The organism is Psychrobacillus sp. MER TA 171, from assembly GCF_023713305.1.
Lineage (GTDB): Bacteria > Bacillota > Bacilli > Bacillales_A > Planococcaceae > Psychrobacillus.
In genome coordinates, this window is record NZ_JAMAWN010000020.1 from 1 (window position 1) to 57,671 (window position 57,671).

At 36.6% G+C, this 57,671-nt stretch carries 57 protein-coding genes and 1 riboswitch; of the genes, 37 read left to right on the forward strand and 20 right to left on the reverse strand.

The annotated features are described in order from the left end of the window. Positions 1 to 216 precede the first annotated feature (216 nt). The 9 genes from M3627_RS15625 to M3627_RS15665 all read left to right on the forward strand — a co-directional run bounded on the left by M3627_RS15625 (position 217) and on the right by M3627_RS15665 (position 13,194). Positions 217 to 1,320: a TolB family protein gene (locus tag M3627_RS15625; protein WP_251556463.1), complete on the forward strand. Its 1,104-nt coding sequence runs from the start codon at positions 217 to 219 to the stop codon at positions 1,318 to 1,320. Positions 1,321 to 1,594: 274 nt separating this feature from the next. After that, positions 1,595 to 2,446 (forward strand): DegV family protein, encoded by an 852-nt coding sequence (locus tag M3627_RS15630; protein ID WP_251556464.1) that lies wholly within the window; start codon positions 1,595 to 1,597, stop codon positions 2,444 to 2,446. Between the two features lie 397 nt (positions 2,447 to 2,843). Further along, positions 2,844 to 4,772: a sigma-70 family RNA polymerase sigma factor gene (locus M3627_RS15635; RefSeq protein WP_251556465.1), complete on the forward strand. Its 1,929-nt coding sequence runs from the start codon at positions 2,844 to 2,846 to the stop codon at positions 4,770 to 4,772. Positions 4,773 to 5,093: 321 nt separating this feature from the next. Beyond that, on the forward strand, positions 5,094 to 6,083 hold the full coding sequence (locus M3627_RS15640; protein ID WP_251556466.1) for a TAXI family TRAP transporter solute-binding subunit: 990 nt from the start codon (positions 5,094 to 5,096) through the stop codon (positions 6,081 to 6,083). A 70-nt stretch (positions 6,084 to 6,153) separates the two neighbouring features. Continuing rightward, entirely contained in the window at positions 6,154 to 6,540 is a 387-nt protein-coding gene (locus tag M3627_RS15645) for a DUF1850 domain-containing protein (protein ID WP_251556467.1), read from the forward strand. Then, positions 6,537 to 8,552 (forward strand): TRAP transporter permease, encoded by a 2,016-nt coding sequence (locus M3627_RS15650; RefSeq protein ID WP_251556468.1) that lies wholly within the window; start codon positions 6,537 to 6,539, stop codon positions 8,550 to 8,552. Before M3627_RS15645 ends, M3627_RS15650 begins: the two co-directional genes overlap by 4 nt. Before the next feature lie 229 nt (positions 8,553 to 8,781). Beyond that, entirely contained in the window at positions 8,782 to 9,159 is a 378-nt protein-coding gene (locus M3627_RS15655; RefSeq protein WP_251556469.1) for an SET domain-containing protein, read from the forward strand. 121 nt (positions 9,160 to 9,280) lie between these two features. Further along, the gene (locus tag M3627_RS15660) at positions 9,281 to 10,633 is read left to right on the forward strand and encodes an SMI1/KNR4 family protein (protein WP_251556470.1); all 1,353 of its coding nucleotides are present in this window, start codon (positions 9,281 to 9,283) and stop codon (positions 10,631 to 10,633) included. 182 nt (positions 10,634 to 10,815) lie between these two features. Beyond that, positions 10,816 to 13,194: a polyprenyl synthetase family protein gene (locus tag M3627_RS15665; RefSeq protein WP_251556471.1), complete on the forward strand. Its 2,379-nt coding sequence runs from the start codon at positions 10,816 to 10,818 to the stop codon at positions 13,192 to 13,194. A gap of 102 nt (positions 13,195 to 13,296) precedes the next feature. Here M3627_RS15665 and M3627_RS15670 read toward each other — a convergent pair whose 3' ends face one another. After that, a complete protein-coding gene (locus tag M3627_RS15670) occupies positions 13,297 to 13,854 on the reverse strand; it encodes an STM3941 family protein (protein WP_169360405.1) in 558 nt (185 codons plus the stop codon). A 156-nt stretch (positions 13,855 to 14,010) separates the two neighbouring features. On the opposite strand from M3627_RS15670, the gene M3627_RS15675 reads away from it, so the two are divergent. The 6 genes from M3627_RS15675 to M3627_RS15700 all read left to right on the forward strand — a co-directional run bounded on the left by M3627_RS15675 (position 14,011) and on the right by M3627_RS15700 (position 18,391). Then, complete coding sequence (locus tag M3627_RS15675; RefSeq protein ID WP_169360406.1) at positions 14,011 to 14,700, forward strand: hypothetical protein; 690 nt, start codon at positions 14,011 to 14,013, stop codon at positions 14,698 to 14,700. Between the two features lie 101 nt (positions 14,701 to 14,801). After that, positions 14,802 to 15,587 (forward strand): SDR family oxidoreductase, encoded by a 786-nt coding sequence (locus M3627_RS15680; RefSeq protein ID WP_169360407.1) that lies wholly within the window; start codon positions 14,802 to 14,804, stop codon positions 15,585 to 15,587. A gap of 146 nt (positions 15,588 to 15,733) precedes the next feature. Continuing rightward, positions 15,734 to 16,264 (forward strand): SF0329 family protein, encoded by a 531-nt coding sequence (locus tag M3627_RS15685; RefSeq protein ID WP_169360408.1) that lies wholly within the window; start codon positions 15,734 to 15,736, stop codon positions 16,262 to 16,264. Positions 16,265 to 16,415: 151 nt separating this feature from the next. Beyond that, a complete protein-coding gene (locus M3627_RS15690; RefSeq protein WP_169360409.1) occupies positions 16,416 to 16,955 on the forward strand; it encodes a nucleoside/nucleotide kinase family protein in 540 nt (179 codons plus the stop codon). Positions 16,956 to 17,146: 191 nt separating this feature from the next. After that, a complete protein-coding gene (locus M3627_RS15695; RefSeq protein ID WP_251556474.1) occupies positions 17,147 to 17,827 on the forward strand; it encodes a YwaF family protein in 681 nt (226 codons plus the stop codon). A 96-nt stretch (positions 17,828 to 17,923) separates the two neighbouring features. Beyond that, positions 17,924 to 18,391, forward strand: coding sequence for a hypothetical protein (locus M3627_RS15700; protein ID WP_251556475.1), 468 nt, complete (start codon positions 17,924 to 17,926; stop codon positions 18,389 to 18,391). Positions 18,392 to 18,477: 86 nt separating this feature from the next. Here M3627_RS15700 and M3627_RS15705 read toward each other — a convergent pair whose 3' ends face one another. After that, positions 18,478 to 19,440: an alpha/beta fold hydrolase gene (locus M3627_RS15705; RefSeq protein WP_251556476.1), complete on the reverse strand. Its 963-nt coding sequence runs from the start codon at positions 19,438 to 19,440 to the stop codon at positions 18,478 to 18,480. A gap of 205 nt (positions 19,441 to 19,645) precedes the next feature. On the opposite strand from M3627_RS15705, the gene M3627_RS15710 reads away from it, so the two are divergent. From M3627_RS15710 to rbsB, 6 genes are read left to right on the forward strand one after another with little or no spacing between them, the layout of a single operon-like run. After that, a complete protein-coding gene (locus tag M3627_RS15710) occupies positions 19,646 to 20,629 on the forward strand; it encodes a LacI family DNA-binding transcriptional regulator (RefSeq protein WP_251556477.1) in 984 nt (327 codons plus the stop codon). Continuing rightward, the gene (gene rbsK, locus M3627_RS15715; protein ID WP_251556478.1) at positions 20,626 to 21,510 is read left to right on the forward strand and encodes a ribokinase; all 885 of its coding nucleotides are present in this window, start codon (positions 20,626 to 20,628) and stop codon (positions 21,508 to 21,510) included. The genes M3627_RS15710 and rbsK overlap by 4 nt, the downstream gene beginning before the upstream one ends. Then, positions 21,507 to 21,896, forward strand: coding sequence for a D-ribose pyranase (gene rbsD, locus M3627_RS15720; RefSeq protein ID WP_251556479.1), 390 nt, complete (start codon positions 21,507 to 21,509; stop codon positions 21,894 to 21,896). The genes rbsK and rbsD overlap by 4 nt, the downstream gene beginning before the upstream one ends. 14 nt (positions 21,897 to 21,910) lie before the next feature. Further along, positions 21,911 to 23,407 (forward strand): sugar ABC transporter ATP-binding protein, encoded by a 1,497-nt coding sequence (locus M3627_RS15725; protein WP_251556481.1) that lies wholly within the window; start codon positions 21,911 to 21,913, stop codon positions 23,405 to 23,407. Further along, positions 23,394 to 24,335, forward strand: coding sequence for a ribose ABC transporter permease (gene rbsC / locus M3627_RS15730; protein ID WP_169360416.1), 942 nt, complete (start codon positions 23,394 to 23,396; stop codon positions 24,333 to 24,335). Before M3627_RS15725 ends, rbsC begins: the two co-directional genes overlap by 14 nt. 15 nt (positions 24,336 to 24,350) lie before the next feature. Continuing rightward, positions 24,351 to 25,277 carry a ribose ABC transporter substrate-binding protein RbsB gene (gene rbsB / locus M3627_RS15735; protein ID WP_169360417.1) on the forward strand — a complete coding sequence of 309 codons (927 nt, stop codon included), beginning with the start codon at positions 24,351 to 24,353 and terminating at the stop codon, positions 25,275 to 25,277. Positions 25,278 to 25,366: 89 nt separating this feature from the next. Here rbsB and M3627_RS15740 read toward each other — a convergent pair whose 3' ends face one another. Further along, positions 25,367 to 25,627 carry a hypothetical protein gene (locus tag M3627_RS15740; RefSeq protein ID WP_251556483.1) on the reverse strand — a complete coding sequence of 87 codons (261 nt, stop codon included), beginning with the start codon at positions 25,625 to 25,627 and terminating at the stop codon, positions 25,367 to 25,369. Between the two features lie 203 nt (positions 25,628 to 25,830). After that, complete coding sequence (locus M3627_RS15745) at positions 25,831 to 26,274, reverse strand: NUDIX domain-containing protein (protein ID WP_251556484.1); 444 nt, start codon at positions 26,272 to 26,274, stop codon at positions 25,831 to 25,833. 328 nt (positions 26,275 to 26,602) lie between these two features. On the opposite strand from M3627_RS15745, the gene M3627_RS15750 reads away from it, so the two are divergent. Together M3627_RS15750 and M3627_RS15755 are read left to right on the forward strand one after the other, a co-directional pair. Next, positions 26,603 to 29,407: a CHASE3 domain-containing protein gene (locus M3627_RS15750; RefSeq protein WP_251556485.1), complete on the forward strand. Its 2,805-nt coding sequence runs from the start codon at positions 26,603 to 26,605 to the stop codon at positions 29,405 to 29,407. Positions 29,408 to 29,419: 12 nt separating this feature from the next. After that, a complete protein-coding gene (locus tag M3627_RS15755; RefSeq protein WP_251556486.1) occupies positions 29,420 to 30,277 on the forward strand; it encodes a CheR family methyltransferase in 858 nt (285 codons plus the stop codon). 150 nt (positions 30,278 to 30,427) lie between these two features. Here M3627_RS15755 and M3627_RS15760 read toward each other — a convergent pair whose 3' ends face one another. Beyond that, positions 30,428 to 31,564 carry a SpoIIE family protein phosphatase gene (locus M3627_RS15760; RefSeq protein ID WP_251556487.1) on the reverse strand — a complete coding sequence of 379 codons (1,137 nt, stop codon included), beginning with the start codon at positions 31,562 to 31,564 and terminating at the stop codon, positions 30,428 to 30,430. A 165-nt stretch (positions 31,565 to 31,729) separates the two neighbouring features. Further along, the gene (locus M3627_RS15765) at positions 31,730 to 31,951 is read right to left on the reverse strand and encodes a hypothetical protein (protein ID WP_251556528.1); all 222 of its coding nucleotides are present in this window, start codon (positions 31,949 to 31,951) and stop codon (positions 31,730 to 31,732) included. An 81-nt stretch (positions 31,952 to 32,032) separates the two neighbouring features. Here M3627_RS15765 and M3627_RS15770 point away from each other — a divergent pair, with 81 nt between their 5' ends. Together M3627_RS15770 and M3627_RS15775 are read left to right on the forward strand one after the other, a co-directional pair. Further along, positions 32,033 to 32,509 carry an NUDIX hydrolase gene (locus tag M3627_RS15770; protein ID WP_251556490.1) on the forward strand — a complete coding sequence of 159 codons (477 nt, stop codon included), beginning with the start codon at positions 32,033 to 32,035 and terminating at the stop codon, positions 32,507 to 32,509. Positions 32,510 to 32,583: 74 nt separating this feature from the next. Further along, positions 32,584 to 32,736 (forward strand): DUF1540 domain-containing protein, encoded by a 153-nt coding sequence (locus M3627_RS15775; protein ID WP_144541288.1) that lies wholly within the window; start codon positions 32,584 to 32,586, stop codon positions 32,734 to 32,736. A gap of 102 nt (positions 32,737 to 32,838) precedes the next feature. On the opposite strand, the gene M3627_RS15780 is transcribed toward M3627_RS15775, so the two are convergent. After that, complete coding sequence (locus tag M3627_RS15780; protein ID WP_251556492.1) at positions 32,839 to 34,293, reverse strand: phospholipase D family protein; 1,455 nt, start codon at positions 34,291 to 34,293, stop codon at positions 32,839 to 32,841. A gap of 203 nt (positions 34,294 to 34,496) precedes the next feature. Here M3627_RS15780 and M3627_RS15785 point away from each other — a divergent pair, with 203 nt between their 5' ends. From M3627_RS15785 to M3627_RS15805, 5 genes are read left to right on the forward strand one after another with little or no spacing between them, the layout of a single operon-like run. After that, entirely contained in the window at positions 34,497 to 35,471 is a 975-nt protein-coding gene (locus tag M3627_RS15785; RefSeq protein WP_251556526.1) for an ABC transporter substrate-binding protein, read from the forward strand. Positions 35,472 to 35,489: 18 nt separating this feature from the next. Then, positions 35,490 to 36,497, forward strand: a complete 1,008-nt coding sequence (locus M3627_RS15790) for a FecCD family ABC transporter permease (RefSeq protein WP_169360426.1) — start codon at positions 35,490 to 35,492, stop codon at positions 36,495 to 36,497. Continuing rightward, complete coding sequence (locus tag M3627_RS15795) at positions 36,490 to 37,521, forward strand: FecCD family ABC transporter permease (protein WP_483315292.1); 1,032 nt, start codon at positions 36,490 to 36,492, stop codon at positions 37,519 to 37,521. Before M3627_RS15790 ends, M3627_RS15795 begins: the two co-directional genes overlap by 8 nt. Before the next feature lie 10 nt (positions 37,522 to 37,531). Beyond that, positions 37,532 to 38,329 carry an ABC transporter ATP-binding protein gene (locus tag M3627_RS15800; protein ID WP_251556494.1) on the forward strand — a complete coding sequence of 266 codons (798 nt, stop codon included), beginning with the start codon at positions 37,532 to 37,534 and terminating at the stop codon, positions 38,327 to 38,329. Between the two features lie 3 nt (positions 38,330 to 38,332). Beyond that, a complete protein-coding gene (locus M3627_RS15805) occupies positions 38,333 to 39,109 on the forward strand; it encodes an alpha/beta hydrolase (protein WP_251556496.1) in 777 nt (258 codons plus the stop codon). 445 nt (positions 39,110 to 39,554) lie between these two features. On the opposite strand, the gene M3627_RS15810 is transcribed toward M3627_RS15805, so the two are convergent. Both M3627_RS15810 and M3627_RS15815 read right to left on the reverse strand, forming a co-directional pair. Further along, positions 39,555 to 39,872 carry a hypothetical protein gene (locus M3627_RS15810; protein ID WP_251556497.1) on the reverse strand — a complete coding sequence of 106 codons (318 nt, stop codon included), beginning with the start codon at positions 39,870 to 39,872 and terminating at the stop codon, positions 39,555 to 39,557. 55 nt (positions 39,873 to 39,927) lie between these two features. Next, positions 39,928 to 40,380: a hypothetical protein gene (locus M3627_RS15815; protein WP_251556498.1), complete on the reverse strand. Its 453-nt coding sequence runs from the start codon at positions 40,378 to 40,380 to the stop codon at positions 39,928 to 39,930. A gap of 395 nt (positions 40,381 to 40,775) precedes the next feature. Here M3627_RS15815 and M3627_RS15820 point away from each other — a divergent pair, with 395 nt between their 5' ends. Next, positions 40,776 to 41,969, forward strand: a complete 1,194-nt coding sequence (locus M3627_RS15820; protein WP_251556499.1) for a CaiB/BaiF CoA transferase family protein — start codon at positions 40,776 to 40,778, stop codon at positions 41,967 to 41,969. Positions 41,970 to 42,019: 50 nt separating this feature from the next. Beyond that, a complete protein-coding gene (locus tag M3627_RS15825; RefSeq protein ID WP_251556500.1) occupies positions 42,020 to 43,609 on the forward strand; it encodes a long-chain-fatty-acid--CoA ligase in 1,590 nt (529 codons plus the stop codon). A gap of 259 nt (positions 43,610 to 43,868) precedes the next feature. Here M3627_RS15825 and M3627_RS15830 read toward each other — a convergent pair whose 3' ends face one another. The 3 genes from M3627_RS15830 to M3627_RS15840 all read right to left on the reverse strand — a co-directional run bounded on the left by M3627_RS15830 (position 43,869) and on the right by M3627_RS15840 (position 45,378). Next, the gene (locus tag M3627_RS15830; protein WP_169360433.1) at positions 43,869 to 44,165 is read right to left on the reverse strand and encodes a phospholipase; all 297 of its coding nucleotides are present in this window, start codon (positions 44,163 to 44,165) and stop codon (positions 43,869 to 43,871) included. A gap of 144 nt (positions 44,166 to 44,309) precedes the next feature. Further along, positions 44,310 to 44,693 carry a hypothetical protein gene (locus M3627_RS15835; RefSeq protein WP_251556501.1) on the reverse strand — a complete coding sequence of 128 codons (384 nt, stop codon included), beginning with the start codon at positions 44,691 to 44,693 and terminating at the stop codon, positions 44,310 to 44,312. A gap of 172 nt (positions 44,694 to 44,865) precedes the next feature. Beyond that, on the reverse strand, positions 44,866 to 45,378 hold the full coding sequence (locus M3627_RS15840; RefSeq protein WP_251556502.1) for a helix-turn-helix domain-containing protein: 513 nt from the start codon (positions 45,376 to 45,378) through the stop codon (positions 44,866 to 44,868). Between the two features lie 164 nt (positions 45,379 to 45,542). Here M3627_RS15840 and M3627_RS15845 point away from each other — a divergent pair, with 164 nt between their 5' ends. The 3 genes from M3627_RS15845 (at position 45,543) to M3627_RS15855 (ending at position 49,141) form a co-directional block, all read left to right on the forward strand. Then, positions 45,543 to 46,880 carry an MFS transporter gene (locus M3627_RS15845; RefSeq protein ID WP_251556503.1) on the forward strand — a complete coding sequence of 446 codons (1,338 nt, stop codon included), beginning with the start codon at positions 45,543 to 45,545 and terminating at the stop codon, positions 46,878 to 46,880. 74 nt (positions 46,881 to 46,954) lie between these two features. Continuing rightward, on the forward strand, positions 46,955 to 47,938 hold the full coding sequence (locus M3627_RS15850) for an ornithine cyclodeaminase family protein (RefSeq protein ID WP_251556504.1): 984 nt from the start codon (positions 46,955 to 46,957) through the stop codon (positions 47,936 to 47,938). A gap of 225 nt (positions 47,939 to 48,163) precedes the next feature. After that, positions 48,164 to 49,141, forward strand: a complete 978-nt coding sequence (locus M3627_RS15855; protein WP_251556505.1) for a ring-cleaving dioxygenase — start codon at positions 48,164 to 48,166, stop codon at positions 49,139 to 49,141. 35 nt (positions 49,142 to 49,176) lie between these two features. Here the strand turns inward: M3627_RS15855 and M3627_RS15860 are convergent, their stop codons facing one another. Together M3627_RS15860 and M3627_RS15865 are read right to left on the reverse strand one after the other, a co-directional pair. Further along, complete coding sequence (locus M3627_RS15860; RefSeq protein WP_251556506.1) at positions 49,177 to 49,689, reverse strand: QueT transporter family protein; 513 nt, start codon at positions 49,687 to 49,689, stop codon at positions 49,177 to 49,179. A 6-nt stretch (positions 49,690 to 49,695) separates the two neighbouring features. Further along, a riboswitch (PreQ1 riboswitch) is annotated at positions 49,696 to 49,740 on the reverse strand. Between the two features lie 137 nt (positions 49,741 to 49,877). After that, positions 49,878 to 50,687 carry a polysaccharide deacetylase family protein gene (locus M3627_RS15865; RefSeq protein ID WP_251556507.1) on the reverse strand — a complete coding sequence of 270 codons (810 nt, stop codon included), beginning with the start codon at positions 50,685 to 50,687 and terminating at the stop codon, positions 49,878 to 49,880. Between the two features lie 112 nt (positions 50,688 to 50,799). Between M3627_RS15865 and M3627_RS15870 the strand changes: the two genes are divergently transcribed. Next, positions 50,800 to 51,426 carry an NUDIX hydrolase gene (locus tag M3627_RS15870; protein ID WP_251556508.1) on the forward strand — a complete coding sequence of 209 codons (627 nt, stop codon included), beginning with the start codon at positions 50,800 to 50,802 and terminating at the stop codon, positions 51,424 to 51,426. A gap of 281 nt (positions 51,427 to 51,707) precedes the next feature. Here the strand turns inward: M3627_RS15870 and M3627_RS15875 are convergent, their stop codons facing one another. The 4 genes from M3627_RS15875 to M3627_RS15890 all read right to left on the reverse strand — a co-directional run bounded on the left by M3627_RS15875 (position 51,708) and on the right by M3627_RS15890 (position 55,440). Beyond that, positions 51,708 to 53,063 carry a tripartite tricarboxylate transporter permease gene (locus M3627_RS15875; protein ID WP_251556509.1) on the reverse strand — a complete coding sequence of 452 codons (1,356 nt, stop codon included), beginning with the start codon at positions 53,061 to 53,063 and terminating at the stop codon, positions 51,708 to 51,710. Next, the gene (locus tag M3627_RS15880; RefSeq protein ID WP_251556510.1) at positions 53,060 to 53,506 is read right to left on the reverse strand and encodes a hypothetical protein; all 447 of its coding nucleotides are present in this window, start codon (positions 53,504 to 53,506) and stop codon (positions 53,060 to 53,062) included. The genes M3627_RS15875 and M3627_RS15880 overlap by 4 nt, the downstream gene beginning before the upstream one ends. Before the next feature lies 1 nt (position 53,507). Further along, complete coding sequence (locus M3627_RS15885) at positions 53,508 to 54,773, reverse strand: hydroxymethylglutaryl-CoA reductase, degradative (protein ID WP_251556511.1); 1,266 nt, start codon at positions 54,771 to 54,773, stop codon at positions 53,508 to 53,510. A 115-nt stretch (positions 54,774 to 54,888) separates the two neighbouring features. Further along, the gene (locus M3627_RS15890; protein WP_251556512.1) at positions 54,889 to 55,440 is read right to left on the reverse strand and encodes a helix-turn-helix domain-containing protein; all 552 of its coding nucleotides are present in this window, start codon (positions 55,438 to 55,440) and stop codon (positions 54,889 to 54,891) included. Positions 55,441 to 55,721: 281 nt separating this feature from the next. Here M3627_RS15890 and M3627_RS15895 point away from each other — a divergent pair, with 281 nt between their 5' ends. Beyond that, positions 55,722 to 55,889 carry a hypothetical protein gene (locus tag M3627_RS15895; protein ID WP_251556514.1) on the forward strand — a complete coding sequence of 56 codons (168 nt, stop codon included), beginning with the start codon at positions 55,722 to 55,724 and terminating at the stop codon, positions 55,887 to 55,889. Positions 55,890 to 56,069: 180 nt separating this feature from the next. Here the strand turns inward: M3627_RS15895 and M3627_RS15900 are convergent, their stop codons facing one another. Together M3627_RS15900 and dapF are read right to left on the reverse strand one after the other, a co-directional pair. Next, on the reverse strand, positions 56,070 to 56,627 hold the full coding sequence (locus tag M3627_RS15900; protein WP_251556516.1) for a LysM peptidoglycan-binding and 3D domain-containing protein: 558 nt from the start codon (positions 56,625 to 56,627) through the stop codon (positions 56,070 to 56,072). 180 nt (positions 56,628 to 56,807) lie between these two features. Next, the gene (dapF, locus tag M3627_RS15905; RefSeq protein ID WP_251556518.1) at positions 56,808 to 57,656 is read right to left on the reverse strand and encodes a diaminopimelate epimerase; all 849 of its coding nucleotides are present in this window, start codon (positions 57,654 to 57,656) and stop codon (positions 56,808 to 56,810) included. Positions 57,657 to 57,671 lie beyond the last annotated feature (15 nt).

Consider the following 57,671-nt stretch of genomic DNA (forward strand, 5'->3'; position numbering starts at 1 on the left):
GACAGTTGAAGGGTCGTCTTTTTTGGTTTAGAGAAAAGTTGGGCGGAGAATGTAAAATTGACACTTCTTATTGATTACCATATAATGTCAAAAAAGGTTGCTAAAATGGCAGTTTACAGCAAGTTTGTTTATTGTGTAAAGTTACATTATTTTAATGAGTCATTTGTAGATAGTGAATGGTTGTTGCATAGGATAATAGTTAAGGAGATGATTCAAATGAAAAAATTAATACTTTTCACTATCACGCTCTTATTAGTCGTATTAACTCTTTATGCTTGCAGTGACGAACAGGAGGAAAACAAAACAGACTTAGAAGAGCCAGGGAACGGTGTTCTAGATAGTGAAAACGAAAGCAACGAAAACGAAGTAGACCCAATTTCCATTGGAAAAATTGAAAATTATGAGGGAATGGAAATTACCGACTGGATCGATGAGCATACTGTTGTTCTTGCAAAAGAAAACCAGGAATTTGAAAAAATGAGTTTGTTAGAAAATGCAGAGTTCTATCCTAGAAGTATATACGTGTACAATTTGGATACTAAAGAATTTAAAACAATTAAAGCTCAAAAAGATATGTTTCTCGGTGGGGCAACTTTGTCTCCGGATAAAAAACACCTCTTATATTATGAAAACTCTATTGGAGATATCGCCTATTATATGATGAGTTTAGGGGAAGGGGAGAAAACGCTTGTTACCGAGGATATTATTGGTAGTGTCTATACCGCTGAGTGGACTGACGAGAACCACGTAATCGGTGCTTCCTATGCGGGTGGTGCAGTTATGGCTGATACGGAGGGGAATGTAACTCCGATTGCCGAGCTTCAGGAGGAGCAGTTGTTTAATGTTCATAAAATGCAAGAAAAAATCTACTATATAACAACAGAAAACCCTTCCTTTCAAGTATATAAGATGGATTGGAACACCAAAGAAAAAAAGAAACTTCCATTGGAAAATGCAGAAAGAATCACACTATCTCCGGATGGAAAGCAATTACTTGTTACGCAGACAACAGGGAATACGAAAAGGTTAATAATAGCAGATACCGATGGAAATATACAAAGTATAATTGCAGAAGGTTCTGATGTGACAGGTGCTTCCTGGTCTCCGAATCAGCAAATGATTGTATATCAGTCAAGCTCTATCATAAACGGTGAAGAAAAAAGTGGATTACACCTATATGAAGTAACATCTGATGAATCCATACAAATTGTTCAAGACATTGGAAATGTGAAAACCAAATGGAGTCCTTCAGGCAAAAAAATTTCCGTTGTTGAATTGGATGGAAAAATTTATAACAGCAGTATCATTTCTATTGATTAGTGCTGTTTTTACTTTAATAGAATAAAAGCTTATGATACAAAAAAGCAGATCGTCTAGAAGTGCTAAAATGCATATCTAGACGATCTGCTTTTATCTTTATGAACAAAAGGGTACAGGTTAGTATCATAGATGAATTTTAGACAAAATAGATTGAAATATTGTCTAAAATCTTCTGATTATTTAACTGTATAATTTACCCTTTTAGTGTATATTTAGGTTAAGTGAAAATTAATAAGTACGCTGTAAGGACTACTTTAGTTGAAAGGAATGTATTATGAGAAAAATTATCTTATCGACAGAAAGTGGAGCGGATCTACCGGAGGACCTGGTGGAAAAATATCAAATTCAAGTGGTACCGATGCATGTCGTCATGGATGGGAAAGATTATTTGGATGGGGAGCTGCCTGTAGAGGATGTCTTCGATTATCATAGTCGCACAAAAAAAATTCCATCTACAACAGCAACGAATGTACATGAGTATCAAGAGTTGTTTACAAAAATTAGAACAAACTTTCCTGAGAGTATCATTATTCATATTGGATATACGTCAAAAGCATCAGCGTCCTTTCAAAGTGCACTAATTGCAGCAGAGGATTTTGAAAACCTTTACCTGGTCGATACGTTAAATGTCACAGGTGGTCTAGGCGCAGTTGTGTTGTATGCGGCCGCCTTACTGGAGGAAGAACCTAACATAGATCATGTTAGCCTCATAGAAAAAATAGAAACCGTGGTTCCAAAAACAAAGCTGGCTTTCATCCCAGGTAGTTTAGACTTTCTAAGATCAGGTGGACGGGTAAGTAACATGGCTTACATTGGAGGGTCTTTGCTAAAAATTAAGCCATGCATTGAATTAAAAGAAGGAAAGCTTGTTTCAACTAGAAAATACCGTGGGAATATGAGTAAAGTGGCGGAAAAGCTCATAGAAGATTATTTGAACCAATACGATATTGATCGACAGCAGCTATACCTGATTTACTCTATCGGACTCGATGAAAGTATTAAGAGTCGAATAGATAAAATAGCCAAGGAAGCAGGCTTTAAAAATATAACATGGATGCAGGCCGGCGCCATGATTTCTACCCATGCTGGACCTGGAGGATTTGGAATTGCAGGGATTGAAAATTAGAAAGCATAGAATAGATTTTTTCGAATTCCTTTAGTATTTCACGATTTACACTTAGCTATATTTGGTTTTTACCATTATCATGAACGAATCCTTTTTAAAGGGGTTCGTTTTTTTTTAGCTTTGTTAAAGTTATTGGTTGGTCTTGACTAACATTACTTTTTTATAGGGACTGTAAATATAAACAAAGTAACTTTTTAATGGCTATTAAGAACGTAAATAGATGATGAAATTGAGTTGGGTTGTTGCACCATAAACCAACCCTCCTTTAACATGGCTTTTTTTTATTAATATCTCATAGTCCTTAAGATAATATAGAATGAAATATTTATGAAAAATTATTTAAGTGAAACCTTTAGCTTAAAATATTACTCTAAATATACAGAGGGAGGAAGAAAAGATGGACCAACTTATAAAGGAAGCAATAAATGGTGATTCTGAAGCCTTTGCACAATTGTTAAAACTAGAAAGACCTCGTCTACTAGCGAAGGCGTATACATATACAGGAAATAGAGAAGATGCGGAGGATTTGGTACAAGAAACGTTTATTAAAGCATTTCATTCGCTTCACCAGCTTAATCAACCGAATTACTTCTCCACATGGCTCTTTAAAATTCTTATTCATGAGAGTTATGCCTATTTAAGTAAGCGTAAGCGAACTTTAGCAATTGAAGTGAAGAAGATGGAACAAGAAAAGGTTACAAATTCAGAGTACTCTTCCTTTGAAGCTTTGTATGAAGCATTAGCTACTTTGAAATATGAGTACCGAACGGCTATTGTTTTATATTATTTCTATCATTTTTCCATCGCAGAGATTAGTAGTATGCTCGTTAAACCGGTTAATACTATAAAGATTCATTTATATCGTGGGAGGCATTTATTAAAACAAAATCTACAACAGTCAAGCCATCTGCCATACAAAAAAGAGGGGTTGGAAAAATTGTTAAAAGAAGAGCTATCAAAATTAGCGATTACCTTTGTAGATATTCCGCAACATTTAGATTTACAAATAGAAGATTATCAAGAGGATAGAGCTTATTACTTATGGACTGGGGAGGAGATGGAAGAAGGCGTGGGTGTAACGTTGGATGTAAACGGCAAATTATTAGCCTTGGCGATTAATCCAACAAAGAGAGCTGCTAGAGTGACTATACAGGAACAACAGCTAATGGCAGAACAATTTTTAATAGCACAGTATAAAGAAGCGTTAAATTATTTATCGCTTTTGGAAGTAACAGAAAAGGAAGACCGAACAGCATTTGTATTCGCACAATATGTTCATGGTTATCCTTTGCAAAAGCACCAAACCTTCATTGAGGTAAGCCATAACGGAGAAATTATCACATTCTATTATAAGGGATATACAACGACACCCCCTGACTACCCATCTAATATAATCAAAAAGAGTAATATTATAAATCGGTATGTTAAATTAGGAGATTGGCAATTAAAGCTTTGTTATCTTTCTGAGGACATGTATGACATTGAGAAAGCAGGTATATACCAAATATATGAAAATAATTCTTTGCTACATACATTCAATGCCAGTACTGGTGACGTGGATTTTCCAGAAGAGAAGGATCAAGACGACAACCAAATAGTTCCTTTCCCAAATATGCAACCAGGTAAAAAACAAACTACCATAAGAAGAATTATTGGTATTCCTGATACAATGAACCTTCAACGGAAATTGGAAAAAGGTAATGATATATGGGAAGTCTGGCAAGATGAAGCTAGTGAGAAATTTCAAGATACATCCTTAGATTCGTATTTACATAATATGACAGAAAATACTGTGAAGTTCAAATATGATAAAGAAACAAAGGAGCTTAAGGAATTTGTTTGGTTTAAGGAGCGTACAGGTGCCTTACAACTTGACTATGAACAATGTAAGCAAATTGCTTGTCAATTTATCGTTACTTATTTTGAATCATTTATTCCTTACTTATCTTACAAACTGAAAGAACCTTCGTTTAATGAAGCAAACCGAGCAATCTTCGAATTCCCTATTCATAATGGAAACGGAATGAGAATCGAAGCAGAGCAGATTTCCATAATAGTAAATAGAACAACGGGATTAATAGAAGCATGTACAACCCCTCTGGTAACAATAGAAGAGTTAAAAGACTTTATTAAAAAGCCTGTTATAACAACTAACTTGCTACATAAATCTTTTGACCAGATAGATGCTTGTCTTAAATGGACAGTCCATTATGATTCGGACCAGCCATATGAGACCCTTCAATATAAACTACGTAGTAAAGAAAAGAAGCAAGTAATTGCGGGTATTGAGGCGACTACAGGAAGACTAATTTGCTATAAAAGGTAGCTGTAAATACATTATAAAAATGAAAAGGGCTTAGAAGTAGAATTATACTTCTAGCCCTTTGCTGCTTTTCTAATATTTTTTAGTCAAAATTGTAGGCAGTCAGCTCAGAAAGCAGTTGTTTAGGATTAGAATATTACTCTAAATAAGCAACAATAGGATATCTTTATTTTCTCACTTCAATTCCGCCAATTTTCGTGGAGCTTTACAATATCAGGTGCATAGAACTTAAGGTTTAATAATTGTATATTTAGATTTGTCAGTAAAAAGCTTTATTTCGCAATTTTTGTAATATATAATTATCTTATAAGGGGGAGTTAATAAATGATTTCTAAGAAAAAACTATCGTTTTTTTCAAGTTTGTTATTTGCTGGGGTTCTTTTAGCAGGGTGTGGGGATGACACAGAAAATGGTGGTAGTGCAGGGGAAAGTTCATCAGAGGATGGATTGTCTACTAACATCGTAACAATCGCAACTGGCGGAGCATCAGGTCCGTATAATATTATTGGTACAACATTGGCTGACATCTATACACAGGAGTATGATGTCAATTCTCGTACTCAAACGACAGGGTCTTCTGTAGAAAACTTAAATTTAATGGCACAAGGGAAAATAGAAATGGCCTATGTTATGAGTGATGCTTTATCACAGGCAATCAATGGTGAAGTTAGCTTTAAAGAGCCAATTGAAGGCGTTTCCACAATGGCTACACTGTATCCCAACGTCGTACAAATTATAGCTAAAGCAGATGCTGGGATTGAAACAATTGAAGACTTAAAAGGGAAGCGTGTAGCAGTAGGGGATCAAAACTCTGGTGTAGAGGTAAATGCACGTACTCTCTTAAATGGTCATGGCATTACGTATGATGATATTAAAGTAGATTACCTAGGCTATGCCGAAGCGGCAGATGGTTTAAATGCAGGTACAATTGACGCTGCGTTTTTAACAAGTGGTATTCCAAACGCATCTGTTATGGAATTAGCTGAAACTACTGATATTGTTTTAGTGACAGTTAGTCCAGAAAAAGTAGAAGAAATTGCAAAAGAACATCCATATTTCATCTCTTATGAAATCGCTGCCAATGTATATAGCAATACAGAGCCTGTATTTACAGCTGCCGTACCGAATGCATTAGTTGTAAAAAGTGATTTAAGTGAAGATGATGTATATAAATTAACAAAAACTTTTTTCGAAAGTTTACCTAAGCTAGTAAACTCTCACCAAGCTGCTGGAGATATATCACTTGAAGGTGCACAAGAAGGTATAATCGGTGATCTTCACCCAGGAGCAAAACGTTATTACGATGAGCAATAAAAAATTGTTCGGGAGTATAGGGATTTTACTTATACTCCTGGCAATTTTTTTCATTCGTTTTCCTGTTTTAGTGTTTGAATTTTCCGACCGAATTGTATATGCCAAGACTACACAATTCGATTTAGGGTGGATTCATTCCGTAGAAAAAGAAGAATGGATAGAGCACTACGAAATAGATCAAGAACAATTACTATTAGAGAGCACGAAGTTTAAAACCTTTGGTGCAGGAGTTCCCTCTATTGCTGAAGACGTAGAGTTAGTGGACGGCTATGTAAAGATGAAAATCAATCAACCTTACAAAGAGTTAAATCTCACTATTTCAGAACATGTGGATAGTACGATTTATCTTGATGATAAGGAAATTAAAATCTATGACTATGGTGAGACGTATGACACAGTCTTAATTTCAGTTAAGAAAATCTTCATATGGCAGTACTTAGGAGGGGAATTTTTATGAGTGTAACTAGCACAAAGCAACCTATCGTAGAAGAAATATCAAATGAAGAAATACAGAAGGTGCTTGAAAAATATGATAGTGATGCGAAAGTCAGGAAATTTAATAACAAGAGCATCGTATTTTTAATCAGCTTTATGGGTGTTATGTTTTCTTTACTACATATATATGCGACTTTTAATCCAATACCAACATTAATTATGCGAAGTATCCATTTAATGTTTGCATTAGGATTAGTATTTTTAATTTATCCGACATTCAAGAATCAAGATCGCACTAAAATTCCTATTTATGATTGGGTTTTCTTTGCACTGAGCCTATCGTCATTTATTTATCTGTTCGTAGAGTACGACAATATTATGACAACACGCGGCGGAATACCAAATACAATGGATATTGCGATGTCAATTTTAACCGTCTTACTAGTACTAGAAGGTGCTAGACGAGTGACAGGTTTAATATTACCGATATTAGCACTCATATTTTTAGCCTATCCCTTCTTTAGCCATGCAGAGTTTTTGCCGCGTATTATGATGACACGTGAGTTTGACTTTGGGGATATTTTTGGTCAGATTTATACAAAAACAGAGGGGCTATTTTCTACCGCAATTGGTGCATCTGTACAATATATCTTCTTGTTTATTTTATTTGGCGCGTTCCTCGGAAAGTCAGGGATGGGACAGTTTTTCAATGATTTGTCGCTAGCACTTGCGGGTCATCGACAAGGTGGTCCAGCAAAAGTGGCAGTTATTTCAAGTGCATTCATGGGAAGTATTAACGGTTCTGCCGTAGCAAATGTAGTAGGAACTGGTGCATTTACAATTCCCCTGATGAAAAAGATCGGTTACGAGAAAAACTTTGCGGGTGCAGTTGAGGCTAGCTCGTCCATCGGTGGACAGATTTTACCTCCAGTAATGGGCGCGAGTGCGTTTATCATGGCTGAAACAACAGGTATATCGTACGGTACAATCGCATTAGCTGCAGCTATTCCTGCACTATTATTCTTTTTAGGCTCTTTAGCACAGGTTCACTTTCGAGCTGGGCGTTCAAACTTAAAGGGTATTCCAAAGCCGGACCTTCCACGTATGAAAGAGGTATTAAAAGAAGGCGGTCATTTAATGATTCCGCTCGTAGCCTTAGTGTGGATGCTTGGTTCAGGCGTTCCTGTAGCAAATACAGCATTTTACACAATTTTAATAACGATTGCGGTATCTTGGTTAAGAAAAAGTACGCGTATGGGCATAAAGGATATTATTACTGCTCTTGAAGAAGGTACACGACAGGCGCTTTCCACAATTGTAGCATGTGGTGTTGTAGGGATTATCATAGCTGTAGTGAACTTAACAAGCTTTGGATCAACTTTAACAGCGGCGATTACTCAATTAGGTGCAGGTTCCTTATTCATAACGTTATTCTTAACAATGATTGCATCAATTATTTTAGGGATGGGATTACCATCTATTCCAGCATATATTATTACGGCAACAATGGCTGCGCCAGCTTTGGCTGAATTTGGCTTGCCAATATTAGTAGCGCATTTATTTGTTTTCTACTATGGTATTTTCGCAAACATTACACCACCTGTTGCATTAGCTTCATTTGCAGCTGCTGGATTGTCTGGCGGGAACGCAATGCGCACGAGCTTTATTTCTGTACGGCTAGCGATTGCAGGCTTTATCGTACCGTTCCTCTTTGCTTATCAGCCAGCACTATTAATGGTTGATACATCAAATCTTGCAGCAAATGCAGTAGACTTCCCGATGGCCTCTATCGGCACAATTATGCTAGTATCCTTTACAGCTATTGTTGGCATATTAGGTCTAAGTGCTGCTATGGAAGGATATTTTACTACGAATTTAAATGTTATAGAACGTCTCATTTTAGGTGCAGCCTCATTAGGCATGATTATTCCAGAGACATATTCAACGGTAATTGGGACAATTATTGTAGCGGGAATATTCATTATAAATTACTTTAGAAATAAGAAAGAGGCTAACACGGTCATAGTAAATTAAAGATAGGCTAGGTTAAAGGTAAAAGTTGATTTTAAATAAACATCAAAATGAGCTAGGATATTTTCTCCTGGCTCATTTTACTTTGATATTGTATAAAAAGAAATGATGAAATTGATTCATGGATTGGCTTACAATTAATCCCGATTATTTAATTGACTAATATAAGAGCCAGATACGGTTTTTAATGTTATCCTTAATAAGTAAATTTTAACGTGAATAGGAGAACTACATGATTGAAGTAAAAAAGTCTGAAGTAAGTGATGGCGAATTTAACAGAGGATTATTTGCAACTAGAGATATTAAAAAAGGTGAGCTTTTACATGAAGCCCCGGTCATTTCTTATCCAAACGAGCAACATAAGTATATAGAAAAAACTACACTAGGTGATTATGCCTTTGAATACGGTATTGGAAGATCTGCTATCCTGCTTGGCTATGGAATGCTTTTTAATCATTCATACGAGCCAAATGCTACCTACGAGATTAATTTTAAAAACGAGACATTCGATTTTTATGCGTATACAGACATAAAAGCTGGAGAAGAGATTTTCATTAATTATAATGGTGACGAGGATGACCAAGAAGAGCTTTGGTTTAATAAAGAATAATTACAAGAATATATTATTTAAACGGCTCACTTAGCTTTTGCTAGGTGGGTTTTTTCATTTTTAGGATAAATGCAGTTTAATGGTAAAATAAGGATTAATAGGATAAGAGGAGGGATAGGCAGTGGGAGAACAATTTTTTTCAAGAGTAGAAAGCTATATACCGAATTTGGAGAAATACTTAAACAAAGGGGCAACCGAAGAAGAGATTCATCGGTTGGAGCTAGAAACAGGTTACATATTTCCAGAAGCTTTTAAGTCGATCTATTCCGTTCATAACGGAGAAAAAAAGCTTGGATTCATGTTTGGCTTAACCTGGCATTCCATCGGAGAGATGTTATCGGAATGGAAAGGGTACAAAACCTATTACGAGGAGTCCGTTATAGATGTCATTTCCTTTGAAAAAGGTGCAATCCAAGAAGCAGCCTTTCATCCTGGATGGATACCTATTGCCTACGATTACGGGGGAAATTATCTGGCTATGGACTTTGCACCAGGGGTGAATGGAACAGTCGGGCAGATTATCAATTTTGGTCGAGATGAGAGGCAAATGTATGTGATTAGTGACAGCTTTGAGGAATTACTAGAGCTCCTCATTCAACAATTTGAGGTTGGGAACTGTTCTTTAATAGAGGAAGAAGACGGTCCCTATGTCATATGGGGAGATTATGGTCACTTTTTTGATGATTTAAAGAAACGGCCATATAAAGGATCTATGGGAGGGGAAGAGGATACTCTTGAACTAGACGAAAGCTGGACAACTTTTCTTACTGCAAAGCTTGGCATCCCATCTATCAAAGAACGCGATTTAGGTAATATCACTACACTAAGGTTATTTCCTTCGAATATCACTGATCTCAGACCGCTTGCATATTTTCCAAACGTTAGAGAGTTGATTGCCAGTACTCTAGAGATTATAGACTTTACACCGATTGCTCAATTACAAAATTTAAAAAGTCTCTATCTAGCGAAAACTCCTCTAAGTGATTTAGGGTTCCTGAGAAAGCTTCAGGAGCTAAAGCAACTATCTATTGGTAATACAAAGGTTACGGATATTTCTGTTTTAGCAGAGTTACCTTTACTACAAGAGCTTTCTTTAGAAAATTTGACGATAGACGATTTGTCTCCATTGACCTTTTGTAAAAAGCTAAGTCACCTCAATCTGTCTGGGATAAAAACGAAAAGCATAGAGGAGATAAATGGGGTTAGGAATTTACGATCTCTTGATATAACTAAAGTAGAATTGAACAATTTAGACTTTCTAAAGGGGATGACAAAGATTGAGGATTTAAGGATTGAAGTAATGGACGATTACTCTGCCTTAAAGGGACTTCCGAATCTGCAATCCCTAACCTGTTCGTATGATGCTTTCCTAGCAACAAAGGATTTATTCGAGAAAAGAATTAATTATACAATCATGGGAGAGATGAACGAGGAACAAGAGGATATTTACTCTCATTATGCTCTTGGAAGGTAAGCTTATGATTAGTCAGAAGGTCGCTACTCTAGGAGGTAGCTGCCTTCTTATTTTTATCCATTTAAAATTAGGCATTTGGGGTTAACCTTAAGAATAAATTGTAAGTAACTAGATGAAAACTGAGAATGAAATATAGGTTATAATTACTAGGAAATCATAAAAAAAGTAAATGAAGGTGACAGATGAATATTCAATTAAACTCAATAATAAATGCTGATGAATGCTATAGGCAAGCCAATCAGAAAGCCGCCCAATATTTTGATGAGCTTCACATACAGGTTAAGGAAAAAACCTATCTCCCCCTTTTAACGGAAGATATAAGGATTTGGAAATCTAATCATGTTAATAATCCTATCCTTTCCCTTTTTACAAAAACAAAAGGAAATGCTGATACGAAGGATTTTAACCATTACATACAGTATTTAAATTACAGAGGTAAGCTAGACAGTTACTTAAATCGAAGCATTTCATACATTTTTCTCCGTGATTTAGGAAAATCCCTTGATTCTCATGAAACTCAAGACAGGATTTCGGATGTAGTAAGTAGCTTAAAGGATAAGCTGACGAATTCAAGCGGGGAAGACAAGGAAGCACAAGCGTTTAATGTCGTCGAATTATACCGTATGGCTAAAAAGGAAAATGTAGAGTTAACGTATATTTGGTTAATAAACAAGCTAAAGCAAGTATCCAAACATATCCCCAAAGGAATGGATGCAGAACACGCACAGCGAAAACTTGTTAAAATTATAGCAGGGGTTATCATGCAAGAAATTGAAGAGATGGACAGCGATGTATCTCCTGAAGAGCGTTCTAAGAGGCTCGATAAGGCAATAAGACTGGGTTATTCCTATGGATTGACCTATCCATTTATTGATGATTTGCTAGATGCCAAAATACTTTCGAACGAAGAGGAAAAACAATATGCCAATTTAATAAGAACAACACTCACTACGGGTATTGTGCCTGTACTTGGAGAGTGGCTTGGCGAAAATGCAGAGTTGATAACTTATATACACCAAGAGCTTGGAGAGGCTTTTCAGTATATTGAGCAAAATCAGCGACCTGAGACAAGGAAAAAATTCTTTGAGCAAGCGTATGTGTTTTTTCATTCGCAGGAAGTGGATCGTGATAAGAGTTTAATGGATTCGAGCTATACTAATCAGGAGCTTTACATACCAGTTATATTAAAAGCCTCCTCATCAAGGCTAATTGTTCGTTCAGTCCTTAGTACTTCAGACAATCAAGAGATGGATAACCGTACATTTTTTTATGGTATTTATAATCAGCTCTCAGATGATTTCGCTGATATGTTCGAAGATATGAAGGACGGAGCAGTGACTCCTTATACGTATTATTTAAAGTATCATAAAGAACGTCCAGACCTGATTAACCCTTTTGAATTGTATTGGGCTGTTATTAGTAATTTAATTCATAATGTCTATCATTCCGACGAACAAACACGAGAAGTAATATTAGATCGAGCTATTAATGGACTTAAACGGTTAAAGAAGCGGGTAGGCAAAAGTAAATACAAAGAAATTATGGATCTCTTTCGTTTCGGGACACCAGGTTTTAATAAGCTCCTACAAAAGATGGTTCGAAAAGCAGATGATGTCGACTTCTTTGATAAATTACTAAGAGATCATATGATTACAGTATTAAAGAGTGAAAGTAAAGAAAGAGAGGATTTCTCTAATACGATAAAAATTGTTCGTAATGAAATTAACGAGACATTGTCTATTACTTCTTCTAACAATACCGATTTCGAAGACTCTATAACTGAAGCGACCAATTACAGCTTAGAAGGAGATGGTAAAAGGCTAAGACCGATCGTAGCATGGTTTATGGGAGTGAAGATTTACAAGTTAGATGAAGCATCTATTGCTCCACTACTAAAATCATTGGAATATCTTCATACTGCTTCTCTTATATTTGACGATTTACCAGCTCAGGATAATGCTCCAATAAGACGCGGACGCTCTACTCTTCATGAAGTTTATAACGTAGCTGTTGCGGAGTTGACAGGTCTTTTCCTCACTCAAAAAGCTATTGAGGAGCAAACTAACTTAAAACAATTTGATGCAAATACTGTGCTACAGATGATTCAATATTCTTCCCACACAATAGCTGAAATGTGTAAAGGTCAGGCGATGGACTTGGACTCTAAAAATAGAACACTTACGAGGGAGCAGTTAAATACCTTAAGCTTTTATAAGACAGGAATAGGATTTGAAGCCGCCTTGGTAATGCCTGCAATTTTGGCCAAAGCAAATGAAGAAGAGATTGCTGCTCTAAAGAAATTTGCTCGTTATGCTGGCATCGCCTTTCAGATTAAGGATGACCTGCTCGATGTGGAAGGGGATGCAGAGATACTCGGTAAAGGGCTAGGTAGAGATGCAGAAAACAATAGCACGACGTTCGTTTCTATTATGGGTCAGGAGGGTGCCACTATAGAAATGTGGGATAACTACTGTCTAGCTATGGATGCTCTTCAAAATGTTTCTATAGATACAACCTTCTTAAAACACTTTTTAAACTATCTTATCAATCGCGAACATTAGAATTGCTGTACAATGTCTAAATATTTATAAAGCAAAATGAAAGGCATCCCTAGAAAATCAAAGGATGCCTTTTAATTTTATTCATGAAAAACATATGCTTTACTAAATGCTAATTTCCTCAGTAACTATGGAAGATTTTCTTAAATATTCATCGAAATAAATGCTCATCTCATGTAGGATTTCTTCCCTAGAAATTCCTTTTGCTGCTTGTGTATTGATGTTAATATGACCAGCACCTAGTTTTATATTAGCCTTGATCGCCGTCCTCTTCATGGCTGGTAGAGATTTTATAAACTCATCACCATCGAATAAAAAGACAGTTATAAATACTTGTCCTTGTATCGTGTATGTACCTAATTCCTGGACACGCTCCCATCCGATAAAATCCTTACTAGCAATTGCCGAGGAATAATCATAAAACCCCTTTTCATTCACAACAAGTATTTTCTTTCCAACAATGAAATCTTTAATTATATACAAAAGACAGAAACCGAAAAATAGTATTCCTAATATACCAATAGCGATAAAAATAATGTTCCTTGAATCTTGGTTCCCAATTCCCGTCAGGAAGACTAGTAAACTAGCTGCAACCATGACTAATGCAAGAAAAACAAACTTTAATTGTTTTCCTTTACTTTGATAAACTACAAGCTCCTTCATCGTGATATCCCCTTTGCGAAAAATATTTATTCCTTAATTTTACATAAATTGTATCACTTTGTCTCTTTGTAACATTAACTATGAGATTAGAAGTATAAATTGATAATCTATCGAATAAAGTCTATATAAGAAGTTTAAAAATAAGGGGCAGTGCATATGAAAATTTTCGTAATTTATCTACTTAGCGCTATTTATTTTTTCCTGACTTTTTCAATGGATCATATGCGATCGATAGGTTTATATTTAATTATTTCAGTTGCCTTGTTTTTCTGGGGGACTTGGGAATGGAAGAGGAGAAATGAAGAGATTAATGAAGTGAATAGAAGAATCACAGAAGAGATTCTAGACGAAATTCCACATACTCAGAAACTAGTGTCACCAAATAATCTCAATGCTTTACTCATAAATGAGGTCACGGAAATTCTCTATATAGCTAGTAGAGACGAGCTAGGAAGTGATTTTGAAATAAAAGATATATCTTTTAATAAAGTATTAGAGGCAGCCTTAATAGAAGACGGAAAAACGATTTCCGTATTCCCTAAAGAGGGGATACTTAGTAGTCCTATTAAGTTAGAGGATAAGGAGGAAAATGAAGAACTAGAAGAAGAGTATGAGGAAGAAGACGAGGAAGAGGAGCTAGAATTCAATCTTTGCTTTAAAATCGTCACGGATGATTTATCGCAGCCGATTCACTACTTTACCTACTTGGAAGATTATAAAGAGGAGTACAAGGAATATGAGGAATACGAAGAGGCTAAGGGAGTTTGTAATGAATGGCATCAAAAGCTAAGCATTATTATTAGACGTTATCAGTATGACCGAGTGATGGTGAATAAATGGAGTTAAGAGGAATTGGTTCAGGTCGGTAGCTGTTATGTATATATGTTTTAGTTAGTCTGTAAAGGGAAGAAAAGAAATAGACTACTATTTTGTTAGGAGGAATACAATTGAGTAAAACAATTTTTATCACTGGAGCCGGAAGTGGCCTTGGAAGAGGTACTGCTATAGGACTAGCTAAAAAAGGGCATCGCTTGATTGCAACCACCGAAACGACTTCCCAAAAAACGGATTTACTTAGAGAAGCTAGAGATCTAGGCTTAGATATGGAAATTTTTAAATTAGATATAACTAATGCGAGAGATCGGGCTCAAATGGAAGACTACGACTTTGATATATTTGTAGCAAATGCCGCTATTAATGAAGGTGGACCACTTGCAGAGGTGCCAATGGATCGTTTTCGTGCATTGTTCGAGGTAAATGTGTTTGCTACCTTAGAAACGGCACAAATTGCAGCACGTAAGCTAGTGAAAAAAGGGAGCGGTAAAATTGTTTTCCTTAGCTCAGTAGCAGGTCTATCGGCTACTCCATATGTAGGACCATATACGGCAACTAAGCATACAGTGGAAGCAATTGCGAAAACAATGCAGCAGGAGCTTAAAGAATTCGGTGTACAGGTAGCCACAATCAATCCTGGCCCGTACGATACAGGCTTTAACGATCGAAGTGCAGAGGAAAAATATAAATGGTTTAACGAAGAACAACATTTCACGAAGAAGGAAGACATGAAAGAGCAGGAAGAATCCTTGAAGGATCAATATGACCCAGGGGACATGATTGATAAAATGATTGAGATCATCCCGGCAGATAACCACAAATACCGTACTACATGGCCAAAAGAAATCGAAGAGAAAATGAAAAAAGATGAACAAGAACGCTGGGAACTAGAAGTCTAGTTCCAAAGGAGAGCATCGCTATTAAGCGATGCTCTTTTTTGATAGCTTAATTAAAATTAATTTCATAAGGGAGTACCGTATTTGAAATGTTACACTTAAATTGATGATTGCTGTAAAGAGAAGTCTATAAGATAAAGGGGTATAAAATGTATAGTCCGAAATGGAGTAAAGTAAAAAAACATTTGAAAAGTTTTACTTGTGATTCATTAAAAGATCTAATTGATTTTCACATTATTAATTATCGCAAAGCACATGACCAGTTGGGAAGAGCTGTTATTACAGTCGACAAAAAGGAAATATTAAGTATGTGCACAATTACTGCTGAAAGAACAATGCATATTAAAGAATGGGATATTAGAGAGAAACAAAATATCCAATATGATATTGATAATCGAAAGTTAAATTGGGAAGTTGGATTGCAGGCTCATAATATAATTAAAAAAGAAGGCATCTTAGCACAATATGATTTTTTTGATGCATTGGAAGAGTACTTTAATACACCAATTGAAGTGTCTTTAAAGTCAGCTGATATGATTATAAAAATTCTTGCGGTGATAGATAGACGAGTAGGAAAAAGAACATTGCAGAAACTCAAGGAACCTATCAAAAATGAGCATGAAAGTATTCAATTCTTTTTCAGATTGAGGTGTGATGTCGAAGGTATAAATTTCGATTAACAGTCTCGGTTTATTTGAAACTAGCAAAGAAATTTTTAGAAATAGAATCAAAGGAAAGTGAGTATAGAGATGTGCTTTTTAATTGATTTTTTTCTAAGTATGGTCAATCAACCTCTAGCTTTAATGAAATATGAAATTTTAAGGAGAAAAAATGAATAAAAGAAAAAGACCATTTGTCATATCAATTGCAGCAGTCTCAGGCGGAGGGAAAACTACGGTAGTTAAACAACTAACAAAAGAATTGCATAATTCTAAGGCACTCTTTTTTGATGATTATAATTTAGAAGGACCACATAATTTTGGAGAATGGATAATAAGAGGGGCTAATTATGATGAGTGGGATATAGCCCCTTTGAAAAAGGACTTAATAAATTTAATTGAAGAACCATTAGATTATATTGTGTTAGATTATCCTTTCGCCAAAATGCATACGGCAGGGAGCGTCTATATTGATATGACTGTATTTATAGATACCTCTTTGGATGTTGCAATGGCACGTAGAGTGTTGAGGGATTTTCAGGGGAAATCTGTAGAGGAAATTATAAAAGATATGGAAAATTACATTGCTGGTGGGAGAGCGGGATATCTAGAAATGCTAAAAACGATAATGCCTAATTCTGATTTAGTAGTGGACGGCACATTAAGTGTTGCAGAAATCGTAGCTACCATAAAACAGCACATCAAAAATTAGGAATCGGTCGGTTGTTGCCAATAATCGGTCGGTTTTTCCGCAAAATCGGTCGGTTCCGGCAAATAATCGGTCGGTTCACACGAATAATCGGTCGGTGCCCATAAAATATCAATCCTCACCAAATAGATAAAAGGAAAATCATCCAGCTAACCCGAATAGTATTATAGTAATAAAAACGGGTGGTGAGCTAGTTGGAAGAGCGATTTATCATGCTTTCGGTAGAGCATTGGAGTGCGATAGCTGCATTTATTCTTTTCATACTTATTCTTTTTTTCACAAGGGATCGATGGCTAAAATCGGAGAAAGGACTTCTTCGTGTGGAACGTCTATTTGGATTGTCGTTATTAGGGATGGATATTGTATATCATATTTGGCTCATTCAAACAGACCGATGGGAGCTAAGGAATTCACTGCCTCTTGAACTATGCAGTATTAGCCTTCTACTGACAATCGTTCTACTATGGACGGGTAACCGTTTCGTTTACCAGTTTGTTTTTTATGCAGGCATAGGTGGTGCAATACAAGCCATGATTACTCCTGTATTGGATATGAATTACCCGCACTTTAGATATTTTCATTTTTTTTATACACATGCGGGGATTATACTGACAGCGCTCTACTTTACTTGGGTGAAAGGATATCGACCGACATTTAAGGGAATTCTTGCAACGATGCTTGCTTTAAATATTTTGCTGCCATTTGTTTTTTGGATTAACTCGCTGGTGGACGGAAACTATATGTTTCTACAAAGGAAGCCAACTGGAGGAAGTTTGTTGGATTTCCTTGGGCCATATCCGTTCTATATTCTATCATTAGAGTTTGTTGCATTTATAATATTCATATTTTTATGGTTTCTTTTTAAGAAAAAGTAAATTAAACTTATATCTTGGAAGTTGGAATTTTTAAAATAGGTAGAACCTTTTACTTGTTTTTCCGTCTAATCACTTACCAGGAAAGGATGATTGAATATGAAACAACTACTATCAAATAAAATGTCTATGCTTCTCCTTACGACTTTAGGAGCACTTTTACTGTTAGGTGCTTGTAGCGACGAGCCGAAGGAAGAAGAGGCAAAGGAAGAGAAAAAAGAAATGCTAGCCTACGTAAGAGACTTCGATCTACCAAATAAAAGTCTAATAATTGATGAAGTAGAGTGGATTGAGGAATCCGATACGGATCGTATCAAGGAACTAGGGCTAGATATGGAAAAGGATTTAGCTACAGGATTTATGATTTATGATGAATCACAAAAGGCAGAAAGCTTAAAGCTAGCTGAAGATGCTGAGTTCTATTTGGTTAATCAAGACGATACAGACAAACCAAAGCAAGTAGAGGAAAAGGAATTCGTTTCTTATTTAGCAGTTGTTAAAGGGCCATATGATATAACTTTAGAAGATGGAGTTGTAGTGAAGGTCTCTGAAAAATATACTCCGTAATAAAGAAAACACTTGGTAGCTTGAAATAGCAACCAAGTGTTTTTTGTTTTGTGGGTAAGGGAAGACGCAAGCCTTTCTTATTAAAGCTAATCCATCCTCTTTATAAATCCCCTCACCTCATCACTCATGGTTTCTGATTGAGTCCAATGTAAATAATGATGACCCTCTAAAGGAACAAGCTTACTTAAAGTGCTGTTTTTTAATTGGGCTTCATAAAAGGTAATATTCGATTTACCGTCCTCATTTGTCTTTTCGGTGTCACTCGTAAATATCATGACAGGCAAATCTGGAGGAAAGGTAAGTTTCTTGGTTAACTCCATATTTTCTTGGATAAGGTTGGTTTCATTAATGACATTTCGGTTATATCCACTCCAGGATGAAATAAGCTTAGTCATTTTTAAGTTCTCTTTAGAATATGTATTTTCCCCTGCTATAGGTAAAAAACTATCAGGGGTAATGTACATAGCCAATCGCGCCAACCCACTAGGAGCAATAATGCTTAAAGCCTTTGGCATGGAGGGAGCGTCTTCTTCAAAGTACTCAAGAGCCTGGGGCAAGGTTGGATCAATACCGATAATTGCTTTTATCTCTTCAGGGTACTTGTTCGCATAAAACATGCTATAAACACCGGAAATAGAATGTGGCATGAGAATATATGGTTCTTGAATATCTAACTGTAATATAGCAGTCCTTATTTCCTCTGTGATGTTTTCCACGCTACGCTTTTTATCAGTTTTCTCACTCCAGCCGTATCCAAATGGTTCTACAACAATAACTCTATTGTCTACTGATAGTTCTTTAACTAGTGGCTCGAAGTCAAGGGCAGGGGCAGCAGTCCCGAGTCCTGTTAATAAAACAATGGTGTTATCTCCTTTTCCTTTTTCATATACATGCATTTCTTTTCCATCTACCTCAACGTGCTGACCGATTGCTTCATATTTGTTTTTTTCATATAAAGACATTAACTGATGACCAACAAACCATAGAACAAATAGAGCAAGCACTCCTAAAACAATACGTTTAGTAATCTTCCATATTTTAAAAATCATTGGTTACACCCTTTAGTTTTATTTTGTATTCAATGAATATTACGAATAATAGGTCTTTAAGTTCCTTAAAGGCTAGAAAATGCGCTGTTATACAACAAAATTCTGAGGAAGGGAAAGTGTAGTACAATTTTTTATTGACAGTTTGAAAACTCCTTGTTATATTGTGTGTAACCGGTTACACATTTAGAGGGGAAGAGGAAAACGGATGGCAAACATTAGAGACGTAGCAAAAGAAGCTGGTGTTTCCGTTGCTTCTGTATCCCGTTATTTAAATAGAAAAGGGTATATCAGTGAAGATACAAAGCTCAAGATTAAAAGAGCAATCGATAAATTAGAATATATACCAAACCAAGTAGCAAGATCTCTAACGACAAAACAAACAAACTTTATAGGGTTAATCGTTCCTGATATTATGAATCCATTCTTTCCAGAGCTTGCTCGAGCAGTGGAGGATATCGCATTATCCTATGGATACACAGTAGTTTTGTGTAATTCAGATGAAAAATCTGAAAAAGAAATACATTATATAGATACTTTAAAGCAAAAATATGTAGCAGGGTTTATCGTAACGACTAACCAGCTACGTGCAAGCCACTATGAAGATTTAAAAGTACCGCTTGTGGCGTTAGATCGCATGATACATGAATCTATTCCGACCGTTTCTTCTAATAATATTGACGGAGCGTGTATGGGTACCGACTACTTGTTAGAAAAAGGCTGTCAAAATATCGTATTTATGCGAGGTCCTAAAGGTCTCGGTCCTGCTGATGATCGACTCACTGGATTTCTCAAGGCTGTCAAAGGAAAAAAAGTACAAACTCATATTATCGAAAGTCCCTTTCACTTTGAAGAATCAGAGAAGATTGCAAGGGATTTCTTAACAAATATCAAAGGTGTAGATGGCATATTTGCAAGCACGGATGTTTCTGCTGCCGGTGCTTTGAAGGCTGCACATTCATTAGGCATTAGCGTTCCTGATCAGCTACAAATTATGGGGTTTGATGGAATTTCACTTGGAGGAATGTTGACTCCAGGACTGACAACGGTAGCCCAAGACATTTACAAAATGGGTGCTTTGGCAACCCGCATACTTATTAAAATTATTGAAGAAATTGAAATAGAAGAAAGAGTAATTCAAGTACCTGTAGAGCTAGTGGAACGAGGAACGACAAGGAGTGGACACCGATGATTACAGTTATAGGCAGCATGAATATGGACATTGTAGTACAAACAGACAACTTTCCTGTCCAAGGAGAAACGGTTTTAGGACAACTCTTTACGACTATTCCCGGAGGCAAAGGAGCAAACCAGGCTGTTGCTGCAGCACGCTTAGGAAGCAATGTACATATGCTTGCTAGCGTTGGAACAGATAGCTTTGGAAGAGAATTATTAGAGGACCTGAAAGCAAATGGAGTAAATACCGATTCGGTTATGCAAACAGAGGAGGCTGCAACTGGAATCGCTAATATTTTATTATCCGAGGGCGATAACAGAATTATCGTCGTCCCTGGAGCAAACTATTTGTTAACTGAGGCAAACATCAAAAGGATGAAAGAAACTATTCAGCAAAGCAAGTTTGTGATCATGCAGCTAGAAATTCCAATTCCTGTAGTGAAATATACGCTAGAGCTTTGCCGAGAGTTAAACGTCCCTGTTTTGCTTAATCCTGCGCCAGCTAGTGGATTTCAGCTAGAGTTTATGGACTATGTTGCTTATCTAACACCAAATGAAACAGAGTGCGAGTTAATATTTGGTGAAGATATGGAAGGAACATTGGAAAAGTATCCAAACAAGCTAATTGTTACATTAGGCAGTGAAGGTGCTAGATATTTTGATGGGACGAAACATATACTCGTACCCGGATTTAAAACAACTGCAGTAGATACGACGGGTGCAGGTGATACATTTAACGGAGCACTCGCTCACGCACTTGGACAAAGTTTAAGTTTAGAAGAAGCGGTTCGTTACGCAAATGCATCTGCCTCTTTGTCTGTAGAAAAATTTGGTGCTCAAGGCGGTATGCCAAGCCATACGGAAGTAGTAAAAAGATTAGAGGGTGTTAGCAATTGAAAAAACATGGCATATTAAATCGTGATTTAGCTGGAATTTTTGCAAAGCTAGGGCATACCGATCAAATTACAATAAGCGATTGTGGATTACCAATTCCTGATGGCGTTACGTGCATCGATTTATCTTATATCCTTGGGAAACCATCATTCGATGAAATTTTAGCAATTGTGTTAGACGATTTAGTAGTGGAAAAGGCTTATGTTGCTGCTGAGATGAAGACCGCTAATGCAAAAATGCACTATGTAGTGAATAAATCCATTGAACAAATTTCTGAAGTCTCACATGAAGAATTTAAAGCAATGACTAGACAATCTAAAGTTATTATAAGGACTGGTGAGGCTAGTCCTTATGCAAATATAATCTTACAAGCTGGTGTCATATTTTAAAGGTGGTGGAAGCAATGATTCAGATGACTGGTATTACAAAGGCCTTTAATGGAAATACGGTGTTAAATAATGTGGAATTCGAAATAGCACCAGGAGAAATTCATGCGCTAATGGGAGAGAACGGTGCAGGCAAGTCTACCTTGATGAAGATTCTTACAGGTATCTATACAAAAGATTCTGGTGAAATCACTATTAAAGGAAAACCTGTTGAATTTAAAAACCCAAAGGAAGCAGAGCAGGCTGGGATAGCTGTAATCCACCAAGAGCTTAATATTCTTCCAGATCTATCAGTGGCTGAAAACTTATTTCTTGGGAACGAAAAAACCCTTGGTAGATCGGGTATTTTAAAAACAAAAGAAATGAACAAGGCTGCTAGAGAGGTGCTGCTAAGTCTGGGCTTAGATATAGACGTAAAGACGACTGCAAGAAATCTTTCAGTTGGTAAGCAGCAAATAGTTGAAATTGCAAAGGCAATTTCTTCTAATGCAGAGGTCATCATCATGGACGAGCCGACCGCAGCATTAACCGATAGAGAAATAGAGACACTTTTTGAGACTATTAGAGCATTGCAGGCGAAAGGTGTATCCTTCGTCTATATTTCCCACCGAATGGAAGAAATCTTTGCCATATGTGACCGCATCACTATTCTACGTGACGGAAGCTATGTAGGTGTTAGAAATATAAAAGAAACAAACTTTGATGAAATTGTACAAATGATGGTTGGGAGAGAGCTAGGCGGACGTTTTCCAGATAGAGAATCTAAAATTGGGGATGTAAAGCTAGTAGCAAAAAACTTAACTAGAAAAGGTTACTTCGAGGATATTTCGTTTGAGTTACGAAAAGGAGAAATACTTGGTATCGCTGGCCTAATGGGTGCAGGAAGAACAGAGGTAGTTCAATCCCTATTTGGTTATAAAAAGCTTGATAGTGGAGAGCTAATACTTGATGGTAAACAAGTGAAAATAAATAATCCGCAAGATGCGATAAAGCTCGGTTTCGGCTTCGTAACAGAGGATAGAAAATCTGAAGGATTGATTTTAGATTTCTCGGTAAAAGAAAATTTAGGTATTACAAATTTTGGTAAAATATCTAAAAATGGTGTTGTGAATACGCAAAAAGAAAAAAGCCTCTATGATTCCATGGTAAAAAGACTAGGTGTACGTACTTCTGGTCCAGATCAAACCGTTAAATCATTAAGTGGCGGGAATCAACAGAAGATAGTCATTGCCAAATGGCTAGGTATTGAGCCAGACATCTTAATATTGGATGAACCGACACGCGGTGTAGACGTAGGCGCGAAAAAAGAAATTTACTCCATTGTTAACACACTTGCAGAAAATGGAGTATCTATCATTATGGTATCCTCCGAGCTTCCTGAAATCATTGGAATGGTCGATCGAGTGCTCGTGATGCATGAAGGAAAGTTAACCGGTGAAGTTACCAAAGAAGAAATGACACAAGAAAAAATAATGCATTACGCTACCGGAGGGGACAAAGTTGCTAAAATCTAGTTCACAATCAGTACTACAAAAATTAGGACCGTTGCTAGGACTTATCTTACTAGTGGTCATCATCACTATATTAAGCCCAAATTTTTTAACCGTAAATAACTTAATGAATGTACTTAGACAGGTTTCTATTAATGCGCTTATCGCGTTTGGGATGACCTTCGTTATTTTAACTGGAGGGATTGATCTATCAGTTGGATCAATTTTAGCTCTGACAGGAGCAGTTACAGCAGGATTACTTGCTAGTGGAATGGATCCAATTTTAGCTATGCTAATAGGTCTTATTTTGGGAGCTGTTCTAGGAGCAATTAACGGAATTATTATCTCTAAAGGAAATGTTGCTCCATTTATCGCTACTTTAGCAACAATGACTATATACCGAGGATTGACATTAGTTTACACAGAAGGTAGACCAATATCAGGTTTAGGCGATTCAGTATCTTTTCAAATGATTGGGAAAGGATATTTCTTAGGTATACCTGTACCAGTCGTAACAATGGCTGTTGCATTTGGAGTTCTATACTTTATCCTGAAAAAAACAACATTTGGTCGTCGAGTTTATGCGGTCGGAGGTAACGAGGAGGCTTCTCGTCTTTCTGGTATTAAGGTTGGCCGTATTAAAATATATGTTTACGCATTAACCGGTGCACTAGCAGCACTTGCTTCTCTTATTTTAACATCTCGTTTGAATTCAGCTCAGCCTACTGCAGGTAACATGTTTGAATTAGATGCCATTGCAGCAGTAGTACTTGGTGGCACAAGCTTAACAGGTGGTCGTGGTTGGATTGTTGGTACTTTAATCGGGGCACTTATAATCGGTGTCTTGAATAATGGTCTAAATTTAATTGGGGTATCCTCCTTCTTCCAGCAAGTGGTGAAGGGTGCAGTTATATTATTAGCAGTATTAATCGATCGTAAAAAAACAGCATAAAGGAGAAATAACTTCATGAAAAAACTTTATTTTGCTTTACTGTTAATCGTATCAATGTTTCTAGCAGCATGTTCATTGGATTCACCTGGCTCTGAGAAATCTGATTCTGAAAAAGGATCCACTGGTTCAGAGGGTGATTACAAAATTGGTTTATCTGTTTCAACTTTAAACAATCCATTTTTCGTAACATTAAGTGATGGAGCAGAAGCGAAGGCTAAGGAATTGGGTGCAGCCGTAACGGTAGTAGATGCACAGGATAATGCTTCTAAACAAGCAAGTGATGTAGAGGATTTAATCCAACAAGGAGTAGACTTGATTATTATTAATCCAGTTGACTCTCAAGCGGTAGTTTCATCTGTGGAATCTGCAAATGCAGCTAATATTCCAGTAGTAACAGTTGACCGTAGCTCAGAGGGTGGAGAAATTGTAGCTCATATCGCATCAGATAACGTTGCAGGTGGAGAGCTTGCAGGTGAATACTTACTTGAATTAGTTGGAGAAGGTTCAGCTGTAGTGGAATTAGAAGGTGTTGCAGGATCTTCTGCTGCTCGTGACCGCGGAGAAGGATTTAACAATGTTGCCGATGGTAAATTAGACGTAGTAGCAAAGCAAACTGCTAACTTTAACCGTGCAGAAGGCTTAACGGTAATGGAAAACATTCTTCAAGCTAATCCAGACATCAAAGGTGTATTTGCTCACAATGATGAAATGGCACTAGGAGCTTTAGAAGCAATCGAATCTGCAGGAAAAGACATTATTGTCATCGGTTTTGATGCTACTGATGATGCTGTAAAATCTGTAGAAAATGGTAAGCTTGCTGGTACAATTGCACAAAAGCCAGAACAAATTGGTGAAAAGGCTATGGAAGCAGCTATCAAAGCATTAAAAGGAGAAGAAGTGGAAGCTTCTATCCCGGTTGACTTAGAGTTAATCAAAAAATAATATGTAAAAGACTGCATACCCACTCAAAGAAACTTGAGGCGTGTATGCAGTTTTTTTAAAGGTAGATGTTGATTTAAAAGCCTCCTTCATTAGTTAAAAATGAAGATGTAAATTATAATCAGCAAGGAAATCGCTATGATAGATTTAATCCATAATACTTTTTTACTTATACCAGCTTTCCCTTCAAGATAATTTAAGTAAATTATTGTTAAAGGAAAACCTACCAATGCAAAGGAAGCATTCCCACCGACGGTTTCAACATATTTGAATAATCCTACTAAAATAATGAGAAGTCCTAGTGTACCAATAGCCATATAAAAATATAAAGTGCCTCTATCCTTTTCCTCCATTTATTTTCCCCCAGTTTTATATCTCTATTTACTATTCTAACTTCCGACTACCCAGATACCATCTAAGAAAAATTTAGAAATTATATTTCTAAACATATTGAAATAGAAAAATTAGTCCATTAATATTCCTCCCATACCTAAAATATTTTATTGTTTAACTGAACTATTTCTTGAAGGAAAGTACCCAGTAGTTTAATAAGGAATCACTCATAAGTCTTTTCTCTTTTGATATGTTTAATAAAATTATCACCTGAAACAATAATATCCAAAATTCCTTCTGGATAAAATGGTCTTTCGCTTAACTGAGAAATTGTACGCCAAACAAGCTTGATTCCTGGAACTTCTTTATGCAAAAGACAATTCATTGTATTATTACTTGAACACCAATGGATTAAAGTGCAATCATGCCTTCTCTTCCCATCATACAGAATAATACTTTCACAAATACAAGCAAGCTGGCCAATGTTCAAAGCTAAATCAAATTCTTCAATTAGCTCCCTTTTTATAGCTTCACCTGCTGTTTCGCCGAATTCTATACTTCCACCTGGAAGACGGTAAAAACTTTCCACAAGATCACATTGCACAAGAATTTCGGTCATATCTTCATTAACAATAATCCCTTCAGCCCTTAACAAAGGCAGATTCACATAACCAGCTCCTTCATTGTTGTATATTCACCTTCTACCTCTTTATTCAAAAACCCTTCTTCAACTAAATTGTATCTTTAGTTGAAGTGTAACATTTCAAAACAAACAATTTTATGGAAAATAAACTACCCTTTAACGTATTCTTTTATATATATAGTGCGTTGTGCTGAACAAAATTACCTAGTATCCAAGCCTATTTCCATTTCAAATCTCACATACATAAATATAGTTAATTAGTAAATAAATAATAAGGGGAAAAACTGTTATTTTATATCCATTTCATATACTATTAATAGAGTGAAAAACTATAAAAAGGTAGGAATTAAACATGGGGGATAAATTAAAGCTCGGCCTACGTTCTAAAATTACTGTCGGCTACATTATTATTATTGTATGTTTATTTGCTTCCGTTATCATATTAAACAGTCAAATTCGTTCACTCCAACAAGAGAGAAATGATTTAATAAAATATAATACTGAAGTTGAAACATTGACAAATAATGTAGAAAAATATGTTATGGATATGCAAGCTGGTCAGCGAGGGTTCATCATCACAGGTAATGAAAGTTATTTAGAGCCATACTATAAGGCTGAAGAGCAATGGCAGTTAGAGTTTGACCAGCTCTATAACTTATTAAAGGACAAGCCAAATCAGCAAGAAAAGCTAGCAGAGGTTAAAGGGACCATTGAAGTATGGATGGCAGAAGCAGGCGAACGCGCCATCGTATTTAAAAGAAATAACGATGAAGAATCAATTCAGCAGTTCTATGCAAATGATCGCGGTAGAGAATATATGCAATCTATTCGAAACCAGTTCAATGAGTTTAGAGAGATTGAAAGAGACTCGGCACAAAATGATGCTCAGAAATTAGATGATCGAAATAATATGCTGACTATAGCGTTATTCGGTATTTTATTATTTGTATCAGCTATTGCGATAACGATGGCTAGTCAGATTTCTAAATCAATCGTCAAAACGGTTAAAGATGTTACGGACACTATTAAAAAGATAGCATCCGAGAACGGAGACCGTAAAGAGAGAATAGTTGTTACTACAAATGACGAGATTAGAGACTTAGCAAATGCAACAAATGAGTTATTAGATAATCTAGAAGATAGAGAATGGCTACAAACAAGTCTTGCAGAAACAGTAACGAAATATCAAGGAGTAGGATCCATTGATAAGCTTGCTCGTGTGTTTATGTCCGAGATATCTAAACTGACCAATTCTTCTTATGGAGCGTTTTACGTGAGAGAGTCTAACGAGCAAGAAACACGTTTTGTGAAGAAAGCTGCTTTTGCTGATTCTAATCCAGAAAAAGAGATTGGAAGAGAAAGCTTCCGTTTAGGACAAGGACTAGTTGGACAATGTGCTCTTGAGAGCAAGGCATTTGTTTTCAATGAAATTCCAAACGATTATCGTTTCATTTCTACTGGACTTGGTGAAGTACCACCAAAAAGTATATTTATAGTTCCAATTTTGTTTGAGGGTGAAGTAATAGCAGTGCTAGAACTAGCCACTATGTCTCAGTATGACAAACTTCAGCAACAGCTTGTAACACAGATAGTCGAAACGTTTGGTTTATCTGTTAACAGTGTAATGGGCCGTATGGAAATTGTACGACTTCTAAACGAATCTAGAGCAATGACAGAAGAATTACAAGCACAATCAGAAGAACTACAAACTCAATCTGAGGAGCTTCAAACACAATCGGAAGAGCTTCAAATGCAAACAGAAGAACTAACTCAAATAAATGAACAATTAGAAGAACGAACAAAGGATGCAGAGGCTAAAACAGAGGAACTAGAAAAAATTCGTCAAGAATTAGAAGAAAAAGCAGAACAGTTAACGCTTCATTCCAATTATAAATCAGAGTTTCTAGCAAATATGTCACATGAATTACGAACACCATTGAACAGTATTTTAATACTGTCAGAAATGCTTTCAGAAAACGGAAAAGAGAACTTAACTGAAGACGAGGTAGAGTTTGCGAGAGTTATTCATTCGTCTGGTGAAGATCTTCTATCCTTGATCAATGATATTTTAGATCTTTCCAAAGTAGAAGCAGGGAAGATTGACGTATTATTTGAGGAAGTTAATTTAAGCGAGCTTCCGACTCAAATGGATCATATATTCTCACCGGTTGCACAAAAGAAAAACCTAGAGTTCCATGTTACGAAAGAACAAGATGTACCGGATATTTTCTTCACAGATGAAAAACGATTCCAACAAATTATTAAAAATTTATTATCAAATGCATTTAAGTTTACTGAAAAAGGGTCCGTAGATTTATCAATTAAGCAATTGGAAGCTAAAAAACAAACTAAACAAATGCAAGAAATCAGTAAAGAATGGATTGAGATTTCCATCACTGATACTGGAATAGGTATTCCTAAAGATAAGCATGATCTAATCTTTGAATCATTCCAGCAAGCAGATGGTGCAACAGTTCGCAAATACGGAGGAACTGGTTTGGGATTATCTATTTGCAGAGAGTTTGCTAATCTCCTTGGAGGTTGGATTACTCTTCAAAGCGAGGAAGGGTTAGGTAGTACCTTTACTCTAGTTGTACCAAGTCTTCCTAATGGTCCAATTATGGAGCAGATACACTTAGGTTTAGAAGAAGTAGCTCTTACAGAGCATTCTGTGGAGGAAGTCCAAGAAGTAGTGGAGGAATATCCAACACTGGAAGAGCAGGAACAGAAGATAAAAGCCCAAGAAGAAAAGCTGGATTCTCTACCTGAGGACGCAAATGTATTTTCAAATAAAAACGTATTAATAGTAGACGATGATTACCGAAACATTTATGCACTGAAAACAGCTTTAGAAAGAAAAGGAATTAATATTCTTGTTGCTAAAGACGGCTTAGAATGCTTAGATATTGTTCAAAGTAACTCAGAAATAGATGTGGTACTCATGGATATCATGATGCCTAATATGGATGGATATGAGACAATGTCTAGAATTAGAAATGAACTATCTCTAACGGAACTACCGATTATCGCATTGACTGCAAAAGCGATGAAAAATGATAGAGATAAATGTCTAGAAGCAGGAGCTTCTGATTACATTAGTAAACCATTAAATCTAGATCAATTATTCTCAGTTCTTCGAGTTTGGTTAGCATCTTAAGGGAGTAATGATATGGACAATTACTATGAAAATGGAGAGCTCGAGGGAGTTAATATTCAGTATGAGGAAATGGAAGTAGATTTCCTTCTAGAAGCTATATATCGGTTATCAGGATTTGATTTTAGACAGTACAATAAATCTTCTATTTCACGTCGAATACACAATCGAATGAAAATAAATGGCATTTCTACAATAACGGGCTTGCTAGAAAAAGTTATCCATGAAGAGGGTTACTTAGAGCAGTTGTTGAATGACTTTTCGATTAATGTAACAGAAATGTTCCGTAATCCAAGCTTTTTTAAGGCGTTTAGAGAAGAAGTAGTTCCAATTCTAAGAGAATACCCTGAAATCCGCATATGGCATGCAGGTTGTGCAACTGGGGAAGAGGTATACTCGATGGCTATCTTATTAGAAGAAGAAGGGCTGAAGGATAAAGCAGTTATTTATGCCACTGATATGAACGAGCAAGTGTTAGAAAAGGCTAGCAAGGGGATTTTCCCAATTCAAAAGATGCAAGCATATACGAAAAACTATATGCTTGCCGGTGGGAGCAAAGCCTTTTCTGAATACTATAAGGCCGACTATCAACATGCTTACTTTCATCCATCAATTTTAGAAAATATTATCTTTGCCCAGCATAATCTAGTAACTGATCAGTCATTCAATGAATTTCATGTAATCATTTGCCGGAATGTACTCATTTACTTTAACTCTGAGTTACAGGAGCAAGTCCAGGAATTGTTTTATCAAAGCTTAAGTCCCGAAGGAGTTTTAGGCTTAGGTGATAAAGAAACCTTGAAGTTTTCGCGTGTAATGGAAAACTATCAAGAATTAGTTGGTAGCGAAAGAATCTATCAACGATTTAAATAAAAAGAGGAAAAAGTGAAATCAAGATATTTGATTTCACTTTTTTTGAAGTTAAAAGATTTTATTGCATAGCTAATTTTTGTTGGTATTAAAAAAAGTAACATTAAAAAAGCTTCGAAGATTTGTTTTTTTAAATCTTCGAAGCTTCTTATTTTATTTACACTGAATCATTAAGACACACATGTCATCCGGTTGATCCTGTTGTTTTTCCTTCGGTAATAGATTATCAATTAAAGCATGAGAATGATCCCATTTTTTAGATGTTAATATTTCAATTTGCTTTTCAGACTCTATCTCATCTGGTCCCATTCCTTCTAGAACTCCATCTGTGTATAAAACAATTTGAATATCCTTTTCATAGGTAATGACTTCTTTCTTCACTTCAATTTCATCAAAGAAACCAACTGCACAGCAGCTTTTACTTATAGGCACAACCTTTTCATAATCAATTAAAGCAAATCCAGGTGGATGCCCGGCATTGACGTATTCTATCGTTTTTTGATCTGTATCTACAACCATATAAACAGCTGTAAAATAATATGGTATACCCACCTTTTCATTATGTATCAAAACCATATAGCGATTTAGCTCTTTAATTACAAGCTCTGGCTCTACTAATTGTTTAATGGCCTCTCTTAAAACAGAGGATATGAACATACATACTAGGGAAGCAGATATACCGTGCCCCATCATATCTAGTAATATAACAGCATATCGATTGTCACTTATTTTATGCCAATAATACATATCTCCGGCTAAATTAAAGGAAGGGAGGTAGGACACTTCGATTTGAATATCCTCTCTTTTTAGAGGAGGGCTTAAAAGGCTTCTTTGCACATGAGTGGCCAAATCCAATTCATACTGGATTTTGTTTTCATGCTGCTTATGCCAATCTAACTCTGCTTTTAAACGAAGGGCTACTCTAATTCTAGCTAATAGCTCTACTTTGTTGATCGGCTTCGTTATATAATCACTGCCACCGACATCCAATGCCTCTGCTAATTTCTTCTTATCCTCTAAGGCTGTTACAAAAATTATTTGGATATCCTTATATCTTTCTTGCTGTTTAATTCGTCTACAAGCTTCAAGTCCATCTATTTCAGGCATCATAATATCTAGTAAAATTAAATCTACCGAATTACAGGTTGGATTCTGCTCATTGATCTGTAAATAGTCAAATAGCTCCTGAGCTGATTTAAGAGATACTGTATCCTTATAACCAGCACTATCTAACATTTTTTCTATTACAAATAGATTGACCGTGTTGTCATCTACCAGTAAAATCGTCATCGCTTTTTTCCCCCTGTAGCTAATAAAGCCAATCTAAGTTTATATACGAAATTTTCTTCCCTTTTTATTATACAAAAGATTATACACATGGGGTATTTAAATGACTTTAAATGACAAATATTAACACGGAGTATACATTCTCTTGGCCAGAAAGGAGAAACAAACTTATGCCAAATACGTTTCAATTTCCTTGGTTGTCTGAGTCATGGAACGGATACTAAATGGGATGATTGTTATCTTGAACATTACTACAAGGTCTATGCTGGTTCTCCCAACGTTGATTAAATGTTCGCGTTGTTGGATTTGATTTTTAATATATTCATTAACAGGAGCAATGAGTTGATCGGAGAGGAGAGCGGCGACTCCAATTGGAATCAACATACTCAAGCTATTTACTAGTTGATATAAAAAAGCTAGAATTAATAAATATTTAGAAAGTGTGGGGGAAATGAAAAGTGGAGGTGCAAAATGGATTTATCATTTAAAACAGACGAGGGTAGGTTTAATTATCGTGTTGCAGGATTAATTATAAACGATGGGAAAATACTAATCATGAAGGACGATAATGCTTCTTACTATTATGTTCCCGGAGGAAGAGTTGGCCTACATGAAAAGAGTGAGGATGCAATCCGTCGAGAAATTAGAGAAGAGCTGTCGACTGAAGTTGCCATTGACCGGCTTTTGTGGGTCAATGAAAATTTTTTCGAAGAGGAAGTTTCCAAAGAAAAATTTCATGAGATATGCTTCTTTTATCTCCTATCTTTGAAAAACAATGATCTGTTATGCAAAGGAATTCAATTCACCGAGAATGAAAATGGGAAAGTTCATACATATTATTGGAAAACCTTTGATGAGATTCAAGCGTTAAATTTATTTCCATTATTTTTGAAGAAACAAATTTACGGACTGCCAAAACAGATCACTCATTTAATCGAGATAAAATAGTACATATAAATCTCGCTTTTTAGTATGACTTTTCTCAAAAAAGTTCATGCTAGTAACGAGGAGGTGTGATACTAATGGCTAAAGATGTACTTTGTGAAGTGAACAACTGTAAATTTTGGAGACAAGGGAACAAATGTAATGCAAAAGCTATTTATGTAGTTAGTCGTAAAGGGAACCAAGCTTCCAACAGTGATGAAACAGATTGTAAAACGTTTGAACCGAAGTAACTTATCTAATGTCTATTAATACTCACCTAATCACACGTTCATAAACGTGAAAAAAAAGTACAGCTAGTGTAAGCATCACTAGCTGTACTTTCACAATGAGTATTAATAAGTTGTAATTTTAGTATAGGTTTGGAAAGCATAAATCCAACGCTGCCACCAAGTGAAATTGCTTTGATATTCATCTACCTCTACAGTATACATAGCATCCTCATTGTTCCATAATCTATGAAAATATTGCTCCATCTCTAAGGCTAATTCACTCTCATTGGGGGCAATGATTCTTACGTTACTTTCTAGGTTATAATTTTCTAAAGCACGTTCTGTATAATTTGCTGCACCGCTTGAAATCACTGTATGCTCTGGTGTTTGAATCCATATAGTCTTTGTGTGATACTGACCGATTACGGTATTATACCATCGTATATTAATCTTCTCATTCGTATCCTCCACTAGTTCTTGTACGACTGGGCGATTTGGTAGTCCAGACTTTTCTCGACCAAAGGAGTTTTCGTTCGGATCTAATATAAGATTTACTTCTACCCCTCGATTTGCAGCCTCCACTAATGTATTGACTATACTCCGTTCGGCTACAAAGAACATGCCTAGCCAAATGGTATCTCCTTTTTTAGTATCATTTATATCGTTTAGCAATGCATCCAATATTTTTTTCTCTGTTAAGTATTGGGCTTGATACTCACCTTCTGCGTTCTCCGTCTTTATTCTAGGAAGCTTAGGACCTCCAGAAAAAAGAGAAACTGCCTCTTCTGCTTCTAAAATATCATTAATGATTGGTCCATCTAACTTCAAAGCAATATTTCCGTGAAAGCCACTGGCATCGTGGGGATTAGAGGTTGTTATTATAGCGGCCTTCTCTGTTACTAAAGCCTTCCGATGGTTTGCCTTTACATTCAATAGAGTCATATAGGAAGCTATAGTCATTTTAGGCGCGTCACTTGCCATAGCATTAGCAATCCAACCTTTGCCACCAATATCGAACCATTGAAAGAAAATACGATAAATACCAGAATAAACAGGTGTAGAATCCCTTAGCTCATCTAAATCTGTATATACAATTTCAACACCCGCATCACGCATTTTTTTAAACCATTCACTTTCGTAAGATCCATACCCTCGATTAAGTGGATCGGTAATAAAAACGATTGGCATGTCAGGGTTAGCCTTCTTCTTTTTTGCGACAGTGGAGGAAAGTGTCTCTGCTATATTAGGGAAGTCCTCATCTTCATCATAATAGCCATCCATCAAAAAGAAATCTAACACCACAAATTCCTCAGCTTCTTCAATCGTTCGATATACCTCATCAAAAATATGATTTTCATGAATGGTATTTGTACCTTTTTGATCTTGTGCAAAGGTCAAATCCGTTAAAAGTTGAATGTTATTCGTCTTATGTAACTCACCTGCAAAGGAAACTCCTTGGGGAAGCGGTTTAAATGTATGCCAAGCAATAACGATTATGTATATAAGAGCAAACACGCCTATTAAGGAGACTATAATGCGCTTTTTTTTGCTCCATGGCTTTTTAGTTTTTTTAGCCATGAGAAAACTCCTCCTATAAAACTTCTATTTTAAATATAATATTCCCATATTAGTGCTCAGCAAAACTACTAATCCATCAAATATGTACAATTATTTAATTATTATATGTTTTTAAAATCACTATTGTAATAAAGTAAAGTTTACGTTATTATGATAATGATAATCGTTATCAATTAAAAATATAGGAGATGAAACTATTGAGTATGAAAAAGTATTGGATGTTAGGCGCGACAGCAGTGATAGCGCTAAGTTTAGTTGCTTGTGGAGATAAAGAAGACACTACAGAAAAAATTGAAGTTGAAGCGGAATCAAAAGAAGCTTCAGCTGATACGGTAGCTACAGAACAAACACTTACATATTTAGGGGAGGACTATGTTGTACCCTCCAAAGTAAATAATATAGTAGCAGCGAGCTTGGAGTCCATGGAGGATTCAGCTATTTTAGGTATTAAGCCAGCTGGAGTACTTGCAATTGGAAATGCAATACCTACCTATTTAGCGGATGAATTAGAGGGAGCCGCATTGGTTGGTGACAAGTTTGCACCCAATAATGAGGCTATCCTAGCTTTAGATCCAGATGTTATTTTAGGTTCTTCGAAGCATGGAGAAGAAGTTGTGACAGCATTAAATAAAATTCAAACGATGATACCTTACTCGCATGTATCTACGAACTGGAAAGAAAATCTTACTCTATTAGGACAATTAGGCGATAAAGAAGCAGAGGCAGAAAAAATTATAGCAGACTATGAGGAAAAAGCTGGACAAGCTAAAGCTGAATTAGGTGAAGCATTGAAGGATAAGGAAGCACTTGTATTACGTATACGCAAAGGAAGTATTAATGCTTATCCTGAATCTATTTACTTTAACCCAGTTCTTTATAATGATTTAGGACTGAAGGTTCCAGATGTAGTTGCAAAAGCAGAGGCGCAATCAGAATTATCTCTTGAGGCTTTAGCTGAATCGAACCCAGATTACATTTTTCTTCAATTCGAAACTAGTGAAAATACAGATAATGCAGCAGCTTTAGATGAGCTTTTAGCCAATCCGATTTTCGGTAGCATAGAAGCAGCGAAAAATGACCAGGTGTTTGTAAACGTAGTAGACCCTTTAGCGCAAGGTGGTACTGCTTGGTCTAAAGTGAAATTCTTAGATGCAGCGATAGAGAATTTATCGAAGTAAAGTTAGGTGCGATGAATTATGAAAAACAAAAATACGTTAGCTGTCATCATTTTAATAGTTTCTCCACTGTTCATCGTACTAGCAATAGCTTTATCTATTTTATATGGTGCTAAAGATATTAGTCTATTAACAGTTTGGCAGGCGATTACGCAATTCGATGGGAATAATGTGGACCATAACATTATTATGACATCACGATTACCACGCGTAATCGCTGCTTTATTGGTTGGAGCTTTTCTAGCTGTTGCTGGGGCAATTATGCAAGGGATTACACAAAATTATTTGGCATCTCCTTCTATAATGGGAGTAAACGATGGATCGGCATTTGTTATTACAATAGCAATGGTCTTTTTCCCGGGGCTTCCTAACTATCAAATGATTATTCTTTCGATGATTGGCTCTGCTATTGGTGCAGGTCTTGTCTTTGGTTTTGGCTCCTTGATAAAGGGGGGGTTATCACCTGTTCGATTGGCCATTATTGGAACAGTCATTGGAACATTTTTAAGCAGTATAGCTTCCGCTATTGCGATGTACTTTCAAGTGTCTCAAAGCGTTAGTGTTTGGTATAACGCAAAATTACATATAGTAAATCCTGATATGCTATGGCTGTCCATTCCTTTTGGTCTAATCGGGTTAATGCTAGCATTAGGGATTTCGAAGTCAATTACCATTGCCTCGTTAGGTGATGACATTGCAGTAGGTTTAGGGCAACGAACAAAAATGGTCAAAATCATTAGTATTCTTGCGGTAGTTTGCTTGACTGGTACGGCAGTTGCCTTAGTAGGAAAGATAGGGTTTGTTGGATTAATAATTCCTCATATTACTCGATTTCTTGTAGGGGTTGACTACAGAGTTCTAATTCCATGCTCTGCAGCAATCGGAGCGTTGTTTTTAGCTTTTTGTGATGTAATTAGTCGCTTTATCAACTTTCCATTTGAGACTCCCGTTGGTGTAGTAACGGCTATTATTGGTGTTCCTTTCTTCCTTTATCTAATTCGGACGAGAGGGGGAGGACAGCGTGCATAAAGGTCCGTTTATACGTTTCATCACGATGCTGTCTATCTTTGTTGGGTTGACTCTTATCGCTTTCTATTTTCACATTACTAATGGCGTCTTTGATATGACGATCCTGGAGGTTCTCAAAACTTTTTTACGAATTGATCCAAATGACAAACACGATTTGGTTATATTTGAATTTAGATTACCAAGGATTGTCATTGCAGCCTTAGTAGGAATCGGTCTTGGGATTGCAGGAACTGTTATACAAGGAGTGACAAGAAACGGCTTAGCGGATCCAGGCATATTAGGTATAAATGCTGGAGCAGGGGCTTCTATTGTGATTTTTATGTTCTTCTTTCAAATGTCTGCTTCCAATTTTGTGGAAGATGGCTGGTATACGATTTTTCTAATGCCACTCTTTGGCTTTGTAGGAGGTGCGCTTGCAGCTTCAATTATTTTCATCTTTTCTTGGAAAAATGGAATTTTGGATATGCAAAGATTGATCCTCACGGGTATTGCAATAGGTAGTGGCTTCGGAGCCTTATCCTTATATGTATCACTTAAGATGAATACAAGTGACTATGAGATGGCCGCAGTTTGGATTTCAGGGAGTATTTATAATGCTAACTGGGCTTTCGTTTTATCCATCCTCCCTTGGGTGCTTATCCTTAGTTCTGTGATCTATAGGAAGAGTCACTTGTTAGATTATCTCCAGTTAGAGGATGCTAATGTGAAGAGTCTTGGGATTTCAGTAGAAAAAGAGAAATCCATCCTATTACTATGTAGTATAGGACTTGTCAGTGCCTGTGTATCGGTGTCCGGTGGGATTGGATTCATAGGGTTGATGGCACCACATATAGCTAAAAGGTTAGTTGGCATCAAGCATAGATTCGTCGTGCCCATGAGTGCTGCAATCGGAATGTTCCTATTGGTACTCTCAGATTACATTGCTAAGACTGTTTTTGAGCCTTCCGAGCTGCCGGTAGGAATCATTGTTTCTATAATTGGAATTCCCTACTTTTTATATTTATTAATCAAAACGAAGGCATAGGAGGATACCTATGATAGAGAGTATATTACGCGTTGAAGCGCTTAGCTCTGGCTATGACAAAGAAACAGTGTTTACAAATTTAAATACGTCCATTCAAAAGGGGAAAATAACGACCATTATTGGTCCCAATGGATGTGGAAAATCAACTCTATTAAAAACAATCGGACGTATTCTTCAGCAAAAGAACGGAAAAGTTTATTTACATGGAGAAGATATGATGTCGATGCCTACAAAGGCTATTGCGAAAAGGCTTGCTCTGCTTTCTCAAAGCCCTGTAGCTCCTGCTCAATTGAAGGTAGATGAGTTAATCTCTTATGGAAGGTTTCCACATCGAAAAAACATTGGAACACTATCAAAAAAAGATATGGAAGTAATTGAATGGGCAATGACTGTCACCAAAACAATCGAATATCGCAATAGGGAAATTAACCAGCTATCAGGTGGTCAGCGTCAAAAGGTATGGCTTGCGATGGCACTCGCACAGGAAACAGAAATTCTCCTGCTCGATGAACCAACCACATACCTAGATATGGCCCATCAGCTAGAGATGCTGAAAATTGTGGCGCAGCTAAATAAGAAGCATCAATGTACAGTAGTGATGGTATTGCATGATATTAATCATGCTGCTCGCTTTTCGGATGAGCTTATCGCAATGCGAGGCGGAGAGATTATTACAACGGGTACTCCTAAGGAAATATTAACAAAAGAAGTTATGAAAAAGGTGTTCCAAATAGATGCAAAGATTATGTTCGATGAAGAAACAGAGGCACCTGTTTGCTATGGATACGAAACTTTAGAGGAGGTTTAATAGATGGATAAGGTACTGTTAGAAAATACAGAGCATTTTCAAATTGTTTCCGAGCACACAAACTATTTGTATGATATAAAAGTTTCAATTCCAAATGTGGAGCCTCCTAAGGAGGGTTTTCCTGTCTACTATGTGCTAGATGGAAACTGGTATTTCCAGCTTGCAAGAGATGTAGTGAAGCTGCAATCGAAAAATCCCTTTAAAACACGTATTTCTCCTTCCATTGTGGTTGGGATTGGACATGCTGGTAAGGAAGAGGATGCTCGCAAAAGAAGATTTTTTGATTTTACTCCCAAGGCAGAAGCATATATCTATCCAAAGCGTTTAAAGGGGAAGGACTTAGGAGAGCATGGCGGATCAGAGAAGTTCCTAGCATTTTTAAAGGATGAGCTAATGCCGAATGTACACAAGCATTATCCATTTAACCAACAGAATCAGGCACTTTTTGGTCACTCCTTAAGTGGCCTTTTTGTTCTGTGGACATTATTTAAACAACCAGCCTTATTTTCCTGCTACCTACCGATAAGTCCTTCTGTATGGTGGAATGAATACGAGCTATATAAGGAAGCAGAAAATTTTGTACGTTTGCAAACCAATCTTCAACATAAAAAACTGTTTATATCAGTTGGTAGCAAAGAAGGCTTTATGTGTGAGGATGCAAAACATCTATATAGGGTGTTACATGAAAGTATAGAAACGGAAATATTTATAGCACAGGATGAAAACCATGCCTCAGTGGTGCCTACGGTTTTGAGTAGGGCATTTCGCTATTTACACTAAAGACTAAAAGAGAAGTGGTGTACCATAGCTCTTCCCTCATTAGTGAAGAAAATTCTTTTTATAGTGACTGTAAACATTAAAAAAGTAACATTCAAATTACTATTAAAATCATAAGTAGATGATGAAAATGGGATTGGGTACAGTTTTTCGGCTTTGTTTATGCGAGTAAATTGATTAGCGCTTTATCGTTGCTAAAGCTGTTCCCATTTATTGATTGGAGCGCCAGACGGCGACTCCTATGGGATGAGTGAGACAGATAAGACATCACAACCACACGCGTTAGCGATGGGTGATGGCTTATCGCTCACCCCGAGGAAAGCGTCCGGCTGGTGCGAAAAATCAATTCTACTCTCTGATTTAGATTTCTTTGCATCATAAATCAACCCAACTCTTTAACATAGCCTAAAAATAAAAAAAGCTTGGAAAAGTATCTCCTAGCTCATGGTTATTCTTTGACTATATTTATATCAAATTTCATATGATCTACATCCCAAACATCTTCATCCGTATTAGAAAAGACAGTTACTTCGACATTTTGACCAATATTATACCTCTTCACATCAACAACAGGTATTTCGTATATATTTCCTCCTTGTATGCCCTTATTAACGTTGTTGTGTTCTTTAATAACTAATATCTCTTCTTGAGCGTCTAACTCCTCGACTGTTCCGGAGAAAGTAAAACTTTCTTGGTAATCATCAGCACAACCAGCCAAAAACAAACAAATCAATGATATAAAACTTATTTTAATTTTAATTTTCAACACAAACGCTCCCTAGTTAGATTCATCATATGTAAAGATTCAGAGAGACTATTGACTAAGTTTCCTTCATTCGTTCTAAAATTTGATAATCTTTAGTTTTTTGGATTGATATAGAATTTTGATTTGCAAAATCGAGTAAATCTAAGAATACGTTGTTAGGCTCGAAGTTAAAAACACGAATATTGAGGCCCTTATTGATTTGTATAATAGCACCTTTAGTAGACCAACCAAAACGGACAAATTTAATATTTGTTATTTGGTAGGGGTGTATGACTCGTTTATAAAGAGGCATTTTGATGAATAGGAATTGATACGTCAGATAACCATCCTTTATTTCCAGTTTATATTGAATAAAAAATGAAAACAGTGAAAATAAAAGAATAATAATATGAAAATATAACAATCCTTTGGAAAAATTATTCCCTATAATATTTGAAAGTAATAAACCCACCGTCATTACAAATAAAAAAAACATAATTCCTCGCTGGACTTTTGCATTGTATGCCAACTTTTCCCCTCCTTGTTGTTTAAATTGTAATTCGTGTGACTAAACCGGCTCTTGGATGATTTTATAAGTTTTAATGATTTCTTATTTTAAAAAAACTAGCACATTTAGAAGGGTATTTGTGGAATACAGTAGAATTGATTTCACTCTGGCGGATGCTTTATATAACAGCATCATGTTGATTGTAGGAGCAATTTTATAATAAACTGCTATTTATTCATTTGACTTATTTAAGTTAATTTTAACATAAATATCCATTTAATTTAAAAATAATTTAATTATTTGTAAGTTGGTTATCTACGTTGAAATTAGTTAGACTATTGAAAATATTTAAATTAATACTTACAATTAAACTTGTAAGTGCTTTCACCAAATTAGTTTAATAGAGGGGTGAGACAATGGGGATATTGAATGGGTTAAAGATTTTAGATTTCTCTACTCTTCTGCCGGGACCTTTTGCCACGATGATGTTAGCCGACATGGGAGCAGATGTCATTAAAATCGAGGCTCCAAATCGAGAGGATTTTTTAAAGCATATTGAGCCGAAGGATGGTGAGGTTTCTGCAACATTTGCTCATCTAAACCGCTCTAAGCGATCGCTAGCAATAGATTTAAAACTAGCAGAATCGAAGGATATTATCTATAGGCTAATAGAGGAATATAACATTGTCATTGAGCAGTTTCGCCCCGGTGTTATGGATAAGCTCGGGATTGGCTATGAAAAGTTAAAGGAAATAAACCCTAAGATCATTTTCTGTTCCATTACAGGATATGGCCAAACTGGTCCTCTTCGAAATAGAGCAGGACACGATATCAACTATTTATCTATAGCTGGAGTAGCTAGCTACTCTGCTCGAAAAAATCAGGCACCTGTTCCTGGAGGTATTCAAGTGGCAGATCTAGCTGGAGGATCCATGCCAGCTGTCATTGGAATCCTTGCAGCTGTTTATCATCGACATAGTACTGGAGAAGGACAGCATATTGATGTAAGCCTCACAGATGTTGCTTTTTCCTTGAACGCTATGTATGGACCGAATTTTCTAGTTGGCGGGGAAAATCCGAAGGAAGAGGAAATGCTGCTAAATGGCGGAACCTTTTATGATTACTATGAGACAAAAGATGGTCGTTATTTTTCAGTTGGAAGTTTAGAGCCGAAGTTTCAGCAAAAACTTTGTGAGCTATTAGGAGATAGAAATTTTATAAAGCTTAGCAACAGCAATAGTAAGGAAGACCAGCAGGCATTCAAAGAAATCGTGACAAAGGAATTTAAGGCAAGAAACTTTGACGAATGGATTAGTATTCTTGGGGATGATTTTGATGGCTGTGTAGAGCCAGTGTTAAGTATTAGTGAAACAGTTCAGCACCCTCAAATACTGGCTAGAAATATGGTGACCACTGTGCCGAAAAGTGAAGGAGGAGAGCAACAGCAAATTGCTTTCCCTATAAAATTCTCAGCAAGTAGGCCAGAGTACCGCTTTGCAGGTGTTTCAACAGGTAAGCATACTCAGGAAATATTGAAGAGTTTAGGAATGGACTTGCCAGAGATTCAGTCCCTTGCCGAAAAGGGTGTTTTTGGAGAAATCAAAGCATAAGAATGAATCTACTCAAATAAAATAAAAGCAAAGAAAAGGAGCTGGTAATTATGTTCTCACCGTTAACGCCGTTAGATTGGAAACGAAGAGCAGTTAAGTATTATCCGGAAAAAGTAGCTGTAATTGATGGAGAAAAGGAATTTACATATAAGCAATTTTCACAGCGTGCTGACCAGCTATCCTATTCTTTATACAAGGCAGGTATTCGAAAAGGGGATCATGTAGCAGTTATGCTTCCTAACACTCATTATATGCTGGAGTGCTTTTATGGGATCTGTCAGCTGGGAGCAGTAATGGTACCATTAAATTACCGTCTTAATGCGGAGGATATTGAGTATATTATCAAGCATAGTGACTCTAAGATGTTGATAGTAGATGCAGAGTTTACAGGCCCGATTGAGAAGATAGCGGAAGATCTACCTTTTGACCAAATCATAGTAGTGGCTGTTGCCGGACATAGTCATACATTGAAAGCAAAGGATTATGAGGACTTTATCACAGCAGGGACAGAGGTAATAGAATTCCCAGAGATAGATGAAAATCAGCTGCTTACCTTAAACTATACAAGTGGAACGACCTCTAAGCCAAAAGGGGTTATGCTGACACATCGAGGAAATTATTTGAACGCAGCAAACTTTATGTATCATTTAAATGTAAATCACGATGATGTGTATCTTCATACTTTACCTATGTTTCATGCAAATGGCTGGGGAGGAGTCTGGGCACTCACAGCAGTAGGGGCTACCCATATTTGTTTGCGAAAAGTAGATCCTCCGTTAATACTAGATTTATTTGAAAAGCATAAAATATCTTTATTATGCGGTGCTCCAACCGTTGTTAATATGCTTGTTAATGAACCGAAGGCAAAAGATGTGAAAATCACAACTAATCCGCGTATGGCTACTGCAGGGGCTCCGCCTGCCGCGGCGTTAATCGCAAAAGCGCAATCAATCCTTGGACTTAATATGATGCATGTATACGGTCTAACGGAAACATCTCCATTCATTCTATATTGCGAATGGAAAAAAGAATTTAATGATCTAACTGTAGATGAACAATCTACTGTTAAGGCGAGACAAGGAATCGAGTTAGCGTTTAATGGAGAAACAAAGGTCGTTAATCAGGAGGATGGCAAGGAGGTTGAATGGAACGGTAAGGAGCTAGGAGAAATTATTACACGTGGCAACGTAGTAATGGAAGGATATTATAAGGACCCGGAAAAAACTGCCGAAGCGATTAAAGGTGGTTGGTTTTATACAGGTGATCTAGCAGTTACCTATCCAGATGGATATATTGAGATACAAGATCGTATTAAGGATATGATCATTTCAGGAGGAGAGAATATTTCTTCTACTGAAATAGAAGGTGTGCTTTATAAGCATCCAGATATATTAGAAGTAGCTGTCATTGCGGTACCTGATGAAAAGTGGGGTGAGGTACCAAAGGCAGTTGTCGTACTTCAGCCGGAAAGTAGCATTACAGAACAAGAGCTAATTGATTATTGTCGCTCTAAAATGGCTCACTTTAAAGCTCCAAAAGCAGTTGATTTTGTAGAGGCACTTCCTAAAACCGCTACTGGTAAGCTACAAAAATTCCGTCTACGAGAAATGTATTGGAACGGACCAAAGAAAGTAAATTAAAAATAAGACCCTATCGCTTGATAGCTTTGGGGTCTTATTTAAAGATAGTCTAAGCTTTAGAATAGTAAAAGTAACCCAGCAATTCATACAATCCAAGAAAGAGCAGAATCTTTACTTTTGGCTAATCTATTGCTAAGTTTTTGAAGAAAGGGATGTAGCCAGTGACTAAAAATGCTATAAAAGATTATCAATAATCGATAGGGTAGAATCATCATTGTATAGTACAAGAATAGATACTTCACTCTGGGAGTGTTAGGAATTAATAGGGTTCATGTCGAGGGGATCCACATTTAAGATTGGTTCGAATTCGCATATAATTTTGTATTAAACCTGCATGTCTACCGGACTCGGTATAACGATTCACTAAAGGGCGAAGTCTTTGGAGGAATTCACGATCGCAATCGCACTGACCTCTACCACTATCATAACAAAGGTCATGCATCATACAGGCAGCATCTACTTCATTAACTGGAGCTCCCGGACCGCTGCATCCAGGTCCGCACCAATTATAGCCTGGAAGACAAAAGCCACGTTTGTTATTTCTTCTTTGTTGCAAACTAACACCCCCTTATCCTTCATGTTTATAGGGTATTCCTGTGTTGATTTACGAACAAATACAAGCACCTAGCTGTCCAATTTTTATTTTTTAAAATCACTAAAAAAAGCAGTCTAAAAAAAGGACTGCTAAGTGAATTGAAGTTTAAGATAAGTAGAGAAGTCTTTTGAATATGGAATATTGAATAATTGTATCGGCAGTTTCATTAGTAACGTTTTGAAACAGACTATTATTACCACCCTTTAAGCTAAAGAAAATACCATCATATAAGTCTTCTAAAGTCATCGAGTATAAAGAGTTTTTATTCCTTTTGTCAGTCAACATAAGCGTTTCTCCGTGAAGCAGGAGGTTAGTTGCCCATTCGTCTTGATAGATTCCTAAAGGCTTGTTACTCCAGATAGACTGGTCATCTTCCTGATGTATGGACCATTTCTCATCCTCTAACAATGCGCTCATAATATTTTCAATAGTCTCTTCTGTAATTGAAATTGTTACTTGTAATTCTTTGATGTGTGTTTGTTGATTCATTTCTTCATCCCCTTACATTGTTTTCCCATCCATTTAAATTTACTATGAATTCACAGAAAAAAGAATAATCCAAATAGTGGTAAGAAATGATCGGGGATTTTATTTTTCATTTTGTTCAGATGAGTCGATATCTCTATCCTTAGGACTTCTCCTGGTTGTCTTCTATTAACCATTATCGGGAAGATACTACTAGGAAGCGAACAGGCTTGTCCGTTAAGTTATACCAGTAATGTAATAGATTTGCGTCAAACATCGTCGATTGCTGTTCCTTCAGTTCCATCTCTTTACCATCGACTACTACGGTTAAGGTTCCTTCTACTACAAATAGAAACTCATGACCGCTATGGGAAAAAGCATTTCCTTTGTTTTCTCCAGATTGAAGTGTAACGAGTATAGGTGTATAGGCAGCATCCTGGATGCCATTGGATAAATCTTTGTAATAAAACTGTTGTCTAATTTCAGCCAATTCATCATGTGAAGTTACATCCGGAAAGAAAACGGTCGGGTTGACTTTCAGTGCATCTGCTATTTTTTTGAGAGATTCTAACGTTACACTAGACTTTCCTCTTTCGACTTGTGAGAGGAAGCTAATTGATACATTAGTCATCTCTGCAAGTTCCTTTAGAGTGAGCTTACGTTCTTTTCTTAAATTTTTTAGAATAGATCCTATTAAATTTGAAGACAATATGTATCTCTCCTTTTTCTTATCTATTAGTTATCATACCTACTAATGAGGCATCGCTCAACGATTCCTATCAAATACCCGTTGACAGAAAATTAAAAACTATCTAAAATAAAGTCTAGAGAGAAATTAAAGTGGTACTTCAATTTTGAAAGGGGAGAGGGAAGATGGACCAAAAACAGACGAGGAAGGTCTGGATTGCTAGCTTAGTAGGGAGCTCTATTGAATGGTTTGATTACTTTTTATATGGAACAGTTGCTGCACTTGTTTTTAATCAAATATTCTTTGTGACAGAGGAGCCAACAGTAGGGTTACTGCTTTCATATGCATCCTTCGCATTAGCATTTTTTATCCGACCATTCGGTGGAATCATATTTAGTCATATCGGTGACAGGATTGGGAGAAAGAAAACATTAGTTATAACATTAAGTCTAATGGGGGTTGCTACTTTTGGTATGGGGCTACTGCCTACTTATCAAGCGATTGGAGTATGGGCTCCTATTCTATTAATTACGCTGCGCTTAATCCAAGGACTGGGTATCGGCGGAGAGTGGGGAGGAGCTCTATTACTGGCAGTTGAATATGCACCAAAGGAAAAACGAGGTTTGTACGGAGCGATCCCACAAATGGGTGTAACAATTGGGATGGTAATGGGGACAGTTGCTTTATCTATTATGACTCTATTACCTGAAGGTTCTTTTATGACATGGGGCTGGCGTGTTCCATTTATCATGAGTGCCTTGCTTGTTATTTTTGGCTTGTGGATTCGTAAAGGAATTGAAGAAACACCTTCCTTTAAAAGGGTACAAGAGTCAGGTGAGATTCCAAAGCTCCCTATCGCGGATACGTTAAAGTATCATTGGAAAGAAGTTATCATTGCAGTAGGGGCTAAGGTAGTTGAAACGGCACCTTTCTATATTTTTGGTACTTTTGTTGTTTCTTACGCTACTGCTGAGCTAGGATTCTCACGTACTGCTGTATTAAATACAGTGATGGTAGCAACAATAGTGACGACTATTCTTATACCTATAATGGGAAGTCTGTCAGATAAAATTGGACGTAAAAAGGTTTACGTGGCTGGAACCGTTGGGATGATTTTGTTCGCCTTCCCTTACTTTTGGATGCTTCAGCAACAATCGCTTGCGTTACTTGTAATTGCAACCATTATTGGGCTGGGAATCATTTGGGCACCGATCACGGCCGTGCTAGGAACGATGTTTTCAGAGATTTTTGACGCTAAGGTTCGCTATACAGGAATCACGCTAGGCTACCAAATTGGAGCGGCCTTAGCAGGTGGAACAGCACCATTAATAGCTACGAGTCTAATGCTACAATTTGATGGATCCTATGTTCCAGTTGCATTCTATATTATCTTCACAGCGGTCATTTCTTTATTGGCAATCTGGGCTGTTAAAGATAGAAGCCAACAAAACCTGGATGAGGTGACTGCAGTTAAAAAAGATGAGTCATTAGCAAAGGCAGAAAAAGAACTTAGTAAAGTATAAAGATGTAAACATAAAGTTCGTCTTACGCTACTTAAGGCAAGACGAGCTTTTATTTTTAGGGAGGGTTTTAAATAATGCTAGTAGTTAATGAACAGGAGATTATGTGTACATATAAGATGAAAGATGCAATAGAGGATGTCAAAGGGATATTAAAAGCAAAGGCAGCAGGGAAATTAGCGAGTCCACATAGAACAGTAATTGAATTTCCAAAGCATGAAGCATCTGCATTGTATATGCCAAGTGCTGATTTAATAGGGGAGGTTACAGCTGTAAAGGTAGTGACCATTTTCCCGAACAATCCGTCACAAGGAAAGCCAACTACACAAGGCGTCGTTTTACTATCGGATGCAAAAAACGGAGAGCATTTGGCCATGTTAAATGCCTCCTATTTAACAAGGCTAAGAACTGGAGCACTTAGTGGTGTTGCTACGGATTATCTAGCAAAAAGGGATTCGAAGGTGTTAACCATAATCGGAACAGGAGCAATGGCATTTGAGCAGGTGCTTGCGGTGCTAGCTGTACGAGATATCGAACGAATTTTGCTAGTTAATAGAACTTCCTCAAAAGCAGAGCAATTTGGACGAAAACTAGTAGAGTTTGGGATTACTATTCCTTATGAGGTGTTTAAGGACGTTTCAGCCGCAGTGCGTGAGTCAGATATTATCTGCTGTGCAACGAGATCTAACGAGCCTGTTTTTAATGGGAAGGACTTAAAGGCGGGGACTCATATCAATGGAGTTGGCTCTTATTTACCCCACATGCTTGAAATGGATGTAGCGACGATAACCAAGTCTTCTAAAATTGTAGTAGACGATTTGGCTGGAGTTAAAGGTGAGGCAGGTGAACTCATGCATGCTTCTGAAATTGGCGAATGGTCCTTCGATAAAATCCATGGAGAAATTGGAGAACTTGTTACTGGAGCAGTGGATGGTCGACAGCATGAAGAGGAAATCACTTTATTCAAATCTGTCGGAGCAGCGTACTATGATTTAGCAGTTGCAAAGGGTGTTTTTGTAAAGGCAAGGGAACAGAGAATTGGTACAGAAATAGATGTATAAAAAAGGGGCCGAGTAGCAAACTAGCTGTTCGGCCTTTTCAATTGTGTAGGAAACTACAAAATTCTGAAACTTGGTAGACATATGCATTTTCGCTTTTCCCCATTAGCCTGTCGAGGCAGGGATAGGCGCCTATGCTTTTCTGATTGACTTCTATTTTTTTACATGATAAAATTATCTCGAATTAAAGATATTTAAATTAGAGATAAAACAGGAGGTTTACCATATATGAATCATTTAAAGGGATTACACCATGTAACGGCAATTACGAGCAGTGCAGAAGAAAACTATCGATTTTTCACATACGTATTAGGAATGCGATTAGTAAAGAAAACGGTGAATCAAGACGATATTCAAACATATCATTTGTTTTTTGCAGATGATGTTGGTGGAGCAGGGACAGATATGACATTTTTTGATTTTCCGGGAATTCCAAAAGGTACACATGGAACGGATGAAATATTCAAAACGTCCTTTCGCGTTCCAACGGATGATTCCCTCCATTACTGGGTTAAACGATTTGATCGCTTGAACGTTAAACACAGTGGTATACAGGAGCAGTTCGGAGTGAAGGTTCTCTCTTTTGTTGACTTTGACGACCAGCAATATCAATTAATTTCTGATGAGTATAATACAGGAGTGGAATCAGGAACACCTTGGCAAAAAGGGCCTATCCCTTTAGAGCATGCCATCACTGGACTAGGACCGATCCACATTCGAATTGCACAGTTTGACTATATGAAAGAAGTTTTAGAAAAGGTATTACTGTTTAAAGAGATTGCGAAAGACGGAGATTTTCACTTGTTTGAGGTTGGAGAAGGTGGAAACGGAGCGCAGGTGATTGTAGAAAAGAATGTTGTTCTTCCAGCTGGTCGTCAAGGCTTCGGAACAGTGCATCATGCGGCATTCCGCGTAGAAGACAGAGCGGTTTTAGATGAGTGGACAGAGCGCATCGAAAGCTTTGGATTCAATACATCTGGATTCGTAGATCGCTTCTTCTTCCAATCCCTATATGCGAGAGTGGCGAATGGAATATTATTTGAGTTTGCGACTGACGGTCCTGGATTCATGGGTGACGAGCCTTATGAAACTTTAGGAGAAAAGCTTTCCTTGCCACCATTTTTAGAGTCGAAACGTGCTCAAATCGAAGGCTTAGTGAGACCTATAGATACAGTAAGAAGCACGATTGAGTTTGTAAAGGAATAAAGTAAGAGCCCTCCATAACGGAGGGCTCTACTTTTTTATATGAGTTCCTTAAATTTTAAACGTTTATTTAAGGCAAGCATTAATGGTATGCCTACTGCCATTACTACAAATTCACCTAAAGCAACTGTATACCACGTGTAATAAAAAGGATTAGCAATATCGAATGCAAAATATAGTTCTATATCAAACGCAAGATGCAGTTCAATCGCGATGATAAACATAGTAAATGTAAATAATACAGTGTTTAAAATCATATGCCAAATCTTATTCTTAACAAATTTCCCTATCAGTATACTAATAGATAGAGTGAGGATGGAATGTCCGACACCAAAAGTTAAATCGTAGAGTCCTAATGGAGAGAAAAGGTTTGTAATAAATACACCAATTACAATTCCAAAGAAAAACTTTTTGTTGAATATTATGAGGTGATTAAACATCTCGGATATCCGAAACTGAAAAGCACCAAATGCGATAGGAGCCACTAGCATAGAGACAGCTACATATAAAGCTGCAATGATTCCACTTGTAGCAATTGTTTTTATGTTCATATTCATTTCTCCTTAGTTTTTTACCGTGGGAGGTTCTCGAACCACGTTAATTTATCGAACAATCCATAATAATAGGCTAATAGAGGTAGGATGTCAAGAAGTTCCAACATAAAGGTAGTTTAAAGATTAGCATGGGAAATAGAAAAAACCATGAATAGGCTGTGGCCACTCATGGTTTAAGTTGTCTTTTATAATGATTTGTCACGAAGGAAATTTTGAACTATATGCTTTTCTTCTTCATATGTTTTAAGTGTGTAGCCTTCTTCTTGGAGCCATTCAATAATAAGAGGGAGTGCCTTAGTAGTTTGGCTTCTATCATGAAGGAGTATAATAATATCTTTGTCACCCGATTTGTACGCTTTCTCTGTTTCCAACTGAACGTTTTTAACAATTTCTTTATACTGCTTATCAGTGTATCTCCAGTCGTTAGAGTCCACATCCCAATCCCAAAGCTTATAGTTTTGTTTAATAAGTTTATCCTGCATGGCTGTTGTTACATGTGGCTTGCTTCCGTAAGGTACACGAATCAGCCTTGGATTGTGCCCCGTCATCTGCTCGATCAGGCTAACCCCGCTATTAATTTCTTGTATAAAGGCTTCTGCGTTTTTGTAAACCTTAGTCTTGTCATGCGTCATGCTATGAGTCCCAATATAATGCCCATTTTTTGCTACAGCTTTCACAATGGATTCATGTTCCTTCATATGCTTTCCTAAAAAAAAGAATGTGCCACTAACTTCGTATTGCTTAAGAGTTTGAAGGTTAATAGTTGTAAACTTATTTGGCCCATCATCAAAGGTTAAGTAAACGTTAGCTTTCTTTGGTGAAGGTGGGACGGGAGGACGGCTATCTTCTATTTTCTTATTTAATAATCTGTTAATATGTTTTTCGACAACTGTATGATCCACAGATGAATTGCTTTCAGTGGCGAGACTAACCGATGGAAATGGTAGAATAAAAACTAGTAATGTCAGACTGAAGGATAATAGAAGCTTTATCATATTGGAATCACCTATTTTCTTTCTACGAGTTTTATATGACTGCAATATTTAAATATATTCAACTCAAACACCATATAGAATAAAAAATGATTATTTTAAAAGGGGTCTTCACATGGAATTGCTGAAAACGTTCGACCATAGAGGAAATGTTACGGGAGTGGCTACTCGTGAGGAAATACATAGGTTAGGACTTTGGCATGAAACCTTTCATTGCTGGATTGTCTGTAGAGAAGAAGGAGTGGATTACATCTATCTCCAGCTAAGGAGTGATAAGAAAAAAGATTACCCAAGCTTATTGGATATTACGGCAGCTGGTCATCTGTTATCAATAGAATCAGTAGAAGACGGGGTAAGAGAGGTAGAAGAGGAACTAGGGATCGAAGTAGCTTTTAGGGAGCTGGAGTCCTTAGGGGTAATAGGCTACACGATTATCTCAGAGGAGTTAATCGATAAGGAGTTTGCTCATAACTTTGTTTATAAAGCTACTCCCACATGGGATGCATTTACATTACAAACAGAAGAGGTAGCTGGAATTGTTAGAACTGAGTTTTCGTCTTTTATGGGGCTATGGAGGGGTAACGTAGAATCTATTAAGATAGAAGGAATATTGATCGACGAGCAAGGAGTAAGGTGTAGTATAGAAAAAAATGTAGGTAAGGAGAGCTTTGTGCCTCATCCATTAGATTATTTTGAAAAAGTTCTAGAGAGAATAGAGGAAAAGCTAAGGGTTACTGAATGAATTATAAAGAAGGACGGGACATAACTCTCCTCCAAATAAAATATAGTTGTTTTCCGTTACGACGGACGCTTTCTGCAAGGCATGGGACTTCAATTTCCTCGTCACTTTGCTCCTGCTTAGGCTTTTGCGCTAGCGTGTTCGACCTGGAGTCGAAAGAATAGGAACGTAGAGAGTCTTACAAGAAAACAGCTGGCGTATAAAGAAGAAAAAACGTGAAATCAATTTTTCTGATTTCACGTTGTTTTAATTTATTTACTAGTATTGTCTATCCTTTTAGAAACTTAAAAACCAAATAGTTGCAGAATAATCCAGCTTGATGCGTAAAATACCATAAACTGAACACCAGCTCCGATACCTAAAATACGATTTAAAAGGCCACCTACTGTAGCAACTGTAAGTGTCAACACTATCCCAACAAGCTGAGCTTCATGGTAAGCTAATAAACATGCTAGCCCTATAAACATTGCAATAATTGCTTCTTGACTAACGTATTTTAAGACTAGGACTGATGCTTTACGAGCATAGTTCATCGAAAATGGATATGCAATTAAAGAAGCAACTGTAATTCCAATTAAACCAAAAATAAAGAAATCCCACGACGTTAAATAGGTGTGTAGATTATTTATTGGTTCTACTGTAAAAACGGGTGGAGCATTAAACAAAGGAGAAGCTGGTCCCAGAGCAACTGGGCTTAACGGAATTCCAAAGGCTATAAGTGGAATAATTGCTTCTGCAATATAAGTAGATTCTGTTACCCCATTCATAACCGTTAAGCTAGTAGTAGATTTTTTATAAGCTCCTTTTGTTCTAGACCCTACGATTTCTCCCATGAGAGAAGTCATCCCAACTGGACTAAATACAAACGTAAGAGACGATATAAATGTAGTTATCGAAGTAAAGATTGTCTGTCTTCCAGTTAGAATTTTAAATGGATTAGGAAAATACCCTTTCCAAGATTTTGTTTCTGGAGCTAAATGATACTCGTTCGCTTTGTTTCTTAAAACACTTTTCCTTGCACTAGAAGAAGCAGCGATTAATATATCAGATAACATGGGACCTATTGCAATTCCAAGAAAGAAAGTGATTGATAAATGTTTGTCTAAAATTGAAAAGCTTAATGTATCTAGACTTTTTATAAAAAATGCAAACGGAATAATTAATAGAACACTGGCCCATCTTCCTTTTGAGAAGTAAGCAATTAAAAATGCAGCTAATGTAAAAATAAGACCTGAAGATGATTTGAAAAAATCTGCGAATTGCCCTAAAAACTGTCCAAGTAAAACTGCAGTAGGTAATGCAATAAACGCTCCAATGATTCCGCCTGAAATCATTTTTCTTAAAGCTATATGAGGCATGCCCATTCGTCTCAATGTATTGGCATGATCAATTAAAGGGACTGCTGTAGTATCACCCGGAATACCCATTAATGCTGTAGGAACAGCGTGTGTTAAATGTTTTGCTAAAACTGCTGCCATGAAAAAGGCAAATACACCTTCAGGCGGGGCTCCTAAAAGAATGACCAGTAAGGTAAGGGGGACCATAATAGCTGTTTCATCAGTCCCTGAAATGAGCCCGATTAAAGAAAAGACAATTGCTCCAAGTAAAGCAAACAACAGGGCAACTAAATAAATACTCATTTATTAGCCCCCTTTTGAGGAAGGTTAAAATTTGAAAGTACTCCTAAGTCTTCAAGCTCTTTTCTTGTAATAGGATCATTTTCTATTAAACTAATTTCTTCTTCATAATCAAGCTGCAAGTCTTCATAAATTTCAGCCATATTTTCTGAAGAAATCTCATCTTCGACAAGAATTCTCTTTGGTTTAAACGCTATAGAATTAACGATTAATATGGTAACAGTTCCAGCAATACCTAGTAAAAGAGAATAAGAGTTAACCATTTGTGCTTCTGCAATTTTAGGAAAAATAAACTGGCCTAATTTATACCCGCCTATACTAACAAAAACGCTAAGTAAAATAGAGAAAATAAGTTGTTTTCCAGAAATGGTGTCCCCCAATATTTCTACAAAGCTTTCATTTTTAGCTTTGTCTACTAAACTATGTTTATTCAACTTTTCCTCCATTCTAGCCCTCCTGAACTTCTTTAGTTAATTGCAAGATTCTGTCATAGCGTAAATCTTTTTCATGTATAGCTTTTTGAACAATTAAATCTATATTTTCCTTTTTCGCACCTGCCATTACAGCAAGGTTCTTTGCATGAAGGCGCATATGACCAGACTGAATGCCTTCTGCAGCTAAAGCTCTTAGACTAGCCGCATTTTCTGCTAAACCAACTGATGCAATGATTCCAGCTAACTCTACAGCTGATGTAATATTCATTATTTTGAGTGAAGCCTTTGCTACAGGATGTGTCTTAGTAGCACCTCCAATTATTCCAACAGCCATTGGAAGCTCGATAGAACCTACTAGATTTCCATCTTCATTTATCTCCCATGTGGTTAAAGAACGATATCTCCCAGTTCTTGAAGCATAAGCATGTGCTCCAGCCTCTACAGCTCTTGTATCATTTCCTGTTGCTAGTACTACGGATGTAATCCCATTCATCACTCCTTTGTTATGGGTAGCCGCCCTATATGGGTCAGCATCAGCAAACTCGTAAGCGCTTACAATATTCTTTACAACTTCAGGCCCCCCTAGTGCTTGAGCAGAGAATACACCTCTAGATCTAATTAATCGTTTGTCTGCAAGATTAGTTATGATTCTTAGTACAACCCTTCCACCTGTTATCTTTTCAATAAGGGGGGAAACTCCTTCAGCCATTGTATTAACAGCATTAGCTCCCATTGCATCCTTTGTATCTACCAGTAGGTGAACGACTAACATTGTTTCTCTGACAGTATTTATTAAGTGGACTTCTAAATCTTTAGCCCCGCCACCTAGTTTTACTAACGTAGGATCTTTTAAATTACAATTTGCTAGTATTTCATCCTTATTCTCAAATATTCTTGCCTTAGCTCCATGTGGATCAGATACCTCCAACACTTGAATTTGCCCTCTCATGATTGTTCCTGTGGAAGAAGTATAAAATCCACCTAAATCGTAAGCAGCTCGGGCAGCATTGCTAGCTGCTGCAATGACTGAGGGCTCCTCTGTGGCCATAGGTATAAATACATCATTTCCGTTTACCTTAAAATTAGCAGCAACCCCAATTGGTATACTAAATTGTCCAATGACATTTTCGACCATAGAATCTGCAAGTGACATTGGAAATATTGTTTCTCCTGTTAGGATATTTTTCTCTTCAGCAGTTAATTCTTTATCTTGAGTTACAATATTTACTCTGTCTTCAAGACTAAGCTGATAAAAACCTTTAATTCTAGAACTAGACATATAAACTCCCCTTTCAACAAATAAACTGTGATTCAACAAAGTTGAATAACATTATACTCAATGTATAATATTATATATTGTTTGTAAAGTTAATATGCTATTTATTTAGAATTTTTTAATTATTATCTATATAGATTGTTAAAACAGTGGTATGTTGTTTGCTATTGGATAAAAAAATATGAGGTTTTTTACCAGAAAAGTATGCAGAATCTCCAATATTCATTTCATATTTTTTCCCGTCGTAAGAAAGAATAATGGATCCTGTCAGTATAAGAATAAACTCATCATTTTCATGTATATATGGATCTACAGTTTCAGCGCCAGGTAAAACACTAACTATAGTAGGAGTGATTAAACTCATATTCTTTTTATTTGCTAATAATTCATATTCGTATCCAATTTCGTTTTTCTCTTCAATTGCTTCACGATTATCCTTTCGAACAATGGAGAGTTCTCCATGTTCTTCTTGTTCTATAAACCAAGACGTTGGGCTATCAAGAGCCTTAGCAATTTTTGAAAGAGTTACTAGAGTAGGGGTAGTCAAGCCATTTTCAATCTTTGAAATATGACTTTTTGTAATTCCGGCAAGATCTGCTAATACTTGCTGAGTTAGTTTCCTTTTAGAACGAACGCTTTTAATTTTTTTTCCTATATCTTTACTATTCATTTATTGTGACTCCTTATCTATGTATTTATAAAAATCAAGTAGTATATACTCTCCTAGTATAACCATATTAAGTCGATAAAAGAGATGTTACAAACAATTTCTAGTGTAGAATAATAAATTTAGAATTAGTATATTTAGGGAATTCAGTAATAAATAAATTTTATTGTTCACAATGGCAGAAGCAACCGAAAAAAGAATGTTACACTTAAACCCACGCGGTATATTAGTTTAAGAAAAAGTTATAAAGTAATAGAAATTTTTAACTGGCGAGGTGATATAAAATGAAAGGCTATCTTTATGGGATATATGCTTTAATAATAGCGATAGTCTCAATATTTACAGGTGAAATAGTGACATTTATTATGCTAGGATTTATTTTAATAAGCCTCCAAAATATTCATTCTACCTTAAAGAAAATACTAGAAGTTAATCAGAAGAAAATTGGATAAAGGGTGCGTTAGTCAAAAATAATATTAAAGTAAAATGAGCCAGGAGAAAATATCCTAGCTCATTTTTTATGTGTATTTAAAATCAACCTTTACCTTTAACATAGCCATAAAAAAAGACTACAAACACGTTCAAATCTCTTTGAGTGTCTGTAGTCAACGCTATTCAATGCTTTTTAAATCCTATTCCAATATTTTAACCGTTACATTTTTGCGTCCCCATTTGTAAGCCTCGTTCTTAGTAGGGAAGAATACATCAATTTTGTTGCCTTTAATTGCTCCTCCCGTATCGCCTGCGATTGCATAACCGTAGCCTTCTACGTGTACTTTTGTCCCAATTGGAATAATACTTGGGTCAACAGCTATTACTTTTACATCTGGATTTTTCTTTAGATTTATACCAGAGCTAGTGATACCAGAGCAGCCATTACAGTTTGCGGTAAATGCACTTGCTGAAACGGTAATTTCTTTTGTTACTTTGTCATTAGATCTAGATGGTGTTTTAGATTTTTCTTTTTTTGCTGGTGCAGCAACAGCTAGTTTTTGATTAGTCTTAATCTTATCTGTAGTTAATTTATTCCATGTTTTTAAGTTGTTAACGGAAACTTTGTACGTTTTAGAAATCGTATATAAAGTTTCTCCTTTTTTTACTGAGTGAGTCGTGGTTGCGGCAAAAGCAACATTTACTCCGCTGACCAATAGTACAATTGTTATGATAAGTGTTCCTAAGATTTTCTTCAAATACACTATCCCCCTGCTATTTAGTCTAAACATATAGTAGCAGTTAAATGTTACAGGTTGATTACAATGAATTTCCATTATCGTTACAATTGACAGTATTTTCTGTTAAATTTCTTGGTTAGATGAAACTTATTAGGTTATAAGTCTATTTTTTACTAATTTATATATAGTATGTTGTGGCTATAAGAGTTCTATAAGACCTGTAAAGACGGTAGTCGCAGGACCTGTCATATAAACTGTGTCCTCTGTATAGCGAATGATGAGCTCTCCACCAAGGAGCTTTACAATCACATCGGTATTCTTCTCGCAGTAACCATTTAATACGGAGGCAACCACTGCAGCACAAGCTCCGGTTCCACAAGCCAATGTTTCACCGCTTCCTCGTTCCCAAACACGCATTTTAAGTGAATTCCTATTTTCAATTTCAATGAATTCCGTATTTACACCGGCTGGAAACATAGGATGATGTTCGAATTTAGGCCCAATAGTGGGAAGATCTAATGAAAGGACGTCATTAGTAAATATTACTCCATGTGGATTACCCATAGATACTGGGGTAATAGCATAGGTCTCATTATCGATAGTAAGAGGGAACACAAACCCTTCAGATTGGTTACCGCGGAGATCCACAGGGATTTCAGCAGGGTCCAATATTGCTTGCCCCATATCCACAGTGGCAGAATGCATCACACCATTTTCTATATGCAATTCAATTATTTTAACACCGCTTAGTGTTTCTATTTTTAGAATCTCTTTTGGAACGATGTCATTATCGTATATATATTTAGCTACACAGCGAATGGCATTACCGCACATTTTTCCTTCACTGCCATCTATATTAAACATTCGCATTTTAGCATCAGCAACTTCAGAAGGACAGATTAAAACAATACCGTCTCCACCAATACCGAAATGACGGTCGGATACTTTCTTGCTTAACAATTCAGGATTTTCTATTTCATTCTCAAAGCAATTGATATAAATATAATCGTTTCCACAGCCATGCATTTTCGTAAAAGGTATCATCATTTTTATAACCTTCTT

Excerpts from the sequence above, each read along its gene's own strand:
- M3627_RS15625 (WP_251556463.1), top strand. The coding sequence starts at position 217 with ATGAAAAAATTAATACTTTTCACTATCACGCTCTTATTAGTCGTATTA.
- M3627_RS15630 (WP_251556464.1), top strand. The coding sequence starts at position 1,595 with ATGAGAAAAATTATCTTATCGACAGAAAGTGGAGCGGATCTACCGGAG.
- M3627_RS15635 (WP_251556465.1), top strand. The coding sequence starts at position 2,844 with ATGGACCAACTTATAAAGGAAGCAATAAATGGTGATTCTGAAGCCTTT.
- M3627_RS15640 (WP_251556466.1), top strand. The coding sequence starts at position 5,094 with ATGATTTCTAAGAAAAAACTATCGTTTTTTTCAAGTTTGTTATTTGCT.
- M3627_RS15650 (WP_251556468.1), top strand. The coding sequence starts at position 6,537 with ATGAGTGTAACTAGCACAAAGCAACCTATCGTAGAAGAAATATCAAAT.
- M3627_RS15655 (WP_251556469.1), top strand. The coding sequence starts at position 8,782 with ATGATTGAAGTAAAAAAGTCTGAAGTAAGTGATGGCGAATTTAACAGA.
- M3627_RS15665 (WP_251556471.1), top strand. The coding sequence starts at position 10,816 with ATGAATATTCAATTAAACTCAATAATAAATGCTGATGAATGCTATAGG.
- M3627_RS15670 (WP_169360405.1), bottom strand. The coding sequence starts at position 13,854 with ATGAAGGAGCTTGTAGTTTATCAAAGTAAAGGAAAACAATTAAAGTTT.
- M3627_RS15675 (WP_169360406.1), top strand. The coding sequence starts at position 14,011 with ATGAAAATTTTCGTAATTTATCTACTTAGCGCTATTTATTTTTTCCTG.
- M3627_RS15685 (WP_169360408.1), top strand. The coding sequence starts at position 15,734 with ATGTATAGTCCGAAATGGAGTAAAGTAAAAAAACATTTGAAAAGTTTT.
- M3627_RS15690 (WP_169360409.1), top strand. The coding sequence starts at position 16,416 with ATGAATAAAAGAAAAAGACCATTTGTCATATCAATTGCAGCAGTCTCA.
- M3627_RS15700 (WP_251556475.1), top strand. The coding sequence starts at position 17,924 with ATGAAACAACTACTATCAAATAAAATGTCTATGCTTCTCCTTACGACT.
- M3627_RS15705 (WP_251556476.1), bottom strand. The coding sequence starts at position 19,440 with ATGATTTTTAAAATATGGAAGATTACTAAACGTATTGTTTTAGGAGTG.
- M3627_RS15710 (WP_251556477.1), top strand. The coding sequence starts at position 19,646 with ATGGCAAACATTAGAGACGTAGCAAAAGAAGCTGGTGTTTCCGTTGCT.
- rbsK (WP_251556478.1), top strand. The coding sequence starts at position 20,626 with ATGATTACAGTTATAGGCAGCATGAATATGGACATTGTAGTACAAACA.
- M3627_RS15725 (WP_251556481.1), top strand. The coding sequence starts at position 21,911 with ATGATTCAGATGACTGGTATTACAAAGGCCTTTAATGGAAATACGGTG.
- rbsB (WP_169360417.1), top strand. The coding sequence starts at position 24,351 with ATGAAAAAACTTTATTTTGCTTTACTGTTAATCGTATCAATGTTTCTA.
- M3627_RS15740 (WP_251556483.1), bottom strand. The coding sequence starts at position 25,627 with ATGGAGGAAAAGGATAGAGGCACTTTATATTTTTATATGGCTATTGGT.
- M3627_RS15750 (WP_251556485.1), top strand. The coding sequence starts at position 26,603 with ATGGGGGATAAATTAAAGCTCGGCCTACGTTCTAAAATTACTGTCGGC.
- M3627_RS15755 (WP_251556486.1), top strand. The coding sequence starts at position 29,420 with ATGGACAATTACTATGAAAATGGAGAGCTCGAGGGAGTTAATATTCAG.
- M3627_RS15760 (WP_251556487.1), bottom strand. The coding sequence starts at position 31,564 with ATGACGATTTTACTGGTAGATGACAACACGGTCAATCTATTTGTAATA.
- M3627_RS15770 (WP_251556490.1), top strand. The coding sequence starts at position 32,033 with ATGGATTTATCATTTAAAACAGACGAGGGTAGGTTTAATTATCGTGTT.
- M3627_RS15775 (WP_144541288.1), top strand. The coding sequence starts at position 32,584 with ATGGCTAAAGATGTACTTTGTGAAGTGAACAACTGTAAATTTTGGAGA.
- M3627_RS15780 (WP_251556492.1), bottom strand. The coding sequence starts at position 34,293 with ATGGCTAAAAAAACTAAAAAGCCATGGAGCAAAAAAAAGCGCATTATA.
- M3627_RS15785 (WP_251556526.1), top strand. The coding sequence starts at position 34,497 with ATGAAAAAGTATTGGATGTTAGGCGCGACAGCAGTGATAGCGCTAAGT.
- M3627_RS15790 (WP_169360426.1), top strand. The coding sequence starts at position 35,490 with ATGAAAAACAAAAATACGTTAGCTGTCATCATTTTAATAGTTTCTCCA.
- M3627_RS15800 (WP_251556494.1), top strand. The coding sequence starts at position 37,532 with ATGATAGAGAGTATATTACGCGTTGAAGCGCTTAGCTCTGGCTATGAC.
- M3627_RS15805 (WP_251556496.1), top strand. The coding sequence starts at position 38,333 with ATGGATAAGGTACTGTTAGAAAATACAGAGCATTTTCAAATTGTTTCC.
- M3627_RS15820 (WP_251556499.1), top strand. The coding sequence starts at position 40,776 with ATGGGGATATTGAATGGGTTAAAGATTTTAGATTTCTCTACTCTTCTG.
- M3627_RS15825 (WP_251556500.1), top strand. The coding sequence starts at position 42,020 with ATGTTCTCACCGTTAACGCCGTTAGATTGGAAACGAAGAGCAGTTAAG.
- M3627_RS15835 (WP_251556501.1), bottom strand. The coding sequence starts at position 44,693 with ATGAATCAACAAACACACATCAAAGAATTACAAGTAACAATTTCAATT.
- M3627_RS15845 (WP_251556503.1), top strand. The coding sequence starts at position 45,543 with ATGGACCAAAAACAGACGAGGAAGGTCTGGATTGCTAGCTTAGTAGGG.
- M3627_RS15850 (WP_251556504.1), top strand. The coding sequence starts at position 46,955 with ATGCTAGTAGTTAATGAACAGGAGATTATGTGTACATATAAGATGAAA.
- M3627_RS15855 (WP_251556505.1), top strand. The coding sequence starts at position 48,164 with ATGAATCATTTAAAGGGATTACACCATGTAACGGCAATTACGAGCAGT.
- M3627_RS15860 (WP_251556506.1), bottom strand. The coding sequence starts at position 49,689 with ATGAACATAAAAACAATTGCTACAAGTGGAATCATTGCAGCTTTATAT.
- M3627_RS15865 (WP_251556507.1), bottom strand. The coding sequence starts at position 50,687 with ATGATAAAGCTTCTATTATCCTTCAGTCTGACATTACTAGTTTTTATT.
- M3627_RS15870 (WP_251556508.1), top strand. The coding sequence starts at position 50,800 with ATGGAATTGCTGAAAACGTTCGACCATAGAGGAAATGTTACGGGAGTG.
- M3627_RS15875 (WP_251556509.1), bottom strand. The coding sequence starts at position 53,063 with ATGAGTATTTATTTAGTTGCCCTGTTGTTTGCTTTACTTGGAGCAATT.
- M3627_RS15880 (WP_251556510.1), bottom strand. The coding sequence starts at position 53,506 with ATGGAGGAAAAGTTGAATAAACATAGTTTAGTAGACAAAGCTAAAAAT.
- M3627_RS15885 (WP_251556511.1), bottom strand. The coding sequence starts at position 54,773 with ATGTCTAGTTCTAGAATTAAAGGTTTTTATCAGCTTAGTCTTGAAGAC.
- M3627_RS15890 (WP_251556512.1), bottom strand. The coding sequence starts at position 55,440 with ATGAATAGTAAAGATATAGGAAAAAAAATTAAAAGCGTTCGTTCTAAA.
- M3627_RS15895 (WP_251556514.1), top strand. The coding sequence starts at position 55,722 with ATGAAAGGCTATCTTTATGGGATATATGCTTTAATAATAGCGATAGTC.
- dapF (WP_251556518.1), bottom strand. The coding sequence starts at position 57,656 with ATGATGATACCTTTTACGAAAATGCATGGCTGTGGAAACGATTATATT.